The following is a 57,671-nucleotide window of genomic DNA, read 5'->3' on the forward strand; positions in this document are numbered from 1 at the left end:
ACCATGCCATTTTTATCGATTACTACAATTCCTTCACGTACAGATTGAATAACTGTACTATGCTCCTCGTATAAAGATGAAATTTCTTCTGGCTCCATTCCAAACATCATCCGCTTAATACTTTTAGCTAAATATACAGAGCCAATTATACCAATTAACAGACCTGTTATTGTAATCCAAAACACACGCTTTCCATACACTTCTATCGCTCCATGAATATCATCCATGGAAAAACCAACAGATACTACACCAATAATTTCATTATCCTGATTACGAATTGGGACTTTTCCACGTAATGAAGGCCCTAATGATCCCGTTGCTTTCGAAACGTAAGATTTCCCTTCTAATAGAACCCCTTTGTTATCTCCGCCCACCATAGCTTCTCCTATTTTATCTCGCTTAGGATGTGCATAACGAATACCATCTTTATTTCCAACTACAATAAAGTCAGCATCTGTTTCGATTCGAATTTTTTCTGCAATTGGCTGAATAATAGAAGCTGGATTTTCTTTTTGAAAAGCTTCCTGGATTTCCGGTATAGCAGCAACTGTTTTCGCAACATGCAACGCTCTTTTTCCGATTTGGTCTTCTACCGTTTCAGATAATATGTAGTAAAATAAATAACTCGTTAACAGAAGCACAGCAAGAATAAGTGTACTAATAGTTAATGTAATTCTCGGTTGTAGTTTTAATTTTTTAAATTTCAAAACCATTCCCCTAACATGGATAAAGATTGAATTTAAAGAAAATACAGTTTTTTAATTATTACACTTAATCATAACACGGTTACTACACATTTCTTTATTTTTATCTCCATAAAAAAAGAAACGAAGTAAAATTACTACCTCGTTTCTTAACATTTTTTATTACACTTTAAACTTGCCAATCATCTCTTGCAATTCTTCTGCCATTTGCGATAAATGAACTGCTGCTCCATTGATTTCATCTACTGAAGCTAATTGTTCTTCAGAAGAGCCAGCAATATTTTGAACACTTGCTGCATTTTCTTCAATCGTAGCTGCAATTTCATTAATAGATGCACTTACTTGTTTTGCATCTACCGTCATTTGTTTCGCTACTTCTACCATACTATCAATTTGCACAACTGTATCATTTGTAGATTTCAATATTTCAGCAAAGCTTTGCTTCGTTTCATTTGCAACTACAAGACCTGATTGCACTTCTGTCCCGACTTGGTTCATAGAGCTTACCGTTTCTCTTATATCAAATTGAATCTCTTTCACTAGTTTTCCAATTTCCGTAGAAGATTGTCCTGATTGTTCAGCTAATTTTCGCACTTCATCCGCTACGATTGCAAATCCTCTTCCTTGCTCCCCAGCTCTTGCAGCCTCAATTGCAGCATTTAATGCTAATAAATTTGTCTGCTCTGCAATATGTTGAATCACTTCCAGGATTGCTCCGATTTGTTTCGACTTATCATCTAACAAAGCAATGACTTTATCTGAATTTGAAACTGACTCATGAATTAATTGCATTTGATTCACAGTTTCTTCAACTAACTTCCCACCATCTTCAGCTTTTTTCTTCGTATACATAGAAGCTGTTGATACTAATGAAGAACTATCAGCAACACGCTGAACTCCTTCTGTAACTTCTTCTAATAATGTCGCTCCTTCTTCAACTTCTCTCGTTTGTATTTCAGCCCCACTCGACACTTGCTCTATAGCTTGTGTAATTTGTTCTGTCGCTTCACTTGTCTGCTTCATGCTAGCTGTTAATTCTTCTGAAGATGCTGCTACATGACTTGCTGAAATATTTATATTGGAAATGACATTATGTAATGATGATGCCATCTCATTAAAACTTTCTCCTAACTGCCCGATTTCATCTTTAGAATGGACTGTAATAGATTCTGTTAAATCACCTTCACTAATTTTCCTAGATGATATAACAAGTTGTTTTAACGGTTTAATAATAGAAGCAATTATGAAGTAAATTAAAACTCCACCAATCATTAATGAAATCCCAATAACAGTTATCGTTTTATAGAAAATAGGTTCAGCCGCTTGAATAATTTCTTTTGAAGGCATTATTCCCGCTATTTTCCATCCAGTTTTCTTATTCGTTTTAAAAGTAATGTTACGATCTTCACCATCTAATGAATAATGAAAATCACCAGCTTCCTGTTTATAAAATTCCTTATTAAGTTTCTCTTCTAACTTCTCACCCGGCTTTAGCGTCGGGTGTGCGACTACATTTTTATCTTGATCAAATATCGCTACATATCCTTCCTTACCGATATTAACCATCTTGGAAGTAGTTACAATATTATTGATAATTAAGTCAATCCCAAGAACGCCACTTTTATCCTCATTTTGTTTTGCCAATGTGATAACCGTATTCCCTGTCGTTTTTGACTTATATGGAGCAGTTACAATCACTTCTCCGCTTTTTTTCACTGCCTCTTTATACCAATCTCTTTCTGTAGGATTATATCCTTCCGGCATTTGAATTGCCGGTGATTGAATAAATTGTCCATTGCTAGACCCAGTATAGATGGCTTCCATTTCTGGATGTAACTTATTGTATTCTTCTAGTTTATTTTGGATATTTTGTATTTGATCCGCTTGGTAACTTGATTGTGTAAATAATTTCGTAAAATAAGTTGCATCTACTTTTTTACTATCCAATTCCTTATTAATTACATTATCCAAAATTTTTATATTATCTTTCGCCGAGTTTACAATCGTTTCATTAAAATTTGTTTTCGCCTGCTGATAAGACGTCCAACCAATTACAATACTTGGAAGAATTAAAATGATAATAAACGACACAAGTAACTTTGTTTTTAAACTACTACTCCTTAATTTCCTTTGAAACATATTCCTACCCCTCCATACCGTTTTACATGCAATAAATTACAGTTAATCTATTTATAAAAATTATAAGATGTAAATAGATTGACGAGACTCTCTATTTCTCTTTACCCATATTTCTAAATTTAAAGGATTATTGCATACATAATTCATTCTATAAAAATTAAATAATTAAAACAATGTATAAAAATGTATATTATTCGAAATATTATAATTCACAGAAGAACCTCTAGCACATGCTAGAGGCCCTGCCTACCTTATTATTCTTTATCTTTTTCTACTTCTTTTTTCTTATCTTCTACTACAGATACGACAGGTTTATCATTCGATAACTGCTGTACTGCACCTTTACCTGCAAACCCTTCTAATAACTCTTTTAAATCAATACCAGAGGAGGCTTTTAATGTCTCCTGCATTGTTGCCATTAAATCAGTCGCATACCCTGCTACTTTTCCAGCACCGCTATTCTTACCACCGCCGCCTGTATCAACAACTGTAATTTTATCAATATTGCTAAGTGGACTTGCAATTTCTTTCGCGTAACTTGGAAGCATTTTAAGAACCATATCCATAATTGCCGCTTGACCATATAATTCAAACGCCTCTGCAATTTTTTGTTTCGCTTCTGCTTCTGCTAAACCTTTTAACCTAATAACATCTGCTTCCGCTGTACCTTGCGCTTTTTGTACTTCCGCTTTCGCTTGACCTTGCGCTTTTTCAATTTCTGCTTTTGCTAAACCTTCTACACGTACTTCTTCTGCACGTGCTCTTGCTTCAGCTTCAATCTTATATTGATCCGCATCTGCCTTTTTAATTTGTTTTACTTTTTCAGCTTCAGCTGATTGCTCAACAGCATAGCGATCTGCATCTGCTTTTTTCTTTACTTCTGCGTCATACTGCTTTTCACGACGCGCAATCTCTTTTTCTTCTAACTCAATTTGCTTTTCACGCTCAATGATTTTAACGCGCATTTGCTCTTCTGTAACACCTTGTTGCGCTTTCGCTTGTTGTAATTCGTAAGAAAGATCCGCATCGGCGCGAGCTTGTTCTTGCTCTCTCTTATAAGATTGTACTTTTAATTCTTTATGTTTTTCAGCTTCAGCGATTTGTGCATCACGCTGGTACTCTGCTTCTTTCGCTTCTTTCTCTGCACGAGCTTTTTCAATACGTGCTTCTTTTTCACGCTCTGCATTCGCAACTGTTGCATCACGTTTAACCATTGCAATTTGCGGCTGACCAAGCGCATCTAAGTATCCGTTTTTATCCATTATTTCTTTAATTGTAAAGGAAACGATGCGAAGTCCCATCTTCTTTAAATCTGTAGAAGCTACTTCATGTACCTTTTGAGCAAATTGCTCTCTATTACTATACGCATCTTCTACTGTCATAGAAGATAAAATAGCACGTAGATGCCCTTCTAAAACTTCTTTTGCTTCTATTTTTAACTCTTCTGTTTCTTTTCCTAAATATTGTTCAGCTGCTGTAGAAACTTCTTCAATTGTTGATCCCACTTTAATAATAGAAACACCGTTTACTGTAATCGGTACACCCTGTTTCGTATACGTATCACGTGTACCAACTTCTAATTTGTAGTTTAATAGGCTTAAAGGCTCTGCTCTTTGCATAATTGGAACTACGAATGTACCGCCCCCGCGGATAATCTTAATCTTCTTTCCATCATCAGTGGTAACGACATTCTTTCCACCGCCAAGCCAGTTCCCTGTTACAATTAACGCTTCATCTGGACCAACTGTACGATACTTCGTAATGAATACTAAAATGAGTAGAAGTAAAATTGCGAGTAAAACTCCACCGATAATTAATGGAATCGTCATGTAAATTCCCCCTTATAATTTTGGTTTCTTTAAAGAATAAGCGATGTTTTGTACAAGCAAAACACCATCTTGAACTCCCTCAATAATGACCTCGGTTCCTTGTGAAATATCTTTTTTTCCAATTGTTTTCGCTGGTATTGCATTACTTCCAAATTGGGATGAGATTAATACTTCACCAAATCCTTCTGTAGGAATTGTCGTAATGACTTCCCCCTTGCAACCAATGAATTCATCCATACGTTGCACAGTATTTTGTTCCGCTTCTGCAATTGGTTTTAAAATTAGTATTTTCATTATGAAAACACCGATAAAAGATATAGCAAATGAGGCCCCGAAAATAACGAGACTATTATAAGAATATAAATATTCTCCTATATAACTAAGTCCACATAACATGGCGAAAAAACTAAGTAGCAAAGTTACAACGGATACAGATCCGCCTCCAAAACTAAATATTGATTCAAAAATATCTCCAAAAAAGATATAAATAACAGTAAGTATAGTTGCAATTATAAATCCATATAAATAAATTGTTTCAAGTGGATAACCAAACAAGACCATTTCTTATCCCCCTTTCTTAAACAATCCTCTTTTTATTTGTATGAATCACCTCTTTCAAAGATTATTGTTCTTAATTTTCAGTTATTTACCTTTTAAAGAAAAACCTGTAAGACAGGCCCCTAAAAAAGAACAGGAGAAACCTATTGTGACAGGCTCCTCCTAGTAAATAACCGATATATTGTATATCTATATAATATACTATTTTCCACAAAAAGTAAAGTTAAACATACATTGGAAAAGCACTTATTTTACTGATAATACGTACGCTCCATCACCATTATCATATTTATATACATACAAGTAATACTTACCTGGTTTTGCATTAAATTTTGCTTCTATACGATTTCCATTAGCTTGACCGTAAGCTGCGTAATTTTGCATATCTGATTCATGGTGAAGCACCCACGTCATCCCAATTCCATGCTCATTTAAAACAGAAATGTCGATATCTTTCGCTGATGCCATATTAAATGTATATACATCGGTGTGATCCCCGCCGATAAGGCTACCTTTTATAGTAGTGTTTAGCCCGATACCATTTGCTTCTTCTGGACGATTATTTGGTTCTGATTCTGTTAAACTTCCCTCTTTAATTGTAACAGTTGTTTCACTTCTACTCTCTTTTCCTTTATCATCTTTTACTCTTAATGCTACTTTATAAGTTCCTTCTTTTTCATATGCATGTACTGGATTAACTTCTGTACTTGTTCCTCCGTCTCCAAACTCCCATGAATAAGAAACGATTTTTCCATCTTCGTCGTTTGATCCATCACTTTTGAATTGAATTCCTTCTTTTACAAGCCCATTATAAGGACCATTTATATGAACTGTCGGAGCTTTATTTTCTCCGTCATCTTTTGCGATACCATGGAAGACTACATCATATTCAAATTGATTGGAACTATTCACACGGTAATTGACGAAATATGCTGTAACCGTTTTGTAGCCGCTCCATTCTTTTTGCGCCAATTGTTCTAAAGCCTCATTTACTCTTTTACCCATTGCGTTCCAGTCTTCTGATTCACCTTTTGTTACACTACCTGTAAACGTGCCTTCTAATGTAAATGTATTAAAGAATTGAGACTCATGTTTTGTCATTTTTGCATCTTTCATAGACAACGTCTCACTAATTTCTTTCTTCACTTCTGTTAACGGTTTTGGTGCATGTTCAGCTAAATAATCATCTGCCACTTCCGGTACATTATACTTATCTTGATTATCAATTAGCTGCTGCATATACTCTTGATACTCTTTATTTAGCTTAGAATCTTTACTTAGATTTTCACGATATACATCATAATTTTTCACGTCATTCGCACGAATTAAATCTTGAATTTTATCAAATGTTTCAAACTGATGCGTATATAAGTAAGACTGCAATGCGAACGAGTAGTTATAGAAATCCCAAGAACCATATTTAGCAAATAGTGTACGCTCTGCTGTATAACGGCTTGCAGGATCAGATGATAATCCGCTAATGATGCTCTTTCTCGGTACTACATTATTTGTGCGAGTAGATCCTGCGAAAAATTCTGCATTCCCTTCTTGGAACCAAGTTAATCTTTCATTTTGATACATATCTCCTCTTCCAAATAAACCGGGAACTTCATATCTCCCTTGAAGATAATGCGTGAACTCATGACGGAATAACTCTTCTAAACTATAAATACTTTGCTCTGGCGTACGCTCATATGTAAAGAATGTACCTGTCTCTTCAATGTAAATTCCACCGTTGTTTGTTTCATATCCATACAATTGTCTATTTAACTGATATTCATCTGGAGTATTATAGATTACTATCGTTAATACGTCGTCTGCATTACCTTGTTCTAAAGCTTTGTCATTTCCGATTACGCGGTGATATTGCGCTTTTACTTCCTTCGCAGCCCAATATAATCTCTTAATTTTTTCTTCTGACACTTTATCCCCAGTTTTAAATACAATAGATCCATCGTCGAATGTATACGTTTTTGGTAAGTATTGCTCTTTTCCTTCTTTACGTATCTTCTCTAAATCTACCGTATTCCCGCTATAATCTTTCCCATTATAGTTTGTTGTAATTTGTTCTACTGCAACAAAATACGGCTCACTTAAACGCGGGTACATATGCATTGCCTGTGTAACAACCTCTAATCCTTTATTTGGATTGCTATGAAACTTCCCTAAACGGCTAGCAAAATAAATTCCATTATTAACGAGCCATTTATTTTCTGGTGTTACTTCATTTAGAAGAGCAATACGATTTATTTCATTAATAAACCCATCTACTTTTCCATACCACATCGTTTCATTCGCTTCTTTACGAGCCTCATTTAAGTAAGACTGTATATCATAATCAATGCCTTGCATCATATCGTACACAGCTTGTCCTTTCATACGATCGTCTACATATGCATTAAAATTATCATTATATTGTTTTAAAATATTCGATGCGTATTGCACCGTTTCAACATCACTTGATGCATTACTAATTAATTTACCGTATGCAGATACTACTGTATCTTGTTCATTTGTTCCAAGCTTAAAGTTTGGATTTTTTGCGATTGCTTTTAAAGCAGGTAAACATTTGTCCTGGAAGCTTCTTTCATTTAAAGCGCTTAATTCATTATTATAAAACGCAAGATAAAAAGCTGAACGTAACACTTCAGTAAAAGTTTGAATTCCTTTTGAATCATCTTTCGTAAATGTACTACCTCTATGAGCTAATTCGTCTATAATTACTTGCATTTTTCCGTTATCTTTATAAAAGGCTTTTGCATCTTCATTAAACTGGAATAAGTCTGTAATTTGGTGCCACTTAATACTGCCTAACGTTTCAACTAATTCTTGATCATTCATTTTGTTTAAATCAGCCATCGAATAGCTTTCTTTAACTTGCTTTACTTCTGAACTCTTCATAATAGATGCTGGTCGCTGTGAAAAGTCCCCTACTTTTAAACGTTCTTGAAAAGATAATGTTTCATCAACCTTAGAATTGTGTCCAATCTCATCTACCGGTTTTTCAATTCCAACTGGTTTCGAATGCAATACATTATATGGCACTTTTTCTTCCGCTGACACATGAGTTTGAATTGCGCCTAACGATAGAGCCATTGTGCTAATACTAAGCATGACTTTATTGATCTTTGATTTCTTGTTCATATCATTTCCCCCTATGTAAATATTCCATTCACGAATTTAACATATTATCCAGATGAAATAATATAAAATGCAATATTTCATATTATTTCTTCATACATTTTGAACATATAGTGAACGAAAAGGACTTACAATTTTTGCTACAGTCTCTCCATTATTTAAGCGATCGAAACATCCTCGTATCAATATCCTTCCCCTATTCAAAAAGACCTTATCATAAGCATATTTCAACATGAAATTTCTATGATAAGGTCTTCTCAAAAATTTATATATCATTTGTAATAATAAGATAAAGCGTTATTTATTTCTTAAATAATCTCTTTCTAAATACAAACATACTTAATGCTGAAAGAACAAGTGCTAATCCAGAAAGTAAACTCGATGTGTTAGCTTGACCACCAGTTGCTGCTAAAGACTTCTTATTTTCCTCTTGCTTATTAGCATGTTGTTTATTTGAATCTTTTTCTTTCGTATTCTCTTGTCCTACCACTTGCATTGGCCCAACTTGATTATCCCCTTTTGGCTCTTGATCCAATTCAGTTGTTGATTCTTTTACCTCTTCTTTTGTACCTTCAACTTCTTTTGCTGGTTCTTTCACTTCTTCTTTTGTTTCTTCAACTTCTTTTACCGGCTCTTTCACTTCTTCTTTTGTACCTTCAACTTCTTTTGCTGGTTCTTTCACTTCTTCTTTTGTTTCTTCAACTTCTTTTACCGGCTCTTTTACTGCTTCTTTTGTTTCTTCTTCAACTTCTTTTGTTGGTTCTTTCACTGCTTCTTTTGTTTCTTCTTCAACTTCTTTTGTTGGTTCCTTCACTGCTTCTTTTTCAACTATATTCTGGATTACTGTTCCGTTAAAACTTATACTAGCTTCATCCGAATCTAAATCAAATTTATACACCTTTTCACCTGGAGTACTCCATTTCATTACTCCGTTATTAAACGTTCCACCCTCACTTGTTAGTTTAATATTCTCAATAGTTTCTCCTTCTAAGTCATATACGGGAACCTGAATTTCTTCATTTACTTTTGCTTCATTTAAAATGATTTTTTGTCTTCCGACATCAATTGAAAACCATTGACCTAATTGTATTAACGGCCTTACATCACGAATCTCATTTCCAGCTAATTTTAAACTGAGTAGGTCTAACATTGAACCAAGAACTGATACATCTTTAATATGATTATCCGCAAGGTTTAACCACTGTAAATTTTCCAGTGAAGATAACGGCGTTATATCTTCAATTTTATTATGAGATACATTCACCTCTTTCAATTGTTTCAAGTTTGAGATGAACTCAATATTTTTCAACCCTACTCCTTCTAAAGTGAGATTTTCTAAGTTCGTCATGTATTCTAAGCCAGTTAGATCTTTTATCTCTTTTCCTTTTTCTTTAAGTACCTCTAATGTTTTAATCTGTAATAAATCGTCTTTTGTTATAGGGGCATTTAGATTCTCTCTACCAAAATTCTTTTTATTAATATGTTGTTGTAAAGTTTTATCGAGAATTACATTTTCCTTTTTTTCATTATCCTCTTTTATTGTTTCCTTTATTTCATCTAACCTTTCAACAACATTTTGAATTACTGTTCCATTAAACTTAATACGATTCTCTTCTGGCTTTATATCCAACATAAATTCGTATATTTTTTCACCTGAAGTACTCCATTTAACGGAACTGTTATTAACTACTCCATCTTCACTATTCAATTGAATAGTATCAAGTGGCTCCCCTTGTAAATTATAGATAGGTATTTTAACTTCCTTATCTTTTTCTACATCATCTAAAAATATTTTTTGTCTTTGAATATCGATATACATTCTTTTTCCTAATTCTTGAACAGGTCTAACATCACGAATTTCATTCGAACCCAGCTTTAAATCATATAAATCTGTTAATTGACTAAGTGGCGTTATATCTGAAATATAGTTTTCCTCTAAATTAAGTGATTGTACAGTAGATAGTCTTAATAAAGGTTCGATGTTTTTTAATTCATTTTTAGAAAGGTCTAACTCCACTAACTTTTTCATTGAGGTAATATGCTCGATATTAGTAAGTCCATTGTTACTTAAAGATAAATTCCTCACATTTTTCAATTGCTCAATCCCAGCAAGATTAGCATTACTAATTTGATTATTTGCTACAGTCAAAGTCCTTAAAGATGTTACTGTAAATAATGGTTTAATATCTTTTATATAATTGCTGTTTAAATCTAACATATTAATCTTCTTCATTTGACTCAATGGGCTTAAATCTGAAATTTTATTGTTTCTCAAACTTAAAATCTCAACATGCTCTAACTCAGCCAAAGGTCCAACATCTTCGAGCTCACCATAAGTTATACTTAATGATTTTAATTGTCTCAATTTCGAGATAAACTGTATATTTTCTATCTTAACTTCTTCCAACGTTAAGTTTTCTAAGTTCGTCATATATTCTAGACCGCTTACGTCTTTTATTCCTTTACTTTTTGCCTCAACGACTATTAAAGATTTAACTTTTAATAAATCTTCCTTAGTTATTGGCGTATTTAGATTCTCTCTATTCAAGTTATATTTATTAATATGCATTTGCAATTGCTTATCTACTATTACATTTGCACTTTCATCTTGTTGATCCACTTTATCCTCTTTATTTTCCTTTTGTTCTTCTGGAACATTGTTTTCTAAATTCAATGCATTTACTTCAAACTGCACTTGATACTTATTGTCATACGCCATTGTCGGAATGAAAATATGCATTTGCATATTATACCTTTTTCCTAATTCTCCAACTTCAAATTGAATAACTTTCGTCCCATTTTTCTTTTTATCCTCTGATATAACTTTTACATCATGGAACACACCAGGAGTATGAATATCCTCTGTTTTCAAGTATTGGAAGAAATCACTATCACTTAACGTTGCCGTTACAATTTTCTTTCCATTCTCAATTGTTAACTTAGGATCCTTTATATAAACAGCTGCCATAGATTCCTCATTCGTTTTATCTTTATAAGCTTTAATAACAGCATCATATGTACCATCTTCTAAAGCATGTCCAGTTTTGTTCGCCTCAATTGCTACCGCTGCTAAAGCAGGTGTTGAATACACAGCAAACGGTAGCGATAAAGCTGCCGCCACTAACATTGCATTTATATGTTTTCTTTTATTTTTTTTCAACTTTACATCTCCTCCGAAATATATAAATCAAAATGTAATCATTCTCGAATAAATGATAATGATTTTCATTATCATTGTCAACTGAAAAAATAAAAAGTTTACAAAAAAATAAACCCCTTCAAAAGGGGTTATGCCATTTTCTCTCCTGATTCTTCTTTAAAAAAGCTCTTCATCGCATGAAATACATCTGCTTTTTGTTTTAAAATATAGTATCGGAAGTTTTCATCTTTAATATTTTTATAGGCTGACATAAGTGTACTATGGCGGTTGTACTGATTCACTTCCCCATATCCAAACATATTACACTTCTTCATCAACTCTTCCACAAGCTTTACGCATCTAGCATTATCCGAAGTTAAATTATCACCATCTGAAAAATGGAATGGATAAATATTATAGCGATCTGGTGAATATTTATTATCGATTAACTCAAGTGCTTTTTTGTATACGGAAGAACAGATCGTTCCGCCACTTTCTCCTTTTGAGAAAAATTCTTCTTCTGTAACTACTTTTGCCTCCGTATGATGAGCAATAAACTCAATGTCTACGGTTTCATACTTTGTACGTAAAAATCTTGTCATCCAGAAAAAGAAGCTACGTGCCATATACTTCTCCCATATCCCCATCGATCCACTCGTATCCATCATCGCTAATACAACAGCTTTTGAATCTGGCTTTAACACTTCATTCCAAGTACGGAACTTTAAATCCTCTTGGTGAATTGGATGGAAAGATGCTTTACCACGCATTGCATTTCGTTTATATGCAGATATCATCGTTCGTTTCTTATCAATATTTCCCCATAATCCTGTTTTTCTAATATCATTAAATTCAATGTGTTCAATCCGGTTTTCATCCAGTTCTTTTCTCTTTAAATTAGGCAACTCTAACTCTTTGAAAAACGCTTGCTCCAATTCTAAAATTGAGACTTCTGCTTCATAATAATCTTCTCCAGCTGCATCTCCTGCCCCTTGCCCTTTCCCTGGTCCTTTCTGCTTTTGACCACCTGATCCATCTCTCGCAACGACATCGCCAACTTTGCTGTCACCGTTCCCTTGCCCAACATGTTTATTTTTATCATAATTGTATCTAATCTTATATTCATCTAAAGAACGAATCGGTATTTTCACAACATCCCTACCATTAGACATAACAATATTTTCTTCTGTTACAAGATCTGGTAAATTATTTTTAATTGCCTCTTGTACTTTTTCTTGATGGCGTTGTTGGTCGTCATATCCTTTGCGATGGAGGGACCAGTTTTCCTGTGAAATTGTATAGTTTGGTTGATTTTCTTCGCCCATGCCTTTCCCTCCTTACTGTATTTGTTTTCTCTTATGAACAGCAATTTATAATTTTGTTTTCTAGTGTGCGTAACTAGAATATTTGAAAAATAACTGTTCATCGAAAATCATCCCATAAACATATATAGCGTTTTTCATACAATACTCCGAGCATCTTAAACAAAATTTTGCCACTCACATAATAAAAAGAAACATTCAGCCGTTGATAAGAAAGAAACACAATGCATTGTTGCACACATTTTCGTTTTGCAACATATTGTATTGTGTTGGCTTTTTTGTATGAATGGTTGGTTACTCTATCATATGCATATTGTAAAAATAATTGACAATAAATTCATAAAACCGCATCTTAATTTATTATATTCGGACAAGCTATGACATTTTTCACAAGTATCAATAGATAACAAAACGCCGTCCCAAGAACAAGAGACAGCGTTTTGTTATCAAACTATCGATTTAACAAACTACCTACATATCGTAACAATTCATTCGCAGATGAAGAATTATAGCCATGTTCATCAATTAAGCGTGCTACAACATCATTGATTTTCTTAAGCTGATTTTCGTCTGGTGTTTTCGTTGATGTTGTAATTTTCACTATATCTTTTAAATCAGCAAATAGCTTTTTCTGAATCGCTTCACGAAGACGTTCGTGTGAATTATAATCAAAGCGTTTCCCTTTACGTGCATAAGCAGAAATGCGAATTAAAATTTCCTCACGGAATGCTTTTTTAGCATTTTCTGAAATTCCAATTTGCTCTTCAATCGAACGCATAAGTTTTTCATCTGGGCTCATTTCTTCACCAGTTAACGGATCACGTAATTTTGATTTATTGCAGTACGCTTCGACGTTATCTAAGTAATTATCCATAAGTGTCTTAGCTGATTCTTCGTATGAATAAACAAATGCTTTTTGTACTTCTTTCTTAGCGATTTCATCGTATTCTTTTCTCGCTAATGAGATGAAATTCATATAGCGTTCTCGGTCTTCACTACTAATTGACGGGTGCTGATCCAATCCGTCTTTTAACGATCTCAGTACATCTAGTGCATTAATAGATGGTACCTCTTTTCGAATAATTGTAGAAGAAATTCGATTAATGACATAACGAGGATCAATACCTTTCATACCTTCATCTTGATATTCACGTTGCAGCTCCTCTACATCGATCGCATTATACCCTTCTACCGTTTCTCCATCATATAAACGCATCTTTTTAATTAAATCAATATCCGGACGCTTCGGGTCTTTTAAACGAGTTAAAATAGTGAACATTGCTGCAACGCGAAGTGTATGCGGTGCAATATGAACATTGGACACATCACTTTCACGAATCATTTTTTCATAAATATGTTCTTCTTCACTAACCCGTAAATTATATGGAACCGGCATTACAATAATTCGTGAATGCAATGCTTCATTTTTCTTATTTGCTATGAAGGAACGATACTCTGTTTCATTTGTATGCGCTACAATTAATTCATCTGCTGAAATAAGCGCAAATCTTCCTGCTTTAAAATTCCCTTCTTGTGTAAGCGATAGTAAATGCCATAAAAATTTCTCATCACATTTTAACATCTCTTGGAATTCCATCATGCCGCGGTTCGCCTTATTTAATTCTCCATCAAATCGATATGCACGAGGATCTGATTCCGAACCGTATTCTGCAATTGTAGAAAAGTCTAGACTACCTGTTAAATCGGCAATATCTTGTGATTTGGGATCAGAAGGACTAAATGTACCAATTCCTGTACGGCGATCTTCAGAGAAGAAAATACGCTCTACAACTACATCCTCAATTCTTGCCCCGTATTCTTGCTCTAGACGCATAACATTTAATGGTGATAAATTCCCTTCAATTCTTACTCCATACTCATCAAAGAAATCATTCCGTAAATGTTGCGGAATTAAATGAAGTGGATCTTCATGCATCGGGCAGCCTTTTATTGCAAAAATTGCTCCACGATCTGTTCGTGAATATGTTTCTAATCCTCGTTTCAACATCGTAACTAATGTTGATTTCCCCCCACTAACAGGCCCCATTAATAACAAAATACGTTTTCTAACATCTAATCGTTTTGCAGATGGATGAAAATATTCTTCCACAAGGCGTTCTAAAGCATCCTCTAATCCAAATAGCTGATTACTAAAGAAGTTATATTTTCTTCTACCATCAACTTCTTCAATTCCAGCATCTTTTATCATATTGTAAATGCGAGAGTGTGCTGTTTGAGCCACCCATGGTCTTTCTTTCACAAGCTCCAAATACTCCGCAAACGTACCTTCCCATTGTAAACGTTCTTCTGCTTCCCGATATTGTTCAATCTTCTTTAGAATATCCATTATAGCTCCTCCCCCATCTCCTTGTTCAATCGGATTATTATAAAAGGTATGCTAGGATGTCCTTAAACATTCTTTAAATCAAAACGAAATATATAATAGCGCTATAAAATTCTCTCCAAAATTCAAAGAAAATTCTGTATAATAAAGGTATTAAAGTTTTTACGCTGCTATTCATTATAAATAAATTCTTTTCTTCTAGGAACCTTACATACATTTCGATTCACAAATAGGATTCGTAAACCGAAAAAGTAAGGAGGAAATTAGTATGAAGTTATTATTAATTTTAGGTGTATCACTCACATTTCTTACAGCTATTTTCACATCTGGTTATAACGATAAACCAGGTACACATAAAAAGTGATGTGCTTTTCAGCACATCACTTTTTTCTTGTTTTTTTATACACTATTTAAAATAAATATTTTCCACATCATATATCGATAAAGGGCGATTATAAAAATAACCTTGTACAATTTTCACATTCTTTTCCTTTAAAAATTGTATTTGTTCCGCTTTTTCTACTCCTTCTGCAATTACATTTAACCCTAGAGTATGTGCTAAATGAATAATTGCAGCCGTAATATTCGTATCTCTTTCATCTTTATATATACCTTCCATAAAAGAACGATCAATTTTTAACGTATCAATCGGATATGTTTTTAAATAACTTAAAGATGAATATCCCGTTCCAAAGTCATCTAAATGAATCTTTAAATTTTGTTCTTTTAACTGCAATAACACTCTTTTTGATACATCTTTATGTATAAGAGCCCCTTCTGTAACTTCTATTGCTAATAAATGAGGGGGGACGTTGTACTTATTTAAAGCACGTGTAATCATCTCTATTAATGTAATAGAACGAAAATGTCTAGCTGAAATATTAACTGCGATTGGTACAACCTCATATCCTTTATTTAACCATTCACTTATCTGTTCACAAACTTGATGTACTACCCATTCATCAAGTTTAATAATAAACCCTGTTCTTTCAGCAAGTGGGATAAATTGATTGGGTGAGACAAAACCTAGCTCCTTATTCTCCCACCTTATTAAGGCTTCCATACTGGCTATCTTTCCCGTTTCAATATTAATTTGAGGTTGATAATATAGGAAAAATTCATTTTTCTCTATAGCACGATGTAACTGATTTTCTATTATAAACCTTTGTTCACGTTCACAATCTAATCCACTACAATAAAAATGATAATGCCCTTTTCCTTTTTCCTTTGCTTTTTCCAAAGCAGCATCAACTCTTTGAAAAAGTATTTTTTCATCAGCTCCATCTGTTGGTGCCATTACAATTCCAATTGACGCACTTAAATACACGTCCTCTTCTTCAATTACAAAATGTTCACTAATCTTTTCTAATATGTTTTTTGCAACTTCCTCTACATATTCTTTCGTTATATTTTCTATTAACATAACAAATTGATCATCATGTTCTCTAAATAAATGCATACCTTCTATTTCTATATTGCTTAAACATTCTGTAACTTTTTGTAATACTTTATCTCCTTCTTTATGACCAAATGTATCATTAATAAGATGAAATTCATCCAAATCCATGAAAACAAGTGCAAGCTCTTTATTTTCATTTAAAAACTCATTTAGCTTGTTTGTGCATGAAATTCTATTCATTAAACCTGTTAATTGGTCATAATAAGCTAAGTATTCCGTCTTCATCTCATTTAATACTTGTCTTGTAACATCCCTCGTAACAATATACACCCCAACAATTTCACCGTTCACAATAATCGGGATCGTTCTCAAAGAAATATATAGTTCATATCCTTCTTTATGAACATATTTCTTTGCAACAATTTGTTTTGCCCTTCCCTGTAAAGCTTCCTTAAATATAGTTTGAAAGTCTTTTCCATATTCTTTAATAATAAAATTAAAAATAAAGTTATTATTTAACTCTTCATATCGGTATCCAAATATTTCATACGTTGCCGGATTAGCATATGTAATTCTACCTATAGAATCTATAGATATAATGGAGTCATTATTATATTCTAGTAATGACTTAAATAACATTTGTTTTTCCTCTATCTCTGCTTTCTCCTCAATCTGAGCTGTAATATCCCTTGTAATACAAATAATAAATTGACATACACCTTCTTCGTCGTATACAGGATTAACTGAAGACTCATAATGTAGATCACCAGTTGGGAAACTGATTACATCACAAAAAGTATGTGCTCTCGCTTCTCTTACCACTTTTGTATATTGCTCTTGTAATATTTTCACCTTATCTCCTGATAACACTTCTGCAAATGTTTTTCCATAACATTCTTCACTTAATCCAGCATAGTCCATCCCTATTTTATTTATATAAATATATTTAAAAATCTCATCATCAATAACTTTCACAATAAATACTAAATCTTGAATAGCATGCAACAATCCCTGTCTTACTAAATCCATATCTATCATACTTAAAAAGGTATTTTGATTATTATATTGTTCCTTCATATTTATCTCAACCCGTCTTATCTATTTTTAGTCATATATCTCATTCTATATGAATATGTACCTTTTTTAAAATGTATGATTACATATTTTTTTTAAAAATAAAAAAGCCGCCAAATGGCGACTTTTAATAAACGATTTCTAAATCTAATCCTGGATAATTTTGTTGACGGAACGCTTCATAAATTAAAATTGCTGCTGTATTAGATAAATTTAATGAACGTACTTTATCCGTCATTGGAATACGTAAACAATGATCGAAGTTTTCTTCAATTACATTAGCTGGTAATCCATTTGTTTCTCTTCCAAATACGAAATAGTAATCCTTCTCACGTTTGCTATAATCAAATGCTGTATGAGCTTTCTCGCCATACTTTGTTAAATAGAAGAATTCACCATCTTTATTTTTCTCATAAAATTCTTCGATTGAATCATAATACGTAACTTTTACGTGCTGCCAATAATCTAATCCTGCACGCTTTAACATTTTGTCATCCGTTGAAAATCCAAGCGGTCTAATCAAATGTAATTCTGTTCCAGTTGCTGCACAAGTACGTGCAATATTTCCTGTATTTGCTGGAATTTCTGGTTGATATAAAACAACATGTACTCCCACGCGATATTCACCTCTATTTTTTGTCTACTACGTATTATACCACTTGAACGAAAAATCTCTACCCATTAATAATATGAAAGAATTTATATTTCATTTGCGGTGTATATTTACTAGAGTCTTCATAATTCCAATAACGCCGACGGCTATTCGCTGAATGTGCATTTACAAGTGGCATACCATCTGCGTCTTTTGCTACTACAATTGTCGTATGATTCCACCTACCATCATCTTCAAAATCATACGCAATTACATCGCCAAGAATAAGGTCTTCTGGCTTTTCTACCGCTTCTGCTCGAAGTCCTGCTGTAGCACCTGACAAATACCAATAAAAAGAGTGTGCTACAGCCCAGCTCCAACTCCATTGGTTCCCCCTTTGCCACCACCCTTTACGAATATTAGGATGTCCGTTCATTGGCACTTCTCCAGTATGCAGACATTGTGAAATGAAATTTGTACAATTATCAGGAAAATTACGATATGCAGGATTTCGATCATCCCACCAACGCTCTGCATATTTCACTGCCTCTAAACGATTATATTGATATGAACCGTATTTTTCTTTCGTTACTTCTCGTTCTAACGATTCACCTATTCCTATTTCTTCTGACACCTCAAGAGCATAATCATCTATTATACGACTATTTTTTAAACAAACTCGTCGTTTTAATTGTTCCTCTTCGATATAAAATAATTCTTTATGCTTAATTAAATATTTCAAGTGTACTTGATAATCAATTTCTTGATGCTCACTACTATTTAATTGTCTAATAAAAAAAATATCTGCAGTTGCTTTCACTATATCTGCACTACGTTTTTGAAACAATTGTTTCTTTCTCTGCGCTATTTGTAATAAATCTTCAGCAATACCATCCACATCAGTTCGTTTCTCTGTGATATATACTAAAAACTGTTGCACTTGCTTTTCAATATTCGCTTTTACAACCATTTCGTCTCCCCCCCATATTACAATATGAAAAAGGGAAATATTATCTACTCTTTTTTCTGCGCTAACAATTCAAGTCCACGATTCATTTCATGAAGAACCTCTTCATCTTTCTCACGTTCCATCGCTTTTTCAATTGCTTCGCCTACTCCATCTCCACCAATTTTCCCAAGTGCCCATGCTGCTGTTCCGCGAAGTACTGGCCTTGGGTCATCTTTCATAACACCAATTAAATCAGGAATTGCTGCTGCTTCTTTAAAATGTGCAAGTGCTAAAATAGCATTTCGTTGCAATGGCTTTTTACCTCTCCATGAACCAGACATAATTCCATACTTCTCTTTAAAATCACGATTACTAATCGTTAAAAGTGGCGTTAATAATGGTTTAACTAACTCAGGATCAGGCTCCATCTCAGGATGGTTGTGGAAATCCATTCCTTTATTTTTCGGACAAACAGTCTGGCATGTATCACATCCATATATACGGTTTCCTATTTTATCGCGATATTCTTCAGGCAGAAACCCTTTCGTCTGTGTTAAAAATGCGATACATTTCTTCGAGTCTAACTGTCCGCCCTGTACTAAAGCACCTGTAGGACAAATATCAATACATTTCGTACAACTTCCACATTGATCTTCTATTGGCCGATCAGGAGGGAATGGAACATTCGTAATCATTTCCCCTAAGTATACATACGAACCAAATTCCGGCGTAATAATAGCGCAGTTCTTACCACTCCATCCAATACCGGCACGTTCTGAAACAGCTCGATCACTTAGTTCACCTGTATCAACCATTGATTTCACTTCTATATCCGGAAGCTTTTCAATTAAATACGCCTCTAACTTTTGCAAACGATCTCGTAAAACAAGATGATAATCTTGGCCCCAAGAAGCACGGCAAAAAATCCCGCGGCGCTCTCCTCGTTTACTTAATGGTGCATTTTTTAATTTTGAAGGGTATGCTAAAGCAATCGCAATAATCGATTTCGCACCAGGTAACAATAGCTGTGGATTCGTTCGCTTCTCTATATCAGGCTCTTCGAATCCCGACTGATAATTTAATTGTTGTTGCTGAATTAGACGCTGCTTTAATTCCTCAAATGGTGACGCACTAGCAAACCCTATTTTATCTATACCAATTGTTTTACTATACGCAATTACATCTTGCTTTAATTGTTCAAAATCCATTCTTAATCGCCTCCTCCGATGAATCCATCCCTTATGTAACGACTATATTGGTTAGTAATTCACTTTTGGAATAATATTTTATACTTCTATTTTCGCATACAATTATGATTTTCAAACATTAAAAAACGCAATGCCTCGTTTATCTTAGAAACGAAACACTGCGTTGATCACAATTTATTAGAAAAACATTAAATAAAATTTGGAGCGGGTGAAGAGAATCGAACTCTCGACCAGAGCTTGGAAGGCTCTTGTTTTACCACTAAACTACACCCGCAAATATGAAATAAATATAAGATATTAAAATAACTTATGTAAAGTAGTATAGCATGTAAAAAAAATCGAAGCAAGAATTTTATCGAAAAAAGTCGAAAAAGTGATGAGATAACTCATCACTTTTTCAATTCTTTATCAATCGCCTTCTTCATACTATCGAAATCAGGGTTTGCAAGATTCCCATTTATATATACTGAAGGAGCACCTTGAACTTTTAATTTTTGAGCACGATCTGAATCTTTACGTACTTTATCTTTCATTTCTTTACTGTGTAAATCTTTTTTAAATTGTTCTACATTAATTTTTGGAAGTTTTTCTTTCACAATATTAAGAAGTAATTCTTCTGTAATCCATTCTTCCGTATCTTTCTTTTGATTTTGATAAATCTCATCATAGAAAATCCAGAATGAATCTTGATCTTGTTTATAAATTGCTTCACCAGCAGCTGCACCTAAATCAGAGTCTTTTCCGATAAACGGGAAGTTAATAAAATATAACTGCACTTTACCTTTATCAATATACTCTTCTTTTAATCGTGGCAATACTGTTACATCCCAAGTACGACAAGCTGGACATTTAAAGTCTCCAAATTCAACTACCTTAACTGGAGCATCATCTTTACCTAAAGATTGTTGCGTAGAATAAGCAAACATCTCATTCCCTTTATCTTTCTTGTCATTTATGATGCTATACACAATCGTCCCGATTACAATCAATACTGCAATAGAAAAAACTATACCAAGAGCCATGAGTTTGTTTGATGATTTCATATACATTCCTCTTTAATTTCATATTCTGTATACATCATTGTACACAATACACATAATATCAATACTTACATAGGTCACGCAATGAACACGCTCACATAAATTACAAAAATACAACATTTGTGACAATATTGTGTCGTCTTTTGTCACAAATTATTCAAAAAAAAGAAGCCCCTATGTAGGAACTTCTTTTAACTTACTGCTTTTTCACGGGCATTTTTTAACATGGATTGCTCTGTTTTTATATCATGACGAATTACTAATTTCTCACTAACTGCTTGCACATATTCATCATGATTTATATAGCCTTCTTTCTCCATTAGCCTTAAAACTACATTCCGTCTCTCAACTGCTTTATCATAATTTTGTGCGGGTGAGTAATAAGCCGGTGCTTTTACTACAGCAGCCATCATTGCACTCTCTGCCAGTGTTAATTGATCCACCTTTTTACCGAAGTAAAGGTTTGCTGCTTTTTCAATTCCCCATGCTCCTTCTCCGTAGTAAATATTACTCACATATAATTTTAAAATCTCATCCTTTGTGAATGTACGTTCAATCTTTTTCGTATAAAAAATTTCTTTCCACTTACGAGAAAATGTACGTTCATTAGATAAAAAAGCATTTTTAGATAGCTGCTGTGTAATCGTGCTTCCTCCTTGCACAACACCACCAGCTTTTATATTTTCAATAGAAGCCCTGATAATTGCTATATAGTCTAAACCGTTATGATGATAAAACCTTTTATCTTCCGTCGCAATAAATGCGTGTGTTAATGATTCTGGCACCTCTAACTTAGCGGGTACATGTAATTTACTAATATCACTCCGCTCAATCATTACATTTCCAACGAATAATAATGCAAAACTTAACAATAATAATAATATAATGGCTTTATAAAGAAATTTAGTTAATGGATTTAATGCAACTTTTTGATGATAATTCACTCTAGATAATACTCGTTCTTTCATCTCGAACACCTCTTTTCTACACAGCATATAACTCTTAATTTAAGAATACCTTGTTGTAAAAGAATATCCCATCGATTTCTCTTACACCTACCTTACAACATTGTAAGGTGTAAAAATGTATTGTATCACAGTCCTTTTTTATCTACTATTCATATGAAATATTGAATATACATTTATTTATCACACTATTTATAGGAAGTAGGACTCTCCTTAATTTCACTTTATTCTTTTATTATATCAGCTTATATATTTATACTTTTAAACATCTAGCAATCTAATTATATATGATATATCACTATTATACAGAACAAACGTTCTTGAAATCAAGACTAGCTTTCGCATTATCTCACTATTTGCGGGCAGCAAGACTACCACTAATTATTAGCCTACACTTTATTATTGTGACCTTTTTTTGAAACAGTATACATAAAGAAAAGGTTAGTAATTTGAGCTGTCCTCAAATTACTAACCTAAACTTTACAACCTTCCTATAAGGTTATATGGCTGAACTTCCCATGTTTCGTATGGAATGAAATGCGTTGCTTTCATCGCATCAAGTGTCCTGGATTTCATATGTGGACGCGTTATATACTCATCGATGTTCTCTTCGTTTAAAGCAACAAATTTGGCTTCTTTTATTTCTTCAGGTTGAATTTTTATTTCACCACTAACATATGCTACTTTAAAAACAACAGCTACAATATGCATAGAAGCGTTATAATAAATCCCTGTGACTCCGATTGGTTTCACCGTTAATCCTGTTTCCTCCATTATTTCTCTACAAACAGCTTGATCGAGTGCTTCTCCTTCTTCTCTGTCCTCCTGGCATTTCCCACGTATCAGCTCGCCAGTGCACTTTCGTTAAAAGCACCTCATTCTTTTCATTTGTTAAATAACCTGCTACGGCAACAATATGCTTTGGTGTTTTATGCTCCACAGAAATACCTCCTAGAAATACGATTATTTAAAATGCAAACCTATAACCATCTTCCCTAACAGCTACAAAATACCTTTAATACTTTACCACCTTAATTAACTCCATAAAAAAAGACCCTATCCGTTAAACGAAAGGGTCTCCTGTCTTTTATTATTCTCCTAGGTCTACGTTGTGGTAAACCTGTTGTACATCTTCTAAATCTTCTAATGCATCAACCATTTTTTCAAATTGTTCTTGAGCATCTTCAGGAAGTTCTACATCACTTTGTGCAAGCATTGTTAATTCTGCAACTGTAAATTCTTCAACACCAGCATCTTTAAGTGCAGATTGTACTGAATGGAACTGATCAGGTTCAGCATAAACGATAACAGAATCTTCTTCTTCTAGAATGTCACGTGCATCTACATCTGCTTCCATTAAGATTTCAAGAACCTCATCTGACGTTTTACCTTCAAGACCGATAACAGCTGTCGCATCAAACATGTAAGCCACAGAACCATTTACACCCATGTTACCACTGTTTTTGCTAAATGCAGCTCGTACATCTGCTGCAGTACGGTTTACGTTATTTGTCAGTGTATCTACAATTACCATAGATCCATTTGGTCCAAAACCTTCATAACGAAGCTCGTCATAATTTTCTTCTGAACCGCCTTTTGCCTTTTCAATTGCACGGTCAATAATTGTTCTTGGTACGTTGTATGTTTTCGCACGCTCTAATACGACTCTTAGTGTTTGGTTTGATTCTGGATCTGGCTCGCCTTGTTTTGCTGCCACATAAATTTCACGTCCAAATTTCGCGTATATACGGCTTGTATTTGCATCTTTTGATGCTTTTTTGTCTTTAATATTATTCCATTTACGGCCCATACTTTCCACTCTCTTTCCCATTTTAAATCTACATAAAAATATTAATATGAAATATAATGTGTATTCAACACATTTTTAAAAGAAATATAAAAAGTTCATTTTTGATTCATATTACAGACATAATATAAATCACTATCATTTTGTTCTTTCGACAAGTTATATTATACATGAATTCCTAAGTTTATTACGAATTTTAGAATCATATAGAATAATTTAACAAAAAAGACTCTAACATTTCTGTTAGAGTCTTTTTTAAGTCACCGATACCGATGGTCGGGGTCGAACCGACACTCCCGAAGGAACACGATTTTGAGTCGTGCGCGTCTGCCAATTCCGCCACATCGGCATAAAATAAAGGCGGCAACCGGATTTGAACCGGTGGTAAAGGTTTTGCAGACCTCTGCCTTACCACTTGGCTATGCCGCCATATGAAGTTAAAATGGAGCGGAAGACGGGATTCGAACCCGCGACCCCAACCTTGGCAAGGTTGTATTCTACCACTGAACTACTTCCGCAAAAATGGCTGGGCTAGCTGGATTCGAACCAGCGCATGACGGAGTCAAAGTCCGTTGCCTTACCGCTTGGCTATAGCCCACCGAAGTTTTACTTAATTATATGTAAGTATCCATTAATTTATTTATAATTTTAAAAAATAAAATGGGGCGACTGATGGGAATCGAACCCACGAATGCCGGAGCCACAATCCGGTGCGTTAACCACTTCGCCACAACCGCCATGTTGTGTTTATATATTTGGCAGGGGCAGTAGGAATTGAACCCACACTGGAGGTTTTGGAGACCTCAGTTCTACCTTTAAACTATGCCCCTATGTAAAATGGTGGAGGGGGGCAGATTCGAACTGCCGAACCCGAAGGAGCGGATTTACAGTCCGCCGCGTTTAGCCACTTCGCTACCCCTCCGAAACTTACATGGTGCCGGCTAGAGGACTTGAACCCCCAACCTACTGATTACAAGTCAGTTGCTCTACCAATTGAGCTAAGCCGGCATATTTTATTAAAATGGTGGCTCGGGACGGAATCGAACCGCCGACACGAGGATTTTCAGTCCTCTGCTCTACCGACTGAGCTACCGAGCCTTATTAAAATGGCGGTCCCGACCGGGGTCGAACCGGCGATCTCCTGCGTGACAGGCAGGCATGTTAACCACTACACCACGGGACCATTTGGTTGCGGGGACAGGATTTGAACCTGCGACCTTCGGGTTATGAGCCCGACGAGCTACCGTACTGCTCCACCCCGCGACAATATTATTCATATAATTTATATGGTGGAGGATGACGGGATCGAACCGCCGACCCCCTGCTTGTAAGGCAGGTGCTCTCCCAGCTGAGCTAATCCTCCAAAAGTGGTGACCCGTACGGGATTCGAACCCGTGTTACCGCCGTGAAAGGGCGGTGTCTTAACCACTTGACCAACGGGCCAAATATTATAAATTCCTTATGGCGGAGAGCAAGGGATTCGAACCCTTGATACGCTTGTGACGTATACACGATTTCCAATCGTGCTCCTTCGGCCAACTCGGACAGCTCTCCAATGGCTCCGCAGGTAGGAATCGAACCTACGACCGATCGGTTAACAGCCGATAGCTCTACCGCTGAGCTACTGCGGAATAATATTGCCTGGCAACGTCCTACTCTCACAGGGACAAGGTCCCAACTACCATCGGCGCTAGAGAGCTTAACTTCCGTGTTCGGTATGGGAACGGGTGTGACCTCTCTGCCATCATTACCAGACATTATTCTTTTGAGACAATAATTATTATAACTTATTCAAACTGAAAGTCAATAAGTTTTTTATATTCTCTCAAAACTAGATAACGTTGCTTCATATTATATGGTTAAGTCCTCGATCTATTAGTATTCGTCAGCTCCACATGTCGCCACGCTTCCACCTCGAACCTATCAACCTGATCATCTTTCAGGGATCTTACTAGCTTACGCTATGGGAAATCTCATCTTGAGGGGGGCTTCATGCTTAGATGCTTTCAGCACTTATCCCTTCCGCACATAGCTACCCAGCTATGCCCTTGGCAGAACAACTGGTACACCAGCGGTGCGTCCATCCCGGTCCTCTCGTACTAAGGACAGCTCCTCTCAAATTTCCTACGCCCACGACGGATAGGGACCGAACTGTCTCACGACGTTCTGAACCCAGCTCGCGTACCGCTTTAATGGGCGAACAGCCCAACCCTTGGGACCGACTACAGCCCCAGGATGCGATGAGCCGACATCGAGGTGCCAAACCTCCCCGTCGATGTGGACTCTTGGGGGAGATAAGCCTGTTATCCCCGGGGTAGCTTTTATCCGTTGAGCGATGGCCCTTCCATGCGGAACCACCGGATCACTAAGCCCGACTTTCGTCCCTGCTCGACTTGTAGGTCTCGCAGTCAAGCTCCCTTATGCCTTTGCACTCTACGAATGATTTCCAACCATTCTGAGGGAACCTTTGGGCGCCTCCGTTACACTTTAGGAGGCGACCGCCCCAGTCAAACTGCCCACCTGACACTGTCTCCCGGGTCGATAAGACCCGTAGGTTAGAATTTCAATACAGTCAGGGCGGTATCCCACCAGCGCCTCCACCGAAGCTAGCGCTCCGGTTTCAATGGCTCCCGCCTATCCTGTACAAACTGTACCAAAATTCAATATCAGGCTACAGTAAAGCTCCACGGGGTCTTTCCGTCCTGTCGCGGGTAACCTGCATCTTCACAGGTACTATAATTTCACCGAGTCTCTGGTTGAGACAGTGCCCAAATCGTTACACCTTTCGTGCGGGTCGGAACTTACCCGACAAGGAATTTCGCTACCTTAGGACCGTTATAGTTACGGCCGCCGTTTACTGGGGCTTCAGTTCAGAGCTTCGCTTACGCTAACCCCTCTCCTTAACCTTCCAGCACCGGGCAGGTGTCAGCCCCTATACTTCGCCTTACGGCTTCGCAGAGACCTGTGTTTTTGCTAAACAGTCGCTTGGGCCTATTCACTGCGGCTTTCCGTTAAGAAAGCACCCCTTCTCCCGAAGTTACGGGGTCATTTTGCCGAGTTCCTTAACCAGAGTTCTCTCGCACACCTTAGGATTCTCTCCTCGCCTACCTGTGTCGGTTTGCGGTACAGGCACCTTTTATCTCGCTAGAAGCTTTTCTTGGCAGCGGGGAATCAAAGACTTCGCTCCATAAGGAGCTTCCCCATCACAGCTCAGCCTTCACGATAAGCGGATTTGCCTACTTATCAGCCTAACTGCTTGGACGTGCACAACCAATCGCACGCTTCTTCTATCCTTCTGCGTCCCTCCATTGCTCAAACGATAAAGAGGTGGTACAGGAATATCAACCTGTTGTCCATCGCCTACGCCTGTCGGCCTCGGCTTAGGTCCTGACTAACCCTGAGCGGACGAGCCTTCCTCAGGAAACCTTAGGCATTCGGTGGACGGGATTCTCACCCGTCTTTCGCTACTCATACCGGCATTCTCACTTCTAAGCGCTCCACCAGTCCTTCCGGTCTGACTTCACTGCACTTAGAACGCTCCCCTACCACTGATACCATTGGTATCAATTCGCAGCTTCGGTGGTGTATTTAGCCCCGGTACATTTTCGGCGCAGAGTCACTCGACTAGTGAGCTATTACGCACTCTTTAAATGGTGGCTGCTTCTGAGCCAACATCCTAGTTGTCTAAGCAACTCCACATCCTTTTCCACTTAATACACACTTTGGGACCTTAGCTGGCGATCTGGGCTGTTTCCCTCTTGACTACGGATCTTATCACTCGCAGTCTGACTCCTAAGGATAAGTCATTGGCATTCGGAGTTTGACTGAATTCGGTAATCCGATGAGGACCCCTAGTTCAATCAGTGCTCTACCTCCAAGACTCTTACACTTAAGGCTAGCCCTAAAGCTATTTCGGGGAGAACCAGCTATCTCCAGGTTCGATTGGAATTTCTCCGCTACCCACACCTCATCCCCGCACTTTTCAACGTGCGTGGGTTCGGGCCTCCATTCAGTGTTACCTGAACTTCACCCTGGACATGGGTAGATCACCTGGTTTCGGGTCTACGACCACGTACTAAACGCCCTATTCAGACTCGCTTTCGCTGCGGCTCCGCCTCTTCAGCTTAACCTTGCACGGGATCGTAACTCGCCGGTTCATTCTACAAAAGGCACGCCATCACCCATTAACGGGCTCTGACTATTTGTAGGCACACGGTTTCAGGATCTCTTTCACTCCCCTTCCGGGGTGCTTTTCACCTTTCCCTCACGGTACTGGTTCACTATCGATCACTAGGTAGTATTTAGCCTTGGGAGATGGTCCTCCCAGATTCCGACGGAATTTCACGTGTTCCGCCGTACTCAGGATACATTCAAGAGAGAACGAAGTTTCGACTACGGGGTTGTTACCCTCTGTGACGGACCTTTCCAGGTCGCTTCGTCTACCTCGTTCCTTTGTAACTCCGTATAGAATGTCCTACAACCCCAAGAGGCAAGCCTCTTGGTTTGGGCTAGATTCCGTTTCGCTCGCCGCTACTCAGGAAATCGCATTTGCTTTCTCTTCCTCCAGGTACTTAGATGTTTCAGTTCCCTGGGTCTGTCTTCCATACCCTATGTATTCAGGTAAGGATACCATACCATTACGTATAGTGGGTTTCCCCATTCGGAAATCTTCGGATCAAAGCTTACTTACAGCTCCCCGAAGCATATCGGCGTTAGTCCCGTCCTTCATCGACTCCTAGTGTCAAGGCATCCACCGTGCGCCCTTTCTAACTTAACCAAACTAAAATTAAAAAAATATGAGCTACACTGTTATCTAGTTTTCAAAGAACATACATTTAAACTTGAGAGATAGTTCTCTCAAAACTGAACGAAACGAAACAAGTCAACGTTTATTGATGAACTGCGTTCATCAATTCTCCATAGAAAGGAGGTGATCCAGCCGCACCTTCCGATACGGCTACCTTGTTACGACTTCACCCCAATCATCTGTCCCACCTTAGGCGGCTGGCTCCATAAAGGTTACCCCACCGACTTCGGGTGTTACAAACTCTCGTGGTGTGACGGGCGGTGTGTACAAGGCCCGGGAACGTATTCACCGCGGCATGCTGATCCGCGATTACTAGCGATTCCAGCTTCATGTAGGCGAGTTGCAGCCTACAATCCGAACTGAGAACGGTTTTATGAGATTAGCTCCACCTCGCGGTCTTGCAGCTCTTTGTACCGTCCATTGTAGCACGTGTGTAGCCCAGGTCATAAGGGGCATGATGATTTGACGTCATCCCCACCTTCCTCCGGTTTGTCACCGGCAGTCACCTTAGAGTGCCCAACTTAATGATGGCAACTAAGATCAAGGGTTGCGCTCGTTGCGGGACTTAACCCAACATCTCACGACACGAGCTGACGACAACCATGCACCACCTGTCACTCTGCTCCCGAAGGAGAAGTCCTATCTCTAGGATTTTCAGAGGATGTCAAGACCTGGTAAGGTTCTTCGCGTTGCTTCGAATTAAACCACATGCTCCACCGCTTGTGCGGGCCCCCGTCAATTCCTTTGAGTTTCAGCCTTGCGGCCGTACTCCCCAGGCGGAGTGCTTAATGCGTTAACTTCAGCACTAAAGGGCGGAAACCCTCTAACACTTAGCACTCATCGTTTACGGCGTGGACTACCAGGGTATCTAATCCTGTTTGCTCCCCACGCTTTCGCGCCTCAGTGTCAGTTACAGACCAGAAAGTCGCCTTCGCCACTGGTGTTCCTCCATATCTCTACGCATTTCACCGCTACACATGGAATTCCACTTTCCTCTTCTGCACTCAAGTCTCCCAGTTTCCAATGACCCTCCACGGTTGAGCCGTGGGCTTTCACATCAGACTTAAGAAACCACCTGCGCGCGCTTTACGCCCAATAATTCCGGATAACGCTTGCCACCTACGTATTACCGCGGCTGCTGGCACGTAGTTAGCCGTGGCTTTCTGGTTAGGTACCGTCAAGGTGCCAGCTTATTCAACTAGCACTTGTTCTTCCCTAACAACAGAGTTTTACGACCCGAAAGCCTTCATCACTCACGCGGCGTTGCTCCGTCAGACTTTCGTCCATTGCGGAAGATTCCCTACTGCTGCCTCCCGTAGGAGTCTGGGCCGTGTCTCAGTCCCAGTGTGGCCGATCACCCTCTCAGGTCGGCTACGCATCGTTGCCTTGGTGAGCCGTTACCTCACCAACTAGCTAATGCGACGCGGGTCCATCCATAAGTGACAGCCGAAGCCGCCTTTCAATTTCGAACCATGCAGTTCAAAATATTATCCGGTATTAGCCCCGGTTTCCCGGAGTTATCCCAGTCTTATGGGCAGGTTACCCACGTGTTACTCACCCGTCCGCCGCTAACTTCATAAGAGCAAGCTCTTAATCCATTCGCTCGACTTGCATGTATTAGGCACGCCGCCAGCGTTCATCCTGAGCCAGGATCAAACTCTCCAATAAAGTTAGTTTGTCTAGCATCTAAAAATAAAAATTGACGTTCACGTTGTTTGTTTCGTTCAGTTTTCAAAGAACTACTTCGCCGCTCAATTGCGACTTCCTTATGTTAACATCTTCGTTTTTCGATGTCAACTAAGTTTTTCAAATTTCTTTTTTGTCGTTTTCTGCGTTTCCGCATCAGCGACGTTTATTAATATATCACGCAGTATATATAGGGTCAATACTTTTTCTAAAAAAATTTCACATCCCGCTAAAAAGCTAAATTAACTATAGAAAAAAATTACTACTCCTCTTTTATAGACATGCTTCTTCCACCTAATCTCTTTCTGTATTGCATCTTAAAAGAAAGCACTACTGTTCTTTAATAAATGATAAATTTAATCATCGCCTTCGTTTCCATAAAATATTCTAAATTGTGTGTTATATTATTCCTATAGGAGTGTGGTGGGAATGGGTATTAAATATTCGAACAAAATTAATAAAATCCGAACCTTTGCATTGAGTTTAGTATTTATCGGCCTCTTCATTGCATACTTAGGTGTCTTTTTTCGCGAAAACATCATTATTATGACAACCTTTATGATGGTTGGTTTTTTAGCTGTCATCGCTAGCACTGTTGTTTACTTTTGGATTGGTATGTTATCTACAAAAACGATACAAATTATTTGTCCAAGCTGCGATAAACCAACAAAAATGCTCGGTCGTGTCGACGCATGTATGCATTGCAATCAACCTTTAACACTTGATCGAAATCTAGAAGGAAAAGAATTTGATGAGAAATATAATAAGAAAAGTTATAAATCATAGGTATATGGAGCTTACAAAACTAAAGAAGTTTCATCTCATTAAAAAGGTGATTTCTTAACTAAGAAATCACCTCTTGTATTTGTTCTTATTAAATTTGATTCTTCACTTAACATTTTAAATCCTCATGAGTCTAACACGATTGCCATATATAATAAAGAAAGAGGTCGACGTATAGCCGTCAGCCTCTTTCTTTATTATATATTACGCCTTATGACACTCTGGACAAACGCCATAAATTTCTAAGCGATGACTATTAATAACGAAGCCTGTCGTTTTTGCAGCTTCCTCTTCAAGCTGTTCCAATCCTCCATAAGGAAAATCAACAATCTTACCACATTTTTCGCAAATCACATGATAATGTTGACTTGTAACATAATCAAATCTACTTGAAGCGTCTCCATAAGTTAATTCCTTTACAAGTCCAACTTCTTTAAACACACGTAAGTTATTATAGACAGTTGCAACACTCATATTTGGAAACTTACCTTCTAACGCTTTATAAATGTCATCCGCTGTTGGGTGCGTCATAGATTCCACAAGGTACTCTAAAATAGCATGACGCTGTGGAGTAATGCGTACACCCGTATTTTTCAGCATTTCTAGCGCTTCTTTTAATTCTTCTTTGACCACCGTCATGCACCCCGATTCTATACGGATTATTATTTTATAATTCTTATAAAGAGTGTACTCCTTTTCTTATAAATCGTCAATATTTCTACTATAAGTATGTGGTTTATTTTTGTATATAGCCTTACTCTTATGTATCTTTCCCTATTCCTTATACATTTACATAGAAAAAAGTGCGACATAATCGCACTTGGAATACTATCATCTGAGGAGGTATGCCCTACACTTTCACTTTATGTATCGCAAGAAAATATGTATAGACGCATGCCTTACATATGTATTTTTTATCCTCATTAATATAGATTTATTTTATATAAGAAAGAACGTCCTCAATATGTCCTTTCACTTTCACTTTACGCCATTCTTTTACAAGTTCACCATCTTTATTGATAAGGAATGTAGAACGCTCGATTCCCATGTACTCTTTTCCAAAGTTCTTTTTCAACTTCCAAACATCGTACAATTCTGCTACTTTATGATCTTCATCTACTAAAAGTACAAATGGAAGCTCATGCTTCTCGATGAATTTCATATGTCTGTTCACCGAATCAGGACTTACACCCAGGATGACCGTGTCCTTCTCTTGGAATAATCCATATGCATCACGAAAATCACATGCTTCAGTTGTACACCCTGGAGTCATATCTTTCGGGTAAAAGTATAAAACCACATTTTTACCTCGGAAGTCAGCTAAGCGAATTTGTTCTCCGGTACTTCCCTCTAATGTGAATTCCGGTGCTATTTCTCCTACTGTGATCATTGTTATCACTCCTTTTCTTTTCTATTACTATAACAAATGCTACCTTATTTTTCATTGTCCATTACAGTCCTTACCACAAAGGCAAACGGTAATGTATATCCAATTAGCGCTTCTCCAATTGCAATCCATCTTCCGATTCCAATCGGAGCTATATCACCATATCCAACGGACAATAAAGTAACCGCGCTAAAATATAAACATATTTCAACGAGTTGAAAGGAATGAGCACTTAGCCTATCCCCATCTTCTTTCAAAACTGCAAAACCCATTTCCTCTAGCACAACATAACTTAATCCAAACGCAATCAGTACCGTTGTATAAATTAAAAACAACGTAGCTAAATTGTACAGCGAAAAGAAACGATTGGAATTTGAATATGAACTCCATAGTAATTGGACACTTCTCAAAATAGCAATTGCTGCAATTAATAGAATAAATCCCCATAACATGTCCTCCACCTCATTTTATATGTATGAGGACTACAGCTGATTTATCCCTTAGAAACGAACAAGCTTCTTTAATTAATTTCCTGCACCACGATATCGTTTGACCCCTTGATTCCAGAGGGTAATTGCAATAGTAAAACAGATAACACCAACAATTGGCGTTGCGAAAGCATAGCTATTCCACTCTGTTTTTCTTAAAAAGTATGCTGCTGGATATACCCCAACAAATGCAAACGGTAAAACAAACGTTAAAATAAAGCGAATAACACGGTTATAAATATCAACAGGATAGCGTCCATAATTCCCTATGTTATACATAAGCGGCATAATAGAACTTTTCGCATCCGACCAAAAGCCAAGACTTGCAAGCGTAACAAATATTCCGCCGTACACAAGTGCCCCTCCTCCTACCATAAATAGGAATAAGAAGAAATCATACCAGTAAAAAGATAATTGCAGCTCCATTGCTGCATAACCCATAACAATAATCCCCGTAACAGCTCCAATTAAAGATTCAAGTTCCATTCTTTCTAATATAATTTGAAATAAACTATGAATCGGTCTCGTTAATATACGGTCCATTTCTCCTTTAATAATGTAACGATCATTAAAGTCCCATATATTAAAGAAAGCTGAAAAAATGGCAAACGGTACTAAAAAGAAACCATAAATAAAGATTACTTCTTCTCGGCTCCACCCTTTTAGTGCTTGCGTATGCCCAAACACAACAAGAATGAAAATTAAATTAACAGCTTGTAGTGATAAATCTGAAAGTAATCCGACGATAAAATCGCCACGATACTCCAATTTTGTTTTTATATATTGACTTGCATATTGCAAAAATAATTTTATATATATCATCTCATCATCCCCCTTGTACGATTAGACGTTTTCTCGCCGTTTTCCACATCAGTACAATTGGAATAATAAGTATAATTGCCCAAATCACTTGAAATAATAAAGCTTCATATAACTTACTTCCTTGTATACCTTCAGAGAAAATCATACTCGGAATATAACTAATTGCTTGAAACGGTAAAAACACCATTGCTTTTTGGGCCCATAACGGATAAAAACTAATCGGTAATAATAAACCAGAAAATAAATCGATAACAACACGTTTCGCATACATAATTCCACTATTATTAAATAAGAAGAATGTAAGCATTCCTGTCATTAAATTTATTTGTGTATTAATGATAAAACTAAATATTAAAGATAAGAAGAAATATAACCACGTTTGAAAATTCGTTGTAATTTGTAATGAAAATAATAACGTAACAATAACCATACCTGGAATCGAAAAGAAAGCAAAACGAAATATCCCTTCTCCAAGCCCTTGCATAACTTTCATACCTAAATAGTTGTACGGACGAATTAGCTCTACCGCCACACGTCCTTCTTGAATTTCCATCGCAATTTCTCTATCTATATTATTGAAATAAAAAGCGCGTGCCATCCATGCGATCGCAATATACGTAGTCATTTGTGAAATAGATAAACTTTCAATATTCTCTTTCCCGCTATAAATTGCTTGCCATAAAAAATAATATGCACCAATGTTAATCGTATAAATTAAAATCCCACTGTAATAATTTGTACGATAAGCAAGCATCATTAAAAAGCGAATCCGAATCATTTCAATATACTTACCCATGCATAATACCTTCTTCATAAATGTTACGAATAATTTCCTCTGTAGACACTTCGTTAATTTTCAAATCTTTAATTTGAAAGGCTTGTACTACTTTAGAAATCAACATAGAAATGATAACTTCTTCATTCGGTATTTTTGCAACCCATGCGTTTTCTTCTTTCGCCTTTGACCAAACGACATGACTATCTGGCATAACCATTGATAACTCCTGGTATGAAACTGGGGCAACAAACTGAAAATGTATTTCCTTCTCTACTCCCCACTGTGTACGAAGATTATCTAAAGATCCGTCATACATAATATTTCCTTCATCAAGCATGATGACGCGTTCACATAAAGCTTCAATATCAGTAATATCATGTGTCGTTAATAAAATTGTTGTTTTATAACGTTCATTCATCTCTTTTAAGAATTCTCGTATTTTCAATTTCACAAGAACATCTAGGCCAATTGTCGGCTCATCTAAAAATAATAACGGCGGATTATGAATTAACGCCGCTGCCAATTCACAACGCATTCTTTGACCAAGAGATAATTTTCGTACTGGTTTATCTAATAAAGGACCGATATCTAACGTTTCAATAACATGTTCCATATGTTCCTTATACTGAGCGTCTGATACACCGTATACTTTCTTCAATAAACGAAATGATTCTTGTACAGCGATATCCCACCAAAGCTGCGAACGCTGCCCAAACACAACACCGATTGTTCTTACAAATTCTTCTCTCTGTTTGTGTGGATTCATTCCGTTCACTGTAATTTGTCCTGATGTCGGAGTCAAAATCCCTGTAAGCATTTTAATCGTCGTTGATTTACCAGCACCATTTTCACCAATATAACCAACCATTTCACCTTGCTTTACAGTAAAAGACACATCATTTACTGCTGGTACTATTTTATAATTACGATTTAATAAATCGCGAAATGCACCCTTTAAGCCCGGACGACTTGAATAGGCTGTAAACTCTTTACGTAACCCTTGTACCTCAATTACCGATTTCATAATCGGACCCCCTTCCTAAATGTCACAACGAATAGTTTACCCAACTGCTCCTTCTATCACAAACAATACGTCTTTTCGAAAAACATGTTAGAATAATACATAGATTTTTGTAAGGAGATGAATTGTAGTGAATTTCACAAAATCAGAAGCATTACATAAAGAAGCATTAGAACATATCGTTGGTGGTGTTAATAGTCCTTCTCGCTCTTTTAAAGCAGTTGGAGGCGGTTCTCCTGTTGCAATGGAACGCGGGAAAGGTGCTTATTTCTGGGATGTAGATGGAAATAAATATATCGACTATTTAGCAGCATATGGTCCTATTATTACTGGACATGCTCACCCGCACGTAACAGAAGCAATTAAAACAGCGGCTGAAAATGGTGTACTATACGGTACTCCTACAGCACTAGAAGTAAAATTTGCAAAAATGTTAAAAGAAGCAATGCCCGCTTTAGATAAAGTCCGCTTCGTAAACTCGGGTACAGAATCCGTTATGACAACCATTCGTGTTGCTCGTGCTTACACTGGTCGCACAAAAATTATGAAATTCGCTGGTTGTTACCACGGTCATTCCGATTTAGTACTTGTAGCAGCTGGCTCTGGTCCTTCTACTCTTGGAATTCCTGATTCAGCTGGTGTGCCACAAAGTATCGCTCAAGAAGTTATTACTGTTCCATTTAATAATGTAGAAACTTTAAAAGAAGCGTTAGATAAATGGGGACATGAAGTAGCAGCTATCCTTGTAGAACCGATTGTTGGAAACTTCGGTATTGTAGAGCCAAAACCTGGCTTCCTCGAAAAAGTAAACGAACTTGTTCACGAAGCTGGCGCACTAGTAATTTATGATGAAGTTATTACTGCTTTCCGCTTTATGTATGGCGGCGCTCAAGACTTACTTGGCGTAACACCAGATTTAACAGCACTTGGTAAAGTTATCGGCGGCGGTCTTCCAATTGGCGCTTACGGTGGTAAGAAAGAAATTATGGAACAAGTTGCACCGCTCGGCCCTGCATACCAAGCTGGTACAATGGCCGGGAACCCTGCTTCTATGGCATCAGGTATTGCCTGCCTAGAAGTACTTCAACAAGAAGGTGTATACGAGAAATTAGATGCACTTGGCGCAATGCTTGAAAAAGGAATTTTAGATCAAGCTACAAAACATAACATCGATATTACAGTAAACCGTCTAAAGGGTGCATTAACTGTATACTTCACGACAAATACAATTGAAGATTACGATGCAGCCAAAAGTACAGATGGTGAAATGTTCGGTAGATTCTTCAAGCTGATGCTTCAAGAAGGTATTAATTTAGCACCTTCTAAATATGAAGCATGGTTCTTAACGACAGAACATACAAAAGAAGATATTGAATATACAATTGAAGCTGTTGGCAGAGCATTTGCTGCTTTAGCAGACAATAAATAACCCCTGTAATTAAAAGGAAAAAAGAAAGCAACCTTTCTTTTTTCCTTTTTTCTATTTCATAAATCCCTCATTAATAGTATAATTATTCATAATTATCTGTTTTATATTCTTTTATATCCTTACTATCCCTGTATACAAGGCAGTTCACGCCTTAAATAGTAAGATTATTCAAAATCCATTTTCCAGAGGGGGGATTGACGGATGCTCAATAAAAAAAATAAATGGACACCGTCTTTATTTCGGAATTATAAAAATGCAGAACATGATGCGTGTGGAATCGTTTCCGTTATGGAAAAACGAAGAATTCCTACAAAAGAAAATATCGACCTTTGTATACAATCACTTGTCAAAATGAATCATAGAGCTGGTTTCATTAATGGCGAAGGAGATGGTATCGGCATTCATATCGACATGCCAAAAGCACTTTGGAATGAAAAACTGAAAAGTAGCGGATATAATCCAACGATTGTGGATCATCCCCACTTTATCGTTGGACATTTTTTTCTAAACAAAAAGGAAAACATCGCTGAGTTAAAAGATTACATTCGTACGCAACTAAACAATGAAAACTTTACAATTGTTCTCGAAAATGATGATGTAATAAACTCAGATGCACTCGGTCCTCTTGGTAAACAAGAAGAACCTGTATTTTGGCAAATTGCCCTTATCGCCGAAAGTGAAGTTAAAAATATTGAACAAACATTATTTTCTGTAACAATAAAAATCGAAGAAAATGAAGCAATTCATGTTTCCTCATTAAGTCATGAACATGTTGTATATAAAGTTCTCGGCGCTGGTGATACACTCGTTGCTTATTACAATGATTTACAACACCCACTTATCGCTTCAACTATGACACTAGGACATAATCGCTATTCTACTAATACGTTATCTAACTTTTTTCGTGTACAACCATTTAGTATTCTCGGGCATAATGGTGAAATTAACACGATTGCAAAATTACGCGATCAAGCTGAAATGATTAATGTACCACTTACTGCCGGGGGCAGTGATTCCCAAGATTTAAACCGCACCTTAGAAACCCTTCTCGTTCAGTATAACTACAGTTTATTTGAAGCAATGGATATATTATTTCCACCAATTATTAATGAAATAAAACTTTACGAAACAAACTTACAAAACTTATACACTTATATACGTGAGGCTTGGGGGCATTTCGCACAAGGTCCAGCTGGCATCATTTCACGTTATAAAGATGAAGCTGTTTTCAGTGTCGATTCCCTTGGATTACGCCCAGTTTGGAAAGTAGAGACAGAGAGCTCCTATATTTTCTCTTCTGAACCTGGAGTTGTATCACCAACTGAATATGTAGCAGAGCCGAAACCACTCGCTCCTGGAGAAAAAGTTGGATTACAATGGAATGAACAAGATGAGCTCGTTCTCTATGAATACGACAATTATCAAATTGAAGTCTATAACCGTTTTAAGAAACGAATCGATGTTAGTAATTATCATTTAAACTTATCTATCCCTGAAACGAAAGAAACTGAGGGATTATGTGATTCTGTTCAAGTTGAAACAAGGCAATACGTTGCTTTCGGCTGGGATCGAGAACATATTCAGCTCCTTGAACAGATGGCAACAAAAGGCGTCGAACCAATTCGGTCACTTGGGCATGACTCACCACTTTCCGCACTTGATACAGATAGACGAAATATTGCTGATTTCATTAAGGAAAGTGTAGCCGTTGTTACAAATCCAGCAATCGATCGTGATCGAGAAGTCGAACACTTCTCCACACGTACTGTACTCGGAGAGCGTCCGAGTTTATTAGATAACTCTAAACAACCATTTGTAATCGAGATGCTTTCACCCATTATTTTAGAAGGAAATTTAGCTCAATCTATCGCGGCAGACTTACACACGATTACGTACGAACAACTTATACAGCTATTCATTACTCATAGCTCTGCCTCTACAATTTCAGTTACATTTAGTCCATCAGAAACTTTACAAAGCGCATTAAATCGAATTAGTTCCGAAGCGATAGCAGCCGTTAAAAATGGAGCTTCCCTACTATTATTAGATGACGCTAACTCTCATCAAAATGAACTATTATGGATTGATCCACATTTAGTTACCGCTAAAGTACATCAAGCATTAACTGAAAATAAATTACGCCGAAAATGCTCTCTCGTTATACGTTCCGGTGCCCTTCGCTCCTTACACGATATTGTCACGCTATATGGATTAGGGGCAGATGGTATTAATCCATATTTATTGTTCGCAACTGTAAATGATGGCACAAAAGCACCAATTACTAATTTGTATACCGCACTTAATAAAGGACTAGAGAAAGTAATTTCAACGATTGGAATTCATGAATTACGCGGTTACGGTCGCCTCTTCTCCTCTATTGGATTACATGAGGAAATCGCAAATATATTACAAATTACAAACTTCTTCGGTTCAAATGATTTAGCTTTTTCACTTGACTCACTTACTGAAGATGCAAAAATTCGAGCTGATGATTATAACAATCCAAAAGTTAGAATGAGAAAATCATTTCATATATTCCCGCGAATTTGGAAAGCGATTGGTGATGTTGCAAAAGGAAACCCTTATGATGATTACCGCGACAAGTTAAGTGAATTAGAAGAAAACACTCCCATCGCAATCAGGCACCTTGTTCAAACAAAACAAGCACAGCATGTAGTTCCAACTGAAGAAGTGTCCATCCGCATTCACAATCATGATTTACCATTTATTATTAGTTCTATGTCATTTGGTTCTCAAAATGAAATTGCCTTTCGCGCATATGCAGAAGCTGCCGATCAGCTAAATATGATTAGTTTGAACGGTGAAGGCGGCGAAATTAAAGATATGATTGGTAAGTACCCACATACACGTGGACAACAAGTTGCATCTGGTCGATTTGGAGTAAACGCTGAACTACTAAATTCATCAAATTTAATTGAAATTAAAATCGGTCAAGGAGCAAAACCTGGTGAAGGTGGACATTTGCCAGGTTCAAAAGTAACTGCCAAAATTGCTGAAGCACGTAATGCTACAATTGGTTCGGATTTAATTTCACCTTCTAACAACCATGATATTTATTCAATTGAAGACCTGGCTCAAATGATTACAGAAATTAAAACGGCTAATCATCTTGCAAAAGTAGCTGTAAAAGTTCCTGTCGTCCCTAACATCGGAACAATTGCTGTCGGTATCGCAAAAGCTGGCGCTGACTTTATTAACATTAGTGGATTTGATGGTGGAACAGGCGCTGCGCGTATTCACGCATTGCAACATGTAGGTCTTCCTGTAGAAATCGGTGTTAAAGCTGCTCACAATGCGTTACTAGAAGCAAATATGAGACATAAAGTAGAAATTTGGGCAGATGGTGGTATTCGAAGTGTAAATGACGCCTTAAAGATCATGCTCCTTGGAGCAAACCGGATTGGATTTGGCACATTATCAATGATTGCAATTGGCTGTACAACTTGCCGTGGTTGTCATCTCGATACGTGCCACGTCGGAATTGCAACACAAATTGAATCTGAAGCTCAAGCGAAAGAACATGGACTCCGCCGTTTCGTTCCACGTGAATTAGAAAGCGCAGTTACAGGGCTATTAAGCCTATTCACTACTTTCGGTACAGAATTGAAACGTTTAACAGGTCAGCTCGGCTACACGAACTTACAAGATATTATCGGACGATCGGATTTATTAGAACAAACTCGAGGCAAGGACTTATTAGACTTACGTAATTTAATACAAACGATAGAAGACTCATCCGTGAAAATAACGGCATCTGTACAAGAAAAACAATTTGAAATAACAAATTCTCTCCATTCAAAAGAATTAGTAAGCGTCGGCGTAGAGCAACGCGTAATGGGCGGTCTAGAATCCTGTTATCGTATTCGTAGCAAATTATATGAAAACACTCATCTTGAACCACTTACATTAAAGTATACAAACGGATCTGTTCCCGGAAACGGATTAGGCGCGTACAATAGCGAGAACTTATTTATACACGTAAATGGCGGCGCACAAGACGGAATTGGAAAAACTTCATTTGGCGGTGGCATTTATATAACGAAAGCAAAAGGAAAAGATGGAACATATTATAACGGCTCTGTCGGAAAAGGATTTGGATACGGTGCTCAAAAAGGTGCATTATACGTGCAAGGTAACGCTGATGCTCGTGCTGGCATTCGCCTTTCTGGAGCAGATATGATAATTGGAGGCAGAATTACAAAACCACTCCGCGAACAAGAACAAGGAAATATCGGAGTATATTCTAATATAAAAGGATTTGCTTTTGAATATATGACAAATGGTCGCGCTCTTGTTTTAGGAGATCCTGGTCCATGGATTTGTGCCGGCATGACTGGTGGTGTTGTTTATTTACGTCATGAGCCAAACTTAGGTTTAACAGAACACGCTTTAAGAAGAAGAATTGCTAAAGGTGCAAATGTAACATTGCAGTCAATTAGTAAAAATGGTTTGCAAGATGTGAATGAATTATTATTAGACTACATTCGTGTATTAAATGAGCATGAACAATATGAAGAAGTCGCTTTGTTAACACCATTATTAGATAATATCCAACTTCACTTCTATGAAATTATCCCGAAAAAAGAACAGACGGATCCATCGATTTCAACTGAATGATACGTACAATATTTATTTTCATAAAAAAATTGACGAAGCGAGCATCGCATAGTAATCTAGAATAACAATTTGAAACCTGCTGAAATTCAGCAGGTTTTTTTATTAAAGAATAGATGTTTAAAGAGAACTTGGAGAAATTATAAATGGACTGTAATTTATTTATTAAACTTTTTTAACGTCACTAAAATATCACTTGCTAACATATTGTAATGAATGTATAGTATCATGTTGTACATTCATTATGACAAGAGAAAGGATATCAATAAGGGTATGAAACTTGGTGCTCGCATTTTAAAAACGGGTATTGCCATTACATTAGCTTTATTTGCTTGTATTTTACTTCAATTACCGAGCCCAGTATTTGCGGGAATCTCAGCTATCTTTGCTGTTCAACCTTCTGTATACCGCTCATATTTAACGGCTCTTGAGCAAATTCAAGCAAACGTAATTGGTGCTGTATTCGCTATCGTATTTGCTGCTGCTTTTGGACATAATCCTTTTATTATTGGATTAACGTGTATATTAGTAATTGCTCTTACTTTACAATTACGCTTGGAAAACACAATATCAATCGCTTTAGTAACAGTTATCGCCATTATGGAGTATCAAGGCGAAGATTTCTTTAATTTTGCCTTACTTCGATTCGCGACGATTATGATTGGAATTATTGCGGCTTCGCTTGTAAATTTAGTATTTATGCCGCCAAAATATGAAACGAAACTTTACCATCGCATCGTTGATAATACAGAAGAAATTGTCAAATGGATTCGTATGAACAGTAGGCAAGCTTCTGATTTTACAACGCTAAAAACCGATATTGACCGCATGAAAGAAAAAATGATTAAACTAAATCATTACTATTTGCTTTATAAAGAAGAAAGAAGTTACACGAAGAAAATACAATTCGCGAAAATTCGTAAGCTCGTTTTATTCAGACAAATGTTAGCGACAACAAGCCGCGCTTTAAGCACGTTAAAGTCATTACATCGTACTGAAAATGAACTGCGCTATATGCCGGAAGAGTTTCAGGAATCTATTCAAAACGAACTTGATTCATTAACGCATTATCACGAACAAGTGTTATTAAAATTTATTGGTAAAGCAAAGAAACAACAATCCGTTGAGATGCTTGATGAAGTTGAAACAGGTAAACAAGAATTGATTGATATCTTTATGGATTATCAAAATAAGGACGATGAGGAAGCATATAAAATATGGTTACACCTCTTCCCTCTTATTTCTTCAATTATTAACTACAGTGAGGAAGTAGAGCATTTAGATTTACTTGTGGATAGCTTCTACACATACCATAAACCAGAAAGCGAACTCCAAATCGAAGATAAAAAAGAAGACGAATAAAAAAACAGCTCCTTTTACGCTAAAGGAGCTGTTTCTGTTATATGCTGAAGTTGATATAGATTGTAATAAAATCCCCTTTTTTTCATTAACTCTTCATGAGAACCCTTTTCTTTTATTTCACCATCTTCAACATAAATAATTGTATCAACATGCGTGATCGTCGCTAATCGGTGTGCAATGATAATTGTTGTCCGATTTGCAGCTAACGTTTGCAGTGCATCTTGAATATATCGTTCATTTTCTAAATCTAAAGCGGATGTTGCTTCATCTAATATAAGTAAAGACGGATCCTTTAGAAAAACCCGTGCGATTGCTACACGTTGTCTTTGTCCACCAGATAATTTCACACCACGTTCTCCAACGACAGTATCATAGCCGTCTGGCAACTCTGTAATAAAATCATGAATTTGTGCAGCTTTGGCAGCTGAAATCACTTCCGCCTCTGTAGCTTTCGGATTGCCATATAAAATATTAGCACCGATTGTATCGCTAAATAATAAATTATCTTGCAGTACAATTCCAATATTACTACGCAAATTTCTCATATCATACCTTCTTACATCTATCCCGTCTATATAAACTGCACCTTCAGAAACATCATAAAAACGCGGAATTAAACTAGCAAGAGATGACTTTCCTCCTCCACTTGCCCCCACAAGCGCAACCTTCTCTCCCGGGCGCATAGTTAATGACAGATTATGCAATATTTCTTTTTCATCCGCATTATAACGAAAAGAAACATTATCAAATATAACTTCCCCATCTAACCTTTTCGTTTGCACCGCATTTGGCACATTAACAATATCGTATTTTTCATCCAACAATTCAAACACTCGATCCATCGAGGCGAAAGACTGTGTTAATGTTGTAGATGAATTAACAAGGCGACGAAGTGGACTATATAAACTATCCATATATCCAACAAAAGCAACCATAGTACCCAGTGTTAACGACCCTTGAATTACCTCATACGCAGCAAAACCAATAACAAGTAACGGCCCTAAATCCGTTAACGTATTCACTACCGAAAATGTTCTTGCCGTCCAACTCGTATGAGTTAATGCTTTCGTTAAAAATTCATTATTTCTCTTTTCAAACTGTCCCCTTTCATACTCTTCTAATGCAAAACTACGTGTCACTTGCATCCCTTGAATACGTTCATGTAAATACCCTTGCATAGTTGCTAACGCTTGCGAGCGCTCTTTCGTCAATTTTCGAAGGCGCCCGAAAAAATATTTCACTGCAACTACATAAATAGGTAAAATTAATAAAGCAACAAAGGTTAATTTTATATTCATAGAAAACATAACGATAATGGCAATAACAATTGTTGCAGTATCTAACCAAACATTCATAAGACCAGTAATTACAAAGTCCTTCGTTTGTTCTACATCATGGATTACACGTGAAATAAGCTCCCCTGTTTTTGTGTTCGAATAATAACGTAAGCTCAATTTTTGCAAGTGCCCAAAAATGTATTTTCGTAAATCGTATAGTATTGTATTGGCAATGCGCTGCGCGAAATATTGACGATAATATTCTATCGGCGGTCTTACTACTGCAAAAATAAAAAAAGCAATCCCAATTGCGGTTATTAATTGAGACGTTTTTTCTTGAAGCGATCCCGTGCCTTGAATAACATCATCAATAATATACTTTAATAACCATGGCATAATAAGCGGGATACCAAACTTCACAAGACCAATAATAATTGTAATAGCAATAAGCCATCGATATGGTTTAACAAATTGTAAATATCTTTTTATACCTTGCACATAATCCCCCCTCTAATAGGACAAACCTGCCGGGAAATCCCCTGCAGGTTTGTTTTAATTTCTGTACATTAAATACCTTTCGTACCACATATCTACGAAATCCGGTGCAAATGGCCCTTTTCTTTGATGAATCCACTGTGTTAAATGTGCTACATTTCGTTTTAAAATAGTATCAATAACAGGTGGATACTGCATGATTTGACTATGCTTCTCATACTCATCTTCATCTAAAAGTGTATATGTCATATCCGGATACACTTTAATATCTAAATCGTAATCAATATACTTTAATGCCTCAGAGTCATATGCAAAAGGAGAACTTAAATTACAATAATAATATACTCCTTCTTCCCTTAGCATTCCAATCACATTAAACCAATAATTGGCATGGAAGTAACAAATCGCAGGTTCGCGAGTAATCCATGTTCGGCCATCTGATTCCGTAACTACTGTACGATCATTCGCGCCGATCACAAGACTCTGCGTCCCTTTTAAAATCGTTGTCTCTTCCCACATTCTATGAATGGAGCCATTATGTTTATAACTATGTATTTGTACCTTTTCTCCTTCTTTGGGAAATCCCATATATGCTCCCTTCTTTCAACTGCAAATGCCATTCTTAAGTTGTCTTAACTACCCCTTGAACTGCATTCACTTTTTTTCTATTATAACTTTTTTGTCAAAATTTTAAAACTAAAGCGATAGGACACTTGTTTTCATGAGGAATATAATGAAGTTTGTATTATTGAATACCACATCACCAACCCTTTTAATAAAGGAAAATCCTCTCTGAATTAGCAATACGTATTTTAGAAGATTAAACGAAGATAGAACAAAAAGAAAAGTCCCCCTCATCTCTGTTTAAGAAAGGACTTTTCACCTAAAATCAACAACATATCTCACCCTTAATTTGAAATTATTTTTTCGGTTTCAAAAGATTGAATCACATTATTCGTTTGCTGTTCAAATTTTTCATGTAAAAGTTTTAATGCTATTTCTGTTCTATATATTTCTTGACGGATAAAATGCAATTCTTTTTTATCGCACGTATCCCTTTCACTCATTTCAATTTGCTGATACTTCTCTAAATGCGATTGTAACTTTAAAAGCTCATCCATCGTTTCCAACTGCTCTCCTACCAACTTATCAAAGTCGTTCATCACTTACCCCCTTTTAAATTCATTCGCCAGTTATAATTCCTATTACATATTTCTAATTGCGCACTTCTTTCTCCTTTGACTACATTTGTTGACTTATTAGAAGTTATGTCGTTCCCTTTATTTTCATTACAATGACTCCTGCACACATAGAAAACACTTCTCTCGAACGGAGAAGTGTTTTTCCATCATTACTGATTTGAGCTAGAAGATTGTGATTTTTTTGCAGCTGATTGTGCATTTTGTTTTTTCACTGCATGCACATCTGTTTCAGTTGCAAACTCTGTACCATAACTAGCATTTGCACTTTGAGCAGCAGAAGCTTGTGCTTTCTGTGCCTCTGATTGTGCGTTCGCTTGTTTTACTGCTTGTACATTCGTTTCAGTTGCAAACTCTGTACCATAACTAGCATTTGTACTTTGAATGCTAGCACCAGAAGTTGCCTTATTATAACCTTGTTGTTTTTTACTCATCTTTCTCACCTCCACAATCAATAATGTAACCAATTCACTTAGAAGTTATCCTTAATTTTCTTTAAAAAAATTCACGAATATATCTCTCATCACTCATTCAAACTACATATGATGGAGGTGGTAATATGTATACTGGACGTGATATGACTGAGCTGACTATGATTTCCAAAAATGAATGGAACAAGGATGAATTAGCTCATTTTCATCATTCATTTCAGCAAATTATGCCTTATCTAAATGTAGAGGGACAAACGATTTATAAAGAAATTGTGAAAGAAATCGAGTCACGTGGCGGATTATAAACGAGTGGATTTTCAACCTCAAAATACAAATTTATTTTCAATATAAAAAACGTGTTCCAAAGTTCTGGAACACGTTTTTATTATTTATCCCGCTATTCGCCGGGCAGTAAGACCCCCACCTCAAAATGCAGCGAAAGCAAAGAAGTTAGGTGGGGGTCGGGCTGCCCGTAAAAGCCCGATTGGTGAAGGCTAATAATCAGTAGGGGATGAAGAAAACCCCCACTGATTAAAGTTTCACTTTATTGCATTGTAATTTTCTCAACACACTTTTCGTAAATTGTACGATGTGATTTCGAGAAAGGTAACTGTTCAAACGCTTCTTTCGAAACAAACTTTAGTGTATCCGTTTCGACAATATTACCTGTTACTTTTCCGTAAAATATAAATATATCCCAAGTACGATGTGTAAAAGTATGTTGTACATTCATCGCGTATTCATCAATTGAAACAGAGAGATCAAAGCTCTCCTTCATATAATCCGTAAGCTGTTGCTTCTGATTACGAATGCCTTCACCTAGTTCAATATTCGGGAACTCCCACATATTAGCCAGTAATCCCGTACTTGGGCGTTTATTAATTACGTAACGGCCATCTTCAGTTTGAAGTACTCCTGCAACGAGCGGTACCATTGTAGGTGCTTTCGCTTTACTCTTCACTGGTAGTTCTTTTTGAACACCTTCAGCATACCCTCTGCAATGTTCACGTACAGGACAAAGTAAACAAGATGGATTTTTCGGTATACAAATTAATGCCCCTAATTCCATCAAACCTTGGTTAAAATACGATGGATTTTCTTTCGAAATAATTTCACGCACAATCTCTTCAAAAACTTTTCTCGTCTTCGGTTTTGCAATATCATCCCACACTGATAAAATACGAGATAATACGCGCATAACATTTCCATCAACCGCTGGCTCTGGTATGCCATATGCAATGCTTAAAATGGCACCTTTTGTATATGGTCCCACTCCTTTTAATTTTTCAATTTTCTTTACATCGCTCGGCACTGTCCCGCCGTATACTTCTTTTACCTCTTTTACTGCAGCATGTAAATTTCGTGCTCTAGAATAATAACCTAAGCCTTCCCATGCTTTTAATACTTCTTCATCATCGGCAGTTGCTAGCGCTTCAAGCGTAGGAAACTTCCCCATAAAATTTGCGTAATATGGTTTTACAGCCTCTACCCTTGTTTGCTGTAACATAATTTCTGAAACCCAAACACGGTATGGATCTTTATTTTTTCGCCATGGTAAATCACGTTGTTCTTTTTCAAACCAACCAATTAAATCATTTTGAAACTGTTCTATGTTAAACTCATTTAATATTTCAAGTGTCAAACTTGATCCCCCTCATTTTTTTGCATATACGTACTATTATAAAGATTTTAGGAAAAAATTTAAGTAAGATGACATAGGAAATAGAAGGCAAAGGACTTGAGGTATCGAATAAAAAGAGTTACATTAATAAAAAACGGAGGTGGATTTCTATGGACACAGCCACTCACCTTGTTATGGGCGTTACTCTAGGCAGTTTGGCAACATTAGATCCAGCTATAGCACAAAGTGATATTGGGCCACAAGCAGTGATGCTTGCAACAATTGCCGGTTCCAATATTCCTGACATCGATACAGTTTTAAAATTGCGTAATAACGCTAAATATATAAGAAATCATCGCGGGATTACTCATTCCATTCCTGCAGTGATTCTTTGGTCACTCCTTATAAGTGGCATCTCTTTCGCCTTCTTTTCAGACGCTCCCTATCTACATCTACTACTTTGGTCATTTATTGCCGTCTTTCTTCATGTTTTTGTGGATATTTTCAATGCCTATGGTACACAGGCATTAAGGCCCTTCACAAAAAAATGGGTAGCGCTCGGCATAATTAATACGTTTGATACTGTCATTTTCTTTATCCATATACTCGCTATCGCCTGTATGCTTGTCGGAGCACATAAAGGCTATACTGCTTTAGCAGCGTATATATTAATGTTTGTTTACTATATCGGCCGCATTATGATGCATCGAAATATTAAAAGTGTAGTATACAAACGTTTCAAAAATGTAGAGAAAGTAATTATTTCTCCTTCTTACAAATTTTATCATTATCATTTAGCCGTCGTTACAACTGAACATTACTACGTCGCAAGATGGCACCGCGGTAACATCCTTGTATACGATAAATTTAATCGCGTACCGTTCCCTAATACCGCCATTATGCAAGCCGCTGTGCGAGATGAAAATATATCTGCTTTCTTATCTTTCTCGCCTGTATATCGCTGGGATATTTTCGATTATGATAACTATTATGAAGTTCGGTTTATTGATTTGCGGTATCGAAGTAAAGATTATTATCCATTCGTCGCAATCGTTCAGCTCGATCAAAATTTAAATATTATTAGTTCATATACAGGATGGATTTTCAGCGAAGAAAAACTTCGAAAGAAACTGGAATTGCTTCCACATTAAAAAAAGCGACCTGAGTCGCTTTTTTTAATGTTTCAAATGATCTTCTTGATTGATTAAATGGCTATACTTCGGATTATTTGTACGCATTTCATGAAGGCGTCTTCCATGATTATTAATCCATGTTCGTACCACTTGCTCAGTCATTTCCTCACCTTGGTAACGACCTGATTTAGCGTAGGTTGTTTGGAAGTCTTCCCACAGTAATTCAACCCATGCACGAGCTTGTGCGTAAGAAAGGTTGTCATTCTTATCTAATAATTCTTTCGTTAATATTTCATAAATATCATTCATGTTCTATTCTCCTTTTACCTATTTATTCCCTTAATTTCTAAAGGATAGTTTCTTCTATTTTGCACATTCTATAAGTGATACTTCTTAAAGGGGTATCGACTGATAATGAGGGGGCGTTCTTAATGGGTAGACAAGCCGAATTTTGGTCTGAGTCAAAAAACAACAGCAAAATCGAAGGTCAACCGAAAGCGAAATCACGCTTCGCTTCGAAAAGACCTAACGGCACAATTAACACGCACCCACAAGAACGTATGCGTGCTGCAAATCAGCAGGAAGAGTAGTACAGTAACAAACTAAATTAACTTCCTACACGAGGTGATAAAGATGAGCTACCGTGACCATTTAGATCGTCGTTCTGAATTATTTAACCATACGTGGACTCGTCCAAAACATGCGAAAGCGCAAGTTAATGGACAGACGCAACAAACCCAGTCTCTCATTATACTGGCAAACGAATGTAAAAAACGCCAATTTTAGAATCTCCTATCTCCTTTAACGCCTACCAAAGATGAAAACCAGAGAGATATTCACTCTCTGGTTTTTATTTTTCCTGCAGCAAGGAAATTGGTATTCCAATCTCTTCATTATCATTTTGCTTATATCCCCAAGCAAATACCCCATTGAAATACGTAATTTTAAATACCACACCAGGTTCTTCTACTAATTCATATGTCTCACCAATATGGAATTTATTTATATCTATCATATAAGCACGAGCCATAGCCATTTTTCTCATTAATACATCGAATTCATTTACAATTCCAAGTTGCTCAGCCTTTACTGCTTGCTCCTTCAAAACCCCAATTTCTTCCCTTAGCTCATGTGGCGTCATTTCACTGTAGCGTTTTGGCATACCCATCTTATTTCCTCATCCCTCTTCACGTTTCATTTGTAAAAAAGTCTCTATCTCATCAATAGAGAATCCTTTTCGATATAACGCTTGCTTCACCTTATTTTCGAATGTCCAACCATCATACTTCTTATATTTCTCATAATATTTATTCCCATGATAGTGTAACGCTTCTTGTTGCTGTTCGTCATCTTTTTCGTCTTTCAATTCTTCCAGACAAATTTGAATTATCTCTCTAGAATACCCTTTACGAACAAGCATTTCTTCTAATTTTTGTTTCATTTGTAAAAATGAATGCTTTTGATAAGATTTTTTTTTCTTTTCTATAAGAAACAAAGCATTCTCAATTTGCTTCTCCTTTGGATACTCTTGTAAACTATGTGTAATGATTAAATCCTGAACACCTTTACTTAATAGCCCTCTCCTAATAACAGTTGGACCTTTTTGATTCACATTACTTTGCGTTCGCACGTATGAAATAGCGTACTCTTTATCATTAATATATCGATCATGTAATAATTTCGAAACGACTTCAGAGATGATGGCCTGTCCCACTTCTTTTTTTCGTAAGAAATCTTCTATTTCTTGTTTTGTTCTCATTTGATAGGATAAATAGGAAATTGCTTGTAAATATGCTTTTTGTACCTCTTCATTGTACAAAATATTCCCTAACGCTACTTCATCAATTTCTAAGCCTTTTTGTAACCCATGTTTCATTAAGATTGCTTGATTCACACTAAACCCGTACTCTTCACCTTGACCTTTATCAATATAAATATTAAATCGTTCTTTCGATCGTTTTTGCACTTCTATTTTTGTAATGACAGTCATACTCTCACCTCTCTATTATTTTAACATAGTCAAGGAACGTTTTTGCTTTTCAAGAATATATATAATGAGGAGGAAATGATTGTGAAAATCGCAATTTCTGGTGGCTCTGGCTTTATCGGCAAATACCTTTCTAGTTTTTTTATTCAAAAGGGATATACTGTTTACATTCTTACTCGAAAAAAAACTGCTGAAACTTCACATACTAACCTTCAATACGTACAATGGACACCGGATTTACAGACCTTTCCCCTCTCCTCTATCGATGTAGTTATTAATCTAGCTGGAGAGTCTATTAATAGTAGATGGACAAAGAAACAAAAAAAAACAATTTTAAACAGTAGGATTCAAACAACAAGAGGACTCATTAAACAATTACAAGCACTCGCAACAAAACCACACACATTTATTAACGCAAGCGCTATTGGATACTATGGAACATCTGAAACAGAGTCTTTTACCGAGCAACAAAAAATTCCCGGAAATGACTTTTTAGCAGAAACAGTATTTTTATGGGAGCAAGAAGCATCTAAAGCACGTTCTCTTGGAATAAGAACAATCTACTCAAGATTTGGAGTCGTATTAGGTGCAGACGGAGGAGCTCTTCCCAAAATGCTACTTCCCTATCAATTATATATTGGGGGTACAATTGGATCTGGAAACCAATGGTTATCATGGATTCATATAGACGATGTCGTTCGCATGATTGATTTCATCATTAACAAAAAAGAAATTGACGGACCTTTTAATATTACAGCGCCAACGCCAATACGAATGAAAGAGTTCGGTGAAATTATTGCCACTATAACTAGGCGACCTCATTGGTTACCTGTTCCTTCATTTGTACTTCGCACTTTACTCGGTGAGATGAGTATACTTGTATTAGAAGGGCAACATGTATTACCCAATAAAGCTATTGAACATGGATATCGATACACATTTCCTACAGTTAACCATGCATTACAAAATATACTCTTGCATACAATGTAGTACTTCTAAAATAGTTTTACGGGTAGTGTATCTCCTTCAAAACTTCTCACTTTCTAAACTCCGGAGCATTACTACACGAACAACCTTTCAGTTACTTTGTCTTAACTTACACTAAATATTACAAAGTAACAGAAATGAGGTACCTATGAAAACATTGCTCAAACAAGCCATTGTATATCCTATTACCTCTCCAAAATTTCAAGGAGATGTACTGGTTACAGGAGAACGAATCACCGAGGTCAAACCTTATATTAAGCCTACTCAAGATATGACAGTTATAGACGCACGAGCTCTTCATCTTTTACCTGGATTTATTGATGTGCATACTCATCTTGGTCTCTATGACGAAGGCACTGGTTGGGCTGGTAATGATGCAAATGAAACATCTGAAGTTTCAACACCACATATCCGTTCTTTAGACGGGATCCATCCTTTTGATATTGCATTTCAAGACGCTGTACAAAATGGAGTTACGACTGTTCACGTTATGCCCGGAAGCCAAAATATTATCGGCGGTACTACTTGTGTAATAAAAACCGCTGGAACTTGTATTGATCATATGATTATTCAGGAACCTGCTGGTTTAAAAATTGCCTTTGGAGAAAACCCTAAAAAGGTCCATAGCAACGGTACAAAAGAATCAATAACACGCATGGGAATTATGGGCTTACTTCGTGAATCATTCTATGACGCACAACACTACGGGCATGAAGCTGATTTTCGAATGCTCCCTATTTTAAAAGCACTCCGCCGTGAAATACCGGTACGTATCCACGCTCACCGTGCAGATGATATCACTTCAGCTTTACGCTTTGCGACAGAATTCAATCTTGATTTACGTATTGAACATTGTACAGAAGGACACTTTATTGTTGAGGAACTTTCGAAACATAATTTAAAGATTTCAGTTGGTCCGACTCTTACACGACGTTCGAAAATCGAGCTTAAAAACAAAACATGGGATACTTATCATATATTATCGAAAAGTGGCATAGAAGTTTCTATTACAACAGATCACCCTTATACACCCATTCAATATTTAAATGTTTGTGCCGCTATCGCTGTTCGAGAAGGATTAGATGAAAAAACAGCCTTGGAAGGAATAACTATTTTTCCAGCTCGTAATTTACGTTTAGAGAATAGAATTGGAAGCATTGAAGTTGGAAAAGATGCTGATCTCGTGTTATGGACTCATCATCCTTTTCACTATTTAGCCAAGCCTGTACTCACCATGATTGACGGAAAAATAATTTACAAAAAAAATAAAAAAAACTAGTTTATTTTTTTGACTAGATAAAGTATTATACGATTATAAACTGAATGAAACCATAATCAATTTGTGTCGTGATTATCATTTTCAAATTGATGAATGGGGAAGGCAAATGGTGCGCCACCAGCGTTATAAACTGGTTCTAGTGGGTTCGATTCCCACCCCGAAATTTTTTAAAGTTTGATATAAAAATTTCGAGGGTGGGTGTTTTTTCGTCATGCTACCCTCGTGTGAGGAGGAGTTAGTGTGTTGAAAAAACGCGACTTACACGACAGCCACGTTCTATACGAGTTAATGGTGGATCCAGCTGTCTTCCCTTTTGTGCGTCAAAAGGCTTATTCTTATGAAGAATATTTATTTTTAACGAAGCAAACAATTGAAGCCGAAGAGCGTGGAGAATTAATCTCACGCACAATTTTGGATGAATGGGGTAACCCTATCGGTACAATTACTTTATTTGATGTGCAAGAAAAAGCCGGATTCCTCGGAACCTGGCTTGGCAAACCCTATCATGGTAAAGGATATAATAAATTAGCGAAAGATTCATTTTTTAGCGAACTTTTCTACGAATTAGATATTGAAACGATCTTTATGCGTATTCGTAAAATAAATATCAGGTCTATTAAAGCTGCCGAAAAACTACAATATGTAAATCTAGCAAATGAAACAAGAAAAGCCGTTTATGATGAAATTAACGCGCATGAAGAAGTATATAATTTATATGAAATTCCAAAAGATCAATATACACTTGCAACAATGCGAGATACAACATTCCAAGAAGCAAACCAATTAAAAGAAGCATAATCTAAAAATTCAGAAATGATAATTAATCAATGCTAGTTTGACATATATGTATATCACCCCATGTCTTTGGAAACGATAGATAGTGACTTTAGGACACGAGGTGATTTGTAATGGATAAAAAGAAACGTGATAAAGCAAAAAACACATTATCTAGTACACAAGAAGTTCTCTATCAACGAGAATTTCGAAAAGCAGATCGTGCAGCGGGCTATCGCTCAAAAAGCATTTAAAGTGAAACTGAATAATTAGAAGGTTCCCCCCCTAATTATTCAGTTTCATTACATAAGATTTTCCAATGGATTCGCAAAAAAGGTTCCTTATAAATAAGGAACCTTTTTTGTGGACAACTTTATCCACAAAAATTGTAGAATTGTGCATAAATTCCAAAATTATTTTACGAATTCATTTATTTAAATGAATTCTAAACGTGATAATTGTGGATAATTTTCTAAAAATTGTGGATTATGTGGATATAGTTGTTAATATTCCGACTTTGCTGTCTAATGAAAGCCCAATCCTTTGTGGATAAGTTAATAATTCACATTTTCTTTTTTTACAACAATAAAAAAACCCCCTTTAAATGCTTAAAAGAGGGGGTTCATATTAAGTAAAAGATTCGGCAAGAGCTGGTGATTTAATAGGTATATGATTCGGCTCTGCATGATTTTCTGCCAAAATTGTATCCACAATATGACCAGCTGGCTCCGGGCGATAAATACTTTTCATTGCTTCTTTCATTTGAAGAAGCTTCATATCATCTTGCAATAACGCCTCTGTTTTTGCAAAAACTTCACTATCATCACGAATTACAACTGCAGCCCCTTTTTTTTCAAAATACAACGCATTTTCATTTTCTTGTCCTGGGACAGGTTTATATAAAATGACAGGTACTTGTAATGCTGCTGCTTCGCTTAATGTAATACCACCTGGCTTCGTAATCATACAGGAAGTAACACGGAACAACTCATCAATGTTTTCAACATAACCAAATACTTTTAAAGCATCAGAACTTTGTTCCTGTAGTTCCATTAAATCCTGCTTTAAAGCTTCGTTTTTCCCACAAACGACAACTACTTGTAAGTTTGGTACTGACATAAATGACTGGCATAGCTCTTTTACACTTCCTAGCACACCATGAGCACCTGCTACAATTAGTAAAATCTTTTTATCCTTACATAACTGATATTTATTATATATAATTGCTGGATTTATCTTTAGCTCAAAACTGCTACGAATCGGAATCCCTGTTTCAACAATTTGCTCTGCAGGTACACCGATATCAACCATCACTTTTTTCACATGATCGGTTGCTACAAAATAACGATCTACTTCTCGATGGATCCATATTTTATGCACGCAAAAATCCGTTAATACATTATAAACAGGAATAGAAATACCTATTTGCTTTTTCAGTTCTGGTACAGCGATGATTGGAAAGGTATTAATAACAATATCCGGTTTCTCCACCTGTAATAGCGTCTTCAAACGCTTTCTCCCAAAATTCGCATACCAAGATGCTATTTTTTTATCATAAATTTTCTCTACACCATAATAAAACAAACGATATAATTCTTTTCCTATCGTATAGCTTTTTAAATATAAATATTTTGTAATATCGGTTATAACTGGATGTGATTCTCCAAACAAGTCGCATACAATTACATCTTTGATTCCTTTTTGACGAAAGGTTTGTTCTAATGTTTTCGCTACTTGCACATGACCGTTACCGTAATGTGCAGTTAATATTAAAACCTTGGGGTTTTTTATCAAACAAATCCACTCCTAGCTTTTTGTTTCTCCATATTGCATATACGACAATAGGAAAAACATTTTCCTTAAACATTACATACTCGGATTCCAATATTTCCCTGTTAGCTATGTACCTGTCGTGGATATGCAAAGCATATAAGATTGACCCCTTAATCCTATCTGTGCTCATATCTTTACATTATACTTTCCTATAAGAGCTTTCGCAATAACTTACAAATGTTCTATATTCCATAATACTCACTCTTTTACTTCTTAATTCTTTTTACTATTTTGATTTCCCTTTACAATTATGTAAATTTCTCCGCTTATTCTTTACAAAAATATGGATATTCTCTTTTCAGTATACTCTGTTCTGAATATATACTCTAGATTTTATTATAAAGTGAAACTTTAATCAGTAGGGGGTGTTCATCCCCAACTGATTAAAGTTTCACCAATCGGGCTTTTACGGGCAGCAGGGCTCCCACCTAACTTCTTTGCTCTAGCTGAATTTTAGAGTGGGAGCCCTACTGCCCACAAATAGCGGGGTAAAGAAACAAAAAGTCTAATCCAACATTTGGATTAGACTGCTTTTAAAATATATTTCGCATGCTCCACATTTTCTTCTGTCGGTGGATTCACATCCGCAAGTGGATACTTATGTCCAAGTGCCTCCCATTTATAAACACCGAGTTTATGATATGGCAACACTTCCACTTTCTTAACATTAGATAGACTTTGAATAAAGCTTGATAGTTTTTGCAGATCCTCTTCACCATCGGTAACACCGGGAACCAATACATGTCTTACCCAAATTGGCTTCTTTTTATCCGATAAATAACGAGCAAATTGTAAAATGTGTTCATTTGGTTTCCCTGTTAATTTACGATGTTTCTTTGAATCAATATGCTTCAAATCCAATAAAACTAAATCTGTATAATCCATTAAAATGTCTAGCTTATTTTGGAATTCTGGTTCTTCAGAATAACAACCACCAGAAGAATCGATTGTTGTATGGATACCAGCTTCTTTGCACTTTTTAAACAACTCAATTAAGAAGTCTAGTTGTAATAGTGGCTCTCCACCGCTAACTGTTATACCGCCTCCAGAAGCCTCAATAAATGGAAGGTAACATGTCACATCCTGCATCACTTCTTCAACTGTTATTTCTTTACCTTTACCGATTTCCCACGTATCAGCATTATGACAATATTGACAACGTAATAAACATCCTTGTGTAAATATGACATAACGAATCCCTGGGCCATCAACAGTACCACAAGACTCTACAGAATGTATTCTTCCTT

43 protein-coding genes, 16 tRNA genes, 3 rRNA genes and 2 pseudogenes (2 of these 64 only partly in view) are annotated in these 57,671 nt (G+C 36.6%); 12 read left to right on the plus strand and 52 right to left on the minus strand.

Annotation, left to right across the window (positions count from 1 at the left end; genetic code table 11):
* The 36 genes and pseudogenes from QCI75_RS23985 to QCI75_RS24155 all read right to left on the minus strand — a co-directional run.
* Positions 1–713, minus strand: partial view of an ATP-binding protein gene (locus QCI75_RS23985; protein ID WP_144505904.1) — the start only. It extends 898 nt beyond the left edge of the window; 713 of the gene's 1,611 nt are visible here — the first part of the coding sequence; the start codon lies at positions 711–713; its stop codon lies beyond the left edge, outside the window.
* A 153-nt stretch (positions 714–866) separates the two neighbouring features.
* Complete coding sequence (locus QCI75_RS30595) at positions 867–1,814, minus strand: methyl-accepting chemotaxis protein (protein ID WP_425290569.1); 948 nt, start codon at positions 1,812–1,814, stop codon at positions 867–869.
* Positions 1,809–2,843: pseudogene (locus tag QCI75_RS30600) on the minus strand (HAMP domain-containing protein); the annotation flags it as partial. The gene QCI75_RS30595 and the pseudogene QCI75_RS30600, both read right to left, overlap by 6 nt.
* Positions 2,844–3,097: 254 nt before the next feature.
* Positions 3,098–4,672 carry a flotillin lipid rafts scaffold protein FloT gene (locus tag QCI75_RS23995; protein ID WP_144505906.1) on the minus strand — a complete coding sequence of 525 codons (1,575 nt, stop codon included), beginning with the start codon at positions 4,670–4,672 and terminating at the stop codon, positions 3,098–3,100.
* 12 nt (positions 4,673–4,684) lie between these two features.
* Complete coding sequence (locus QCI75_RS24000) at positions 4,685–5,233, minus strand: NfeD family protein (protein ID WP_144505907.1); 549 nt, start codon at positions 5,231–5,233, stop codon at positions 4,685–4,687.
* Between the two features lie 243 nt (positions 5,234–5,476).
* Positions 5,477–8,374 (minus strand): collagenase ColA, encoded by a 2,898-nt coding sequence (colA, locus tag QCI75_RS24005; RefSeq protein WP_353761313.1) that lies wholly within the window; start codon positions 8,372–8,374, stop codon positions 5,477–5,479.
* 298 nt (positions 8,375–8,672) lie between these two features.
* Positions 8,673–11,531, minus strand: coding sequence for a leucine-rich repeat domain-containing protein (locus QCI75_RS24010; protein ID WP_353761314.1), 2,859 nt, complete (start codon positions 11,529–11,531; stop codon positions 8,673–8,675).
* Positions 11,532–11,659: 128 nt separating this feature from the next.
* On the minus strand, positions 11,660–12,835 hold the full coding sequence (gene yhbH / locus QCI75_RS24015) for a sporulation protein YhbH (protein WP_002113900.1): 1,176 nt from the start codon (positions 12,833–12,835) through the stop codon (positions 11,660–11,662).
* A 448-nt stretch (positions 12,836–13,283) separates the two neighbouring features.
* Positions 13,284–15,179: a PrkA family serine protein kinase gene (locus QCI75_RS24020; RefSeq protein ID WP_144505910.1), complete on the minus strand. Its 1,896-nt coding sequence runs from the start codon at positions 15,177–15,179 to the stop codon at positions 13,284–13,286.
* A 403-nt stretch (positions 15,180–15,582) separates the two neighbouring features.
* Positions 15,583–17,652 (minus strand): sensor domain-containing protein, encoded by a 2,070-nt coding sequence (locus tag QCI75_RS24025; protein WP_353761316.1) that lies wholly within the window; start codon positions 17,650–17,652, stop codon positions 15,583–15,585.
* Positions 17,653–17,776: 124 nt separating this feature from the next.
* The gene (gene trmL, locus QCI75_RS24030; RefSeq protein WP_000538149.1) at positions 17,777–18,265 is read right to left on the minus strand and encodes a tRNA (uridine(34)/cytosine(34)/5-carboxymethylaminomethyluridine(34)-2'-O)-methyltransferase TrmL; all 489 of its coding nucleotides are present in this window, start codon (positions 18,263–18,265) and stop codon (positions 17,777–17,779) included.
* Between the two features lie 58 nt (positions 18,266–18,323).
* A complete protein-coding gene (locus QCI75_RS24035; RefSeq protein WP_144505912.1) occupies positions 18,324–19,211 on the minus strand; it encodes an amidase domain-containing protein in 888 nt (295 codons plus the stop codon).
* 44 nt (positions 19,212–19,255) lie between these two features.
* Entirely contained in the window at positions 19,256–20,398 is a 1,143-nt protein-coding gene (gene queG / locus QCI75_RS24040) for a tRNA epoxyqueuosine(34) reductase QueG (protein WP_070140796.1), read from the minus strand.
* Positions 20,399–20,598: 200 nt separating this feature from the next.
* A tRNA-Gly gene (locus tag QCI75_RS24045) sits at positions 20,599–20,672 on the minus strand.
* A gap of 115 nt (positions 20,673–20,787) precedes the next feature.
* Positions 20,788–21,441, minus strand: a complete 654-nt coding sequence (locus tag QCI75_RS24050; protein WP_002091101.1) for a DsbA family protein — start codon at positions 21,439–21,441, stop codon at positions 20,788–20,790.
* A gap of 188 nt (positions 21,442–21,629) precedes the next feature.
* Positions 21,630–22,406, minus strand: coding sequence for a transglycosylase domain-containing protein (locus QCI75_RS24055; protein WP_002113878.1), 777 nt, complete (start codon positions 22,404–22,406; stop codon positions 21,630–21,632).
* Positions 22,407–22,883: 477 nt separating this feature from the next.
* Positions 22,884–23,343, minus strand: a pseudogene (locus QCI75_RS24060) (NUDIX hydrolase).
* A 150-nt stretch (positions 23,344–23,493) separates the two neighbouring features.
* On the minus strand, positions 23,494–24,213 hold the full coding sequence (locus QCI75_RS24065) for a YebC/PmpR family DNA-binding transcriptional regulator (RefSeq protein WP_070140793.1): 720 nt from the start codon (positions 24,211–24,213) through the stop codon (positions 23,494–23,496).
* 264 nt (positions 24,214–24,477) lie between these two features.
* A tRNA-Leu gene (locus tag QCI75_RS24070) sits at positions 24,478–24,559 on the minus strand.
* Between the two features lie 9 nt (positions 24,560–24,568).
* A tRNA-Cys gene (locus QCI75_RS24075) sits at positions 24,569–24,639 on the minus strand.
* 14 nt (positions 24,640–24,653) lie between these two features.
* Positions 24,654–24,728: transfer RNA gene (locus tag QCI75_RS24080), tRNA-Gly, on the minus strand.
* A gap of 5 nt (positions 24,729–24,733) precedes the next feature.
* Positions 24,734–24,808: transfer RNA gene (locus QCI75_RS24085), tRNA-Gln, on the minus strand.
* Between the two features lie 63 nt (positions 24,809–24,871).
* A tRNA-His gene (locus QCI75_RS24090) sits at positions 24,872–24,947 on the minus strand.
* A 19-nt stretch (positions 24,948–24,966) separates the two neighbouring features.
* Positions 24,967–25,040: transfer RNA gene (locus tag QCI75_RS24095), tRNA-Trp, on the minus strand.
* An 8-nt stretch (positions 25,041–25,048) separates the two neighbouring features.
* Positions 25,049–25,132, minus strand: a tRNA-Tyr gene (locus QCI75_RS24100).
* A gap of 10 nt (positions 25,133–25,142) precedes the next feature.
* Positions 25,143–25,218, minus strand: a tRNA-Thr gene (locus tag QCI75_RS24105).
* Positions 25,219–25,232: 14 nt separating this feature from the next.
* Positions 25,233–25,308 (minus strand) — tRNA-Phe (locus QCI75_RS24110).
* 9 nt (positions 25,309–25,317) lie between these two features.
* Positions 25,318–25,393 (minus strand) — tRNA-Asp (locus tag QCI75_RS24115).
* A 3-nt stretch (positions 25,394–25,396) separates the two neighbouring features.
* Positions 25,397–25,473: transfer RNA gene (locus QCI75_RS24120), tRNA-Met, on the minus strand.
* Positions 25,474–25,497: 24 nt separating this feature from the next.
* Positions 25,498–25,573, minus strand: a tRNA-Val gene (locus QCI75_RS24125).
* A gap of 5 nt (positions 25,574–25,578) precedes the next feature.
* A tRNA-Glu gene (locus tag QCI75_RS24130) sits at positions 25,579–25,653 on the minus strand.
* A 19-nt stretch (positions 25,654–25,672) separates the two neighbouring features.
* Positions 25,673–25,764, minus strand: a tRNA-Ser gene (locus tag QCI75_RS24135).
* 2 nt (positions 25,765–25,766) lie between these two features.
* Positions 25,767–25,841: transfer RNA gene (locus QCI75_RS24140), tRNA-Asn, on the minus strand.
* Between the two features lie 8 nt (positions 25,842–25,849).
* Positions 25,850–25,965 (minus strand): 5S ribosomal RNA (gene rrf, locus QCI75_RS24145).
* Positions 25,966–26,065: 100 nt separating this feature from the next.
* A 23S ribosomal RNA gene (locus tag QCI75_RS24150) occupies positions 26,066–28,987 on the minus strand.
* A gap of 146 nt (positions 28,988–29,133) precedes the next feature.
* Positions 29,134–30,685 (minus strand): 16S ribosomal RNA (locus QCI75_RS24155).
* The 16S, 23S and 5S rRNA genes sit together here with 15 tRNA genes alongside, the layout of an rRNA operon.
* Positions 30,686–31,132: 447 nt before the next feature.
* Here QCI75_RS24155 and QCI75_RS24160 point away from each other — a divergent pair.
* Positions 31,133–31,489 (plus strand): YgzB family protein, encoded by a 357-nt coding sequence (locus QCI75_RS24160; RefSeq protein WP_002125074.1) that lies wholly within the window; start codon positions 31,133–31,135, stop codon positions 31,487–31,489.
* Positions 31,490–31,690: 201 nt separating this feature from the next.
* Here QCI75_RS24160 and perR read toward each other — a convergent pair whose 3' ends face one another.
* The 6 genes from perR to QCI75_RS24190 all read right to left on the minus strand — a co-directional run bounded on the left by perR (position 31,691) and on the right by QCI75_RS24190 (position 35,985).
* Positions 31,691–32,119 carry a peroxide-responsive transcriptional repressor PerR gene (gene perR / locus QCI75_RS24165; RefSeq protein WP_000237831.1) on the minus strand — a complete coding sequence of 143 codons (429 nt, stop codon included), beginning with the start codon at positions 32,117–32,119 and terminating at the stop codon, positions 31,691–31,693.
* 301 nt (positions 32,120–32,420) lie between these two features.
* The gene (gene bcp, locus QCI75_RS24170) at positions 32,421–32,876 is read right to left on the minus strand and encodes a thioredoxin-dependent thiol peroxidase (RefSeq protein WP_002010353.1); all 456 of its coding nucleotides are present in this window, start codon (positions 32,874–32,876) and stop codon (positions 32,421–32,423) included.
* A gap of 44 nt (positions 32,877–32,920) precedes the next feature.
* A complete protein-coding gene (locus tag QCI75_RS24175) occupies positions 32,921–33,325 on the minus strand; it encodes a potassium channel family protein (protein ID WP_002091112.1) in 405 nt (134 codons plus the stop codon).
* Between the two features lie 72 nt (positions 33,326–33,397).
* The gene (locus QCI75_RS24180) at positions 33,398–34,183 is read right to left on the minus strand and encodes an ABC transporter permease (protein WP_098778068.1); all 786 of its coding nucleotides are present in this window, start codon (positions 34,181–34,183) and stop codon (positions 33,398–33,400) included.
* A gap of 4 nt (positions 34,184–34,187) precedes the next feature.
* Positions 34,188–34,979 carry an ABC transporter permease gene (locus tag QCI75_RS24185; protein WP_000521522.1) on the minus strand — a complete coding sequence of 264 codons (792 nt, stop codon included), beginning with the start codon at positions 34,977–34,979 and terminating at the stop codon, positions 34,188–34,190.
* Positions 34,972–35,985, minus strand: coding sequence for an ABC transporter ATP-binding protein (locus QCI75_RS24190; protein WP_002115964.1), 1,014 nt, complete (start codon positions 35,983–35,985; stop codon positions 34,972–34,974). The genes QCI75_RS24185 and QCI75_RS24190 overlap by 8 nt, the downstream gene beginning before the upstream one ends.
* 127 nt (positions 35,986–36,112) lie before the next feature.
* On the opposite strand from QCI75_RS24190, the gene hemL reads away from it, so the two are divergent.
* The 3 genes from hemL (at position 36,113) to QCI75_RS24205 (ending at position 43,408) form a co-directional block, all read left to right on the plus strand.
* Positions 36,113–37,411, plus strand: coding sequence for a glutamate-1-semialdehyde-2,1-aminomutase (gene hemL / locus QCI75_RS24195; protein ID WP_144508388.1), 1,299 nt, complete (start codon positions 36,113–36,115; stop codon positions 37,409–37,411).
* A gap of 201 nt (positions 37,412–37,612) precedes the next feature.
* Positions 37,613–42,049, plus strand: a complete 4,437-nt coding sequence (locus tag QCI75_RS24200) for a glutamate synthase-related protein (RefSeq protein ID WP_353761317.1) — start codon at positions 37,613–37,615, stop codon at positions 42,047–42,049.
* A 270-nt stretch (positions 42,050–42,319) separates the two neighbouring features.
* A complete protein-coding gene (locus QCI75_RS24205) occupies positions 42,320–43,408 on the plus strand; it encodes an aromatic acid exporter family protein (protein WP_070140784.1) in 1,089 nt (362 codons plus the stop codon).
* Between the two features lie 14 nt (positions 43,409–43,422).
* Here QCI75_RS24205 and QCI75_RS24210 read toward each other — a convergent pair whose 3' ends face one another.
* The 4 genes from QCI75_RS24210 to QCI75_RS24225 form a co-directional block, all read right to left on the minus strand.
* Positions 43,423–45,183: an ABC transporter ATP-binding protein gene (locus tag QCI75_RS24210; protein ID WP_353761319.1), complete on the minus strand. Its 1,761-nt coding sequence runs from the start codon at positions 45,181–45,183 to the stop codon at positions 43,423–43,425.
* A 54-nt stretch (positions 45,184–45,237) separates the two neighbouring features.
* Positions 45,238–45,768 carry a nucleoside tri-diphosphate phosphatase gene (gene ntdP, locus QCI75_RS24215; RefSeq protein ID WP_000506627.1) on the minus strand — a complete coding sequence of 177 codons (531 nt, stop codon included), beginning with the start codon at positions 45,766–45,768 and terminating at the stop codon, positions 45,238–45,240.
* A 320-nt stretch (positions 45,769–46,088) separates the two neighbouring features.
* The gene (locus QCI75_RS24220; RefSeq protein ID WP_000997589.1) at positions 46,089–46,343 is read right to left on the minus strand and encodes a YgaB family protein; all 255 of its coding nucleotides are present in this window, start codon (positions 46,341–46,343) and stop codon (positions 46,089–46,091) included.
* A 188-nt stretch (positions 46,344–46,531) separates the two neighbouring features.
* On the minus strand, positions 46,532–46,813 hold the full coding sequence (locus tag QCI75_RS24225) for a gamma-type small acid-soluble spore protein (protein ID WP_002115954.1): 282 nt from the start codon (positions 46,811–46,813) through the stop codon (positions 46,532–46,534).
* A 125-nt stretch (positions 46,814–46,938) separates the two neighbouring features.
* On the opposite strand from QCI75_RS24225, the gene QCI75_RS24230 reads away from it, so the two are divergent.
* On the plus strand, positions 46,939–47,115 hold the full coding sequence (locus tag QCI75_RS24230) for a hypothetical protein (protein ID WP_002094743.1): 177 nt from the start codon (positions 46,939–46,941) through the stop codon (positions 47,113–47,115).
* 239 nt (positions 47,116–47,354) lie between these two features.
* On the opposite strand, the gene mutY is transcribed toward QCI75_RS24230, so the two are convergent.
* The gene (gene mutY / locus QCI75_RS24235; protein ID WP_002115953.1) at positions 47,355–48,452 is read right to left on the minus strand and encodes an A/G-specific adenine glycosylase; all 1,098 of its coding nucleotides are present in this window, start codon (positions 48,450–48,452) and stop codon (positions 47,355–47,357) included.
* Between the two features lie 149 nt (positions 48,453–48,601).
* Between mutY and QCI75_RS24240 the strand changes: the two genes are divergently transcribed.
* Positions 48,602–49,582: a metal-dependent hydrolase gene (locus QCI75_RS24240; protein WP_002125060.1), complete on the plus strand. Its 981-nt coding sequence runs from the start codon at positions 48,602–48,604 to the stop codon at positions 49,580–49,582.
* Between the two features lie 24 nt (positions 49,583–49,606).
* On the opposite strand, the gene QCI75_RS24245 is transcribed toward QCI75_RS24240, so the two are convergent.
* The gene (locus QCI75_RS24245; protein ID WP_144507856.1) at positions 49,607–49,873 is read right to left on the minus strand and encodes a YfhJ family protein; all 267 of its coding nucleotides are present in this window, start codon (positions 49,871–49,873) and stop codon (positions 49,607–49,609) included.
* 122 nt (positions 49,874–49,995) lie between these two features.
* Between QCI75_RS24245 and QCI75_RS24250 the strand changes: the two genes are divergently transcribed.
* Entirely contained in the window at positions 49,996–50,154 is a 159-nt protein-coding gene (locus QCI75_RS24250) for a small, acid-soluble spore protein K (protein ID WP_002113845.1), read from the plus strand.
* 43 nt (positions 50,155–50,197) lie between these two features.
* On the plus strand, positions 50,198–50,350 hold the full coding sequence (locus QCI75_RS24255) for a YpzG family protein (RefSeq protein WP_002010325.1): 153 nt from the start codon (positions 50,198–50,200) through the stop codon (positions 50,348–50,350).
* A 64-nt stretch (positions 50,351–50,414) separates the two neighbouring features.
* Here QCI75_RS24255 and QCI75_RS24260 read toward each other — a convergent pair whose 3' ends face one another.
* The gene (locus tag QCI75_RS24260) at positions 50,415–50,732 is read right to left on the minus strand and encodes a YfhH family protein (protein WP_002113842.1); all 318 of its coding nucleotides are present in this window, start codon (positions 50,730–50,732) and stop codon (positions 50,415–50,417) included.
* Positions 50,733–50,741: 9 nt separating this feature from the next.
* Positions 50,742–51,554 (minus strand): recombination regulator RecX, encoded by an 813-nt coding sequence (gene recX, locus QCI75_RS24265; protein WP_144507853.1) that lies wholly within the window; start codon positions 51,552–51,554, stop codon positions 50,742–50,744.
* Positions 51,555–51,635: 81 nt separating this feature from the next.
* Here recX and QCI75_RS24270 point away from each other — a divergent pair, with 81 nt between their 5' ends.
* The 4 genes from QCI75_RS24270 to QCI75_RS24285 all read left to right on the plus strand — a co-directional run bounded on the left by QCI75_RS24270 (position 51,636) and on the right by QCI75_RS24285 (position 54,845).
* The gene (locus QCI75_RS24270; protein WP_186320960.1) at positions 51,636–52,541 is read left to right on the plus strand and encodes a TIGR01777 family oxidoreductase; all 906 of its coding nucleotides are present in this window, start codon (positions 51,636–51,638) and stop codon (positions 52,539–52,541) included.
* 145 nt (positions 52,542–52,686) lie between these two features.
* Positions 52,687–53,817, plus strand: a complete 1,131-nt coding sequence (locus QCI75_RS24275; RefSeq protein ID WP_098778055.1) for an amidohydrolase — start codon at positions 52,687–52,689, stop codon at positions 53,815–53,817.
* 240 nt (positions 53,818–54,057) lie between these two features.
* The gene (locus tag QCI75_RS24280; RefSeq protein WP_113770734.1) at positions 54,058–54,615 is read left to right on the plus strand and encodes a GNAT family N-acetyltransferase; all 558 of its coding nucleotides are present in this window, start codon (positions 54,058–54,060) and stop codon (positions 54,613–54,615) included.
* 110 nt (positions 54,616–54,725) lie between these two features.
* Positions 54,726–54,845: a YfhE family protein gene (locus tag QCI75_RS24285; protein ID WP_000358484.1), complete on the plus strand. Its 120-nt coding sequence runs from the start codon at positions 54,726–54,728 to the stop codon at positions 54,843–54,845.
* 373 nt (positions 54,846–55,218) lie between these two features.
* Here QCI75_RS24285 and QCI75_RS24290 read toward each other — a convergent pair whose 3' ends face one another.
* A complete protein-coding gene (locus QCI75_RS24290) occupies positions 55,219–56,385 on the minus strand; it encodes a diglucosyl diacylglycerol synthase (RefSeq protein ID WP_144507849.1) in 1,167 nt (388 codons plus the stop codon).
* A gap of 561 nt (positions 56,386–56,946) precedes the next feature.
* On the minus strand, positions 56,947–57,671 hold the 3' portion of the coding sequence (gene pflA / locus QCI75_RS24295; RefSeq protein WP_144507847.1) for a pyruvate formate-lyase-activating protein. The gene runs 7 nt beyond the window's last position; only the last 725 of its 732 coding nucleotides appear in the window; its start codon lies off the right edge, out of view; the stop codon is at positions 56,947–56,949.

The organism is Bacillus cereus group sp. RP43 (genome assembly GCF_040459645.1).
GTDB lineage: Bacteria > Bacillota > Bacilli > Bacillales > Bacillaceae_G > Bacillus_A > Bacillus_A mycoides_C.

Coding starts and splice junctions, on each gene's coding strand:
- QCI75_RS24200 (WP_353761317.1), top strand. CDS start 37,613: ATGCTCAATAAAAAAAATAAATGGACACCGTCTTTATTTCGGAATTAT.
- QCI75_RS23995 (WP_144505906.1), bottom strand. CDS start 4,672: ATGACGATTCCATTAATTATCGGTGGAGTTTTACTCGCAATTTTACTT.
- QCI75_RS24020 (WP_144505910.1), bottom strand. CDS start 15,179: ATGGATATTCTAAAGAAGATTGAACAATATCGGGAAGCAGAAGAACGT.
- QCI75_RS24190 (WP_002115964.1), bottom strand. CDS start 35,985: ATGAAATCGGTAATTGAGGTACAAGGGTTACGTAAAGAGTTTACAGCC.
- QCI75_RS24255 (WP_002010325.1), top strand. CDS start 50,198: ATGAGCTACCGTGACCATTTAGATCGTCGTTCTGAATTATTTAACCAT.
- QCI75_RS24175 (WP_002091112.1), bottom strand. CDS start 33,325: ATGTTATGGGGATTTATTCTATTAATTGCAGCAATTGCTATTTTGAGA.
- QCI75_RS24275 (WP_098778055.1), top strand. CDS start 52,687: ATGAAAACATTGCTCAAACAAGCCATTGTATATCCTATTACCTCTCCA.
- ntdP (WP_000506627.1), bottom strand. CDS start 45,768: ATGGGATTTCCCAAAGAAGGAGAAAAGGTACAAATACATAGTTATAAA.
- colA (WP_353761313.1), bottom strand. CDS start 8,374: ATGAACAAGAAATCAAAGATCAATAAAGTCATGCTTAGTATTAGCACA.
- QCI75_RS24245 (WP_144507856.1), bottom strand. CDS start 49,873: ATGAATGATATTTATGAAATATTAACGAAAGAATTATTAGATAAGAAT.
- QCI75_RS24180 (WP_098778068.1), bottom strand. CDS start 34,183: ATGATATATATAAAATTATTTTTGCAATATGCAAGTCAATATATAAAA.
- QCI75_RS24240 (WP_002125060.1), top strand. CDS start 48,602: ATGGACACAGCCACTCACCTTGTTATGGGCGTTACTCTAGGCAGTTTG.
- QCI75_RS24035 (WP_144505912.1), bottom strand. CDS start 19,211: ATGGTTGTAAAAGCGAATATTGAAAAGCAAGTGCAACAGTTTTTAGTA.
- QCI75_RS24160 (WP_002125074.1), top strand. CDS start 31,133: ATGGGTATTAAATATTCGAACAAAATTAATAAAATCCGAACCTTTGCA.
- QCI75_RS24250 (WP_002113845.1), top strand. CDS start 49,996: ATGGGTAGACAAGCCGAATTTTGGTCTGAGTCAAAAAACAACAGCAAA.
- QCI75_RS24185 (WP_000521522.1), bottom strand. CDS start 34,979: ATGGGTAAGTATATTGAAATGATTCGGATTCGCTTTTTAATGATGCTT.
- bcp (WP_002010353.1), bottom strand. CDS start 32,876: ATGATCACAGTAGGAGAAATAGCACCGGAATTCACATTAGAGGGAAGT.
- QCI75_RS24025 (WP_353761316.1), bottom strand. CDS start 17,652: ATGAAGGAACAATATAATAATCAAAATACCTTTTTAAGTATGATAGAT.
- QCI75_RS24260 (WP_002113842.1), bottom strand. CDS start 50,732: ATGGGTATGCCAAAACGCTACAGTGAAATGACGCCACATGAGCTAAGG.
- QCI75_RS24220 (WP_000997589.1), bottom strand. CDS start 46,343: ATGAACGACTTTGATAAGTTGGTAGGAGAGCAGTTGGAAACGATGGAT.
- QCI75_RS24285 (WP_000358484.1), top strand. CDS start 54,726: ATGGATAAAAAGAAACGTGATAAAGCAAAAAACACATTATCTAGTACA.
- QCI75_RS24065 (WP_070140793.1), bottom strand. CDS start 24,213: ATGGGCCGTAAATGGAATAATATTAAAGACAAAAAAGCATCAAAAGAT.
- QCI75_RS24055 (WP_002113878.1), bottom strand. CDS start 22,406: ATGAAAGAACGAGTATTATCTAGAGTGAATTATCATCAAAAAGTTGCA.
- QCI75_RS24000 (WP_144505907.1), bottom strand. CDS start 5,233: ATGGTCTTGTTTGGTTATCCACTTGAAACAATTTATTTATATGGATTT.
- QCI75_RS24205 (WP_070140784.1), top strand. CDS start 42,320: ATGAAACTTGGTGCTCGCATTTTAAAAACGGGTATTGCCATTACATTA.
- yhbH (WP_002113900.1), bottom strand. CDS start 12,835: ATGGGCGAAGAAAATCAACCAAACTATACAATTTCACAGGAAAACTGG.
- QCI75_RS24050 (WP_002091101.1), bottom strand. CDS start 21,441: ATGAAATCATCAAACAAACTCATGGCTCTTGGTATAGTTTTTTCTATT.
- QCI75_RS24225 (WP_002115954.1), bottom strand. CDS start 46,813: ATGAGTAAAAAACAACAAGGTTATAATAAGGCAACTTCTGGTGCTAGC.
- recX (WP_144507853.1), bottom strand. CDS start 51,554: ATGACTGTCATTACAAAAATAGAAGTGCAAAAACGATCGAAAGAACGA.
- queG (WP_070140796.1), bottom strand. CDS start 20,398: ATGGATTTTGAACAATTAAAGCAAGATGTAATTGCGTATAGTAAAACA.
- QCI75_RS30595 (WP_425290569.1), bottom strand. CDS start 1,814: ATGGCATCATCATTACATAATGTCATTTCCAATATAAATATTTCAGCA.
- QCI75_RS24230 (WP_002094743.1), top strand. CDS start 46,939: ATGTATACTGGACGTGATATGACTGAGCTGACTATGATTTCCAAAAAT.